Annotated in this window: 49 protein-coding genes and 4 pseudogenes; 31 read left to right on the forward strand and 22 right to left on the reverse strand. The window is 39.3% G+C overall.

The window, feature by feature from the left end; translation table 11 throughout:
- The 5 genes and pseudogenes from EZY12_26725 (at nucleotide 1) to EZY12_26745 (ending at nucleotide 4,475) form a co-directional block, all read left to right on the forward strand.
- The gene (locus tag EZY12_26725) at nucleotides 1-1,149 is read left to right on the forward strand and encodes a ParM/StbA family protein (GenBank protein QSX70947.1); all 1,149 of its coding nucleotides are present in this window, start codon (nucleotides 1-3) and stop codon (nucleotides 1,147-1,149) included.
- A complete protein-coding gene (locus EZY12_26730) occupies nucleotides 1,146-1,736 on the forward strand; it encodes a hypothetical protein (GenBank protein QSX70948.1) in 591 nt (196 codons plus the stop codon). Before EZY12_26725 ends, EZY12_26730 begins: the two co-directional genes overlap by 4 nt.
- A gap of 385 nt (nucleotides 1,737-2,121) precedes the next feature.
- Nucleotides 2,122-2,838 (forward strand): annotated as a pseudogene (locus EZY12_26735) (mobilization protein).
- Nucleotides 2,839-3,100: 262 nt separating this feature from the next.
- Entirely contained in the window at nucleotides 3,101-3,883 is a 783-nt protein-coding gene (locus EZY12_26740; GenBank protein ID QSX70949.1) for a hypothetical protein, read from the forward strand.
- A 37-nt stretch (nucleotides 3,884-3,920) separates the two neighbouring features.
- Nucleotides 3,921-4,475: a hypothetical protein gene (locus tag EZY12_26745; GenBank protein QSX70950.1), complete on the forward strand. Its 555-nt coding sequence runs from the start codon at nucleotides 3,921-3,923 to the stop codon at nucleotides 4,473-4,475.
- Nucleotides 4,476-4,813: 338 nt separating this feature from the next.
- Here the strand turns inward: EZY12_26745 and EZY12_26750 are convergent, their stop codons facing one another.
- From EZY12_26750 to EZY12_26760, 3 genes are all read right to left on the reverse strand, one after another.
- Nucleotides 4,814-5,938 carry a site-2 protease family protein gene (locus tag EZY12_26750; protein QSX70951.1) on the reverse strand — a complete coding sequence of 375 codons (1,125 nt, stop codon included), beginning with the start codon at nucleotides 5,936-5,938 and terminating at the stop codon, nucleotides 4,814-4,816.
- Nucleotides 5,939-6,168: 230 nt separating this feature from the next.
- Nucleotides 6,169-6,558: a hypothetical protein gene (locus EZY12_26755; GenBank protein QSX70952.1), complete on the reverse strand. Its 390-nt coding sequence runs from the start codon at nucleotides 6,556-6,558 to the stop codon at nucleotides 6,169-6,171.
- A gap of 196 nt (nucleotides 6,559-6,754) precedes the next feature.
- A complete protein-coding gene (locus EZY12_26760) occupies nucleotides 6,755-7,180 on the reverse strand; it encodes a hypothetical protein (GenBank protein ID QSX70953.1) in 426 nt (141 codons plus the stop codon).
- A gap of 161 nt (nucleotides 7,181-7,341) precedes the next feature.
- On the opposite strand from EZY12_26760, the pseudogene EZY12_26765 reads away from it, so the two are divergent.
- The 3 genes and pseudogenes from EZY12_26765 to EZY12_26775 all read left to right on the forward strand — a co-directional run bounded on the left by EZY12_26765 (nucleotide 7,342) and on the right by EZY12_26775 (nucleotide 9,043).
- A pseudogene (locus EZY12_26765) lies at nucleotides 7,342-7,728 on the forward strand (hypothetical protein).
- Between the two features lie 702 nt (nucleotides 7,729-8,430).
- Nucleotides 8,431-8,829: a transposase gene (locus tag EZY12_26770; protein QSX71016.1), complete on the forward strand. Its 399-nt coding sequence runs from the start codon at nucleotides 8,431-8,433 to the stop codon at nucleotides 8,827-8,829.
- A 58-nt stretch (nucleotides 8,830-8,887) separates the two neighbouring features.
- Nucleotides 8,888-9,043: a hypothetical protein gene (locus EZY12_26775; protein QSX70954.1), complete on the forward strand. Its 156-nt coding sequence runs from the start codon at nucleotides 8,888-8,890 to the stop codon at nucleotides 9,041-9,043.
- Between the two features lie 370 nt (nucleotides 9,044-9,413).
- On the opposite strand, the gene EZY12_26780 is transcribed toward EZY12_26775, so the two are convergent.
- Nucleotides 9,414-10,046: a primosomal protein gene (locus EZY12_26780; protein QSX70955.1), complete on the reverse strand. Its 633-nt coding sequence runs from the start codon at nucleotides 10,044-10,046 to the stop codon at nucleotides 9,414-9,416.
- Between the two features lie 518 nt (nucleotides 10,047-10,564).
- On the opposite strand from EZY12_26780, the gene EZY12_26785 reads away from it, so the two are divergent.
- From EZY12_26785 to EZY12_26815, 7 genes are all read left to right on the forward strand, one after another.
- Nucleotides 10,565-11,935 (forward strand): AAA family ATPase, encoded by a 1,371-nt coding sequence (locus EZY12_26785; protein QSX70956.1) that lies wholly within the window; start codon nucleotides 10,565-10,567, stop codon nucleotides 11,933-11,935.
- The gene (locus EZY12_26790) at nucleotides 11,928-12,410 is read left to right on the forward strand and encodes a hypothetical protein (protein QSX70957.1); all 483 of its coding nucleotides are present in this window, start codon (nucleotides 11,928-11,930) and stop codon (nucleotides 12,408-12,410) included. The genes EZY12_26785 and EZY12_26790 overlap by 8 nt, the downstream gene beginning before the upstream one ends.
- Before the next feature lie 35 nt (nucleotides 12,411-12,445).
- Nucleotides 12,446-12,658, forward strand: a complete 213-nt coding sequence (locus EZY12_26795; GenBank protein QSX70958.1) for a hypothetical protein — start codon at nucleotides 12,446-12,448, stop codon at nucleotides 12,656-12,658.
- Between the two features lie 56 nt (nucleotides 12,659-12,714).
- Nucleotides 12,715-13,002, forward strand: a complete 288-nt coding sequence (locus EZY12_26800; protein QSX71017.1) for a nucleotidyltransferase family protein — start codon at nucleotides 12,715-12,717, stop codon at nucleotides 13,000-13,002.
- Between the two features lie 26 nt (nucleotides 13,003-13,028).
- Nucleotides 13,029-13,367, forward strand: coding sequence for a hypothetical protein (locus tag EZY12_26805; protein ID QSX70959.1), 339 nt, complete (start codon nucleotides 13,029-13,031; stop codon nucleotides 13,365-13,367).
- Between the two features lie 95 nt (nucleotides 13,368-13,462).
- Nucleotides 13,463-15,049, forward strand: coding sequence for an AAA family ATPase (locus EZY12_26810; protein ID QSX70960.1), 1,587 nt, complete (start codon nucleotides 13,463-13,465; stop codon nucleotides 15,047-15,049).
- A 172-nt stretch (nucleotides 15,050-15,221) separates the two neighbouring features.
- A complete protein-coding gene (locus EZY12_26815; protein QSX70961.1) occupies nucleotides 15,222-16,073 on the forward strand; it encodes a zinc-dependent peptidase in 852 nt (283 codons plus the stop codon).
- A 14-nt stretch (nucleotides 16,074-16,087) separates the two neighbouring features.
- Here EZY12_26815 and EZY12_26820 read toward each other — a convergent pair whose 3' ends face one another.
- The 4 genes from EZY12_26820 to EZY12_26835 form a co-directional block, all read right to left on the reverse strand.
- A complete protein-coding gene (locus EZY12_26820) occupies nucleotides 16,088-16,876 on the reverse strand; it encodes an AhpC/TSA family protein (GenBank protein QSX70962.1) in 789 nt (262 codons plus the stop codon).
- 137 nt (nucleotides 16,877-17,013) lie between these two features.
- Complete coding sequence (locus EZY12_26825) at nucleotides 17,014-18,828, reverse strand: bifunctional 3'-5' exonuclease/DNA polymerase (protein QSX70963.1); 1,815 nt, start codon at nucleotides 18,826-18,828, stop codon at nucleotides 17,014-17,016.
- Nucleotides 18,829-19,034: 206 nt separating this feature from the next.
- Nucleotides 19,035-19,724, reverse strand: coding sequence for a hypothetical protein (locus EZY12_26830; GenBank protein ID QSX70964.1), 690 nt, complete (start codon nucleotides 19,722-19,724; stop codon nucleotides 19,035-19,037).
- Nucleotides 19,725-19,897: 173 nt separating this feature from the next.
- A complete protein-coding gene (locus EZY12_26835; protein ID QSX70965.1) occupies nucleotides 19,898-20,593 on the reverse strand; it encodes a hypothetical protein in 696 nt (231 codons plus the stop codon).
- A 128-nt stretch (nucleotides 20,594-20,721) separates the two neighbouring features.
- Between EZY12_26835 and EZY12_26840 the strand changes: the two genes are divergently transcribed.
- From EZY12_26840 to EZY12_26850, 3 genes are all read left to right on the forward strand, one after another.
- The gene (locus EZY12_26840; GenBank protein ID QSX70966.1) at nucleotides 20,722-21,087 is read left to right on the forward strand and encodes a hypothetical protein; all 366 of its coding nucleotides are present in this window, start codon (nucleotides 20,722-20,724) and stop codon (nucleotides 21,085-21,087) included.
- Nucleotides 21,088-21,276: 189 nt separating this feature from the next.
- Entirely contained in the window at nucleotides 21,277-23,181 is a 1,905-nt protein-coding gene (locus EZY12_26845) for a M23 family peptidase (protein ID QSX71018.1), read from the forward strand.
- Between the two features lie 171 nt (nucleotides 23,182-23,352).
- Nucleotides 23,353-24,081 (forward strand): hypothetical protein, encoded by a 729-nt coding sequence (locus EZY12_26850; GenBank protein QSX70967.1) that lies wholly within the window; start codon nucleotides 23,353-23,355, stop codon nucleotides 24,079-24,081.
- A 122-nt stretch (nucleotides 24,082-24,203) separates the two neighbouring features.
- On the opposite strand, the gene EZY12_26855 is transcribed toward EZY12_26850, so the two are convergent.
- On the reverse strand, nucleotides 24,204-25,301 hold the full coding sequence (locus EZY12_26855; GenBank protein QSX70968.1) for a hypothetical protein: 1,098 nt from the start codon (nucleotides 25,299-25,301) through the stop codon (nucleotides 24,204-24,206).
- Nucleotides 25,302-25,684: 383 nt separating this feature from the next.
- Between EZY12_26855 and EZY12_26860 the strand changes: the two genes are divergently transcribed.
- The 4 genes from EZY12_26860 to EZY12_26875 all read left to right on the forward strand — a co-directional run bounded on the left by EZY12_26860 (nucleotide 25,685) and on the right by EZY12_26875 (nucleotide 30,459).
- Entirely contained in the window at nucleotides 25,685-25,993 is a 309-nt protein-coding gene (locus EZY12_26860) for a hypothetical protein (protein QSX70969.1), read from the forward strand.
- Nucleotides 25,990-26,373, forward strand: a complete 384-nt coding sequence (locus EZY12_26865; GenBank protein ID QSX70970.1) for a type II toxin-antitoxin system VapC family toxin — start codon at nucleotides 25,990-25,992, stop codon at nucleotides 26,371-26,373. The genes EZY12_26860 and EZY12_26865 overlap by 4 nt, the downstream gene beginning before the upstream one ends.
- A gap of 310 nt (nucleotides 26,374-26,683) precedes the next feature.
- Nucleotides 26,684-28,564 (forward strand): type IV secretory system conjugative DNA transfer family protein, encoded by a 1,881-nt coding sequence (locus EZY12_26870; GenBank protein ID QSX70971.1) that lies wholly within the window; start codon nucleotides 26,684-26,686, stop codon nucleotides 28,562-28,564.
- 170 nt (nucleotides 28,565-28,734) lie between these two features.
- Nucleotides 28,735-30,459, forward strand: coding sequence for an ankyrin repeat domain-containing protein (locus EZY12_26875; GenBank protein QSX71019.1), 1,725 nt, complete (start codon nucleotides 28,735-28,737; stop codon nucleotides 30,457-30,459).
- 101 nt (nucleotides 30,460-30,560) lie between these two features.
- On the opposite strand, the pseudogene EZY12_26880 reads toward EZY12_26875, so the two are convergent.
- Nucleotides 30,561-30,653: pseudogene (locus tag EZY12_26880) on the reverse strand (XisI protein).
- A 61-nt stretch (nucleotides 30,654-30,714) separates the two neighbouring features.
- Between EZY12_26880 and EZY12_26885 the strand changes: the two are divergent.
- The 5 genes from EZY12_26885 (at nucleotide 30,715) to EZY12_26905 (ending at nucleotide 40,429) form a co-directional block, all read left to right on the forward strand.
- A complete protein-coding gene (locus tag EZY12_26885) occupies nucleotides 30,715-32,877 on the forward strand; it encodes a right-handed parallel beta-helix repeat-containing protein (protein ID QSX70972.1) in 2,163 nt (720 codons plus the stop codon).
- 4 nt (nucleotides 32,878-32,881) lie between these two features.
- The gene (locus tag EZY12_26890) at nucleotides 32,882-36,058 is read left to right on the forward strand and encodes a type 2 lantipeptide synthetase LanM family protein (protein ID QSX70973.1); all 3,177 of its coding nucleotides are present in this window, start codon (nucleotides 32,882-32,884) and stop codon (nucleotides 36,056-36,058) included.
- Nucleotides 36,055-38,199 carry a peptidase domain-containing ABC transporter gene (locus EZY12_26895; protein QSX70974.1) on the forward strand — a complete coding sequence of 715 codons (2,145 nt, stop codon included), beginning with the start codon at nucleotides 36,055-36,057 and terminating at the stop codon, nucleotides 38,197-38,199. The genes EZY12_26890 and EZY12_26895 overlap by 4 nt, the downstream gene beginning before the upstream one ends.
- Before the next feature lie 312 nt (nucleotides 38,200-38,511).
- Complete coding sequence (locus EZY12_26900; protein ID QSX70975.1) at nucleotides 38,512-38,736, forward strand: mersacidin/lichenicidin family type 2 lantibiotic; 225 nt, start codon at nucleotides 38,512-38,514, stop codon at nucleotides 38,734-38,736.
- 148 nt (nucleotides 38,737-38,884) lie between these two features.
- A complete protein-coding gene (locus EZY12_26905) occupies nucleotides 38,885-40,429 on the forward strand; it encodes an HlyD family efflux transporter periplasmic adaptor subunit (GenBank protein QSX70976.1) in 1,545 nt (514 codons plus the stop codon).
- A 444-nt stretch (nucleotides 40,430-40,873) separates the two neighbouring features.
- Here EZY12_26905 and EZY12_26910 read toward each other — a convergent pair whose 3' ends face one another.
- The gene (locus tag EZY12_26910) at nucleotides 40,874-41,890 is read right to left on the reverse strand and encodes a zinc ABC transporter substrate-binding protein (GenBank protein ID QSX70977.1); all 1,017 of its coding nucleotides are present in this window, start codon (nucleotides 41,888-41,890) and stop codon (nucleotides 40,874-40,876) included.
- Nucleotides 41,891-41,944: 54 nt separating this feature from the next.
- On the opposite strand from EZY12_26910, the gene EZY12_26915 reads away from it, so the two are divergent.
- Together EZY12_26915 and EZY12_26920 are read left to right on the forward strand one after the other, a co-directional pair.
- Nucleotides 41,945-42,673 (forward strand): metal ABC transporter ATP-binding protein, encoded by a 729-nt coding sequence (locus EZY12_26915; protein ID QSX70978.1) that lies wholly within the window; start codon nucleotides 41,945-41,947, stop codon nucleotides 42,671-42,673.
- Nucleotides 42,673-43,557, forward strand: coding sequence for a metal ABC transporter permease (locus EZY12_26920; GenBank protein ID QSX70979.1), 885 nt, complete (start codon nucleotides 42,673-42,675; stop codon nucleotides 43,555-43,557). The genes EZY12_26915 and EZY12_26920 overlap by 1 nt, the downstream gene beginning before the upstream one ends.
- Before the next feature lie 196 nt (nucleotides 43,558-43,753).
- Here EZY12_26920 and EZY12_26925 read toward each other — a convergent pair whose 3' ends face one another.
- Nucleotides 43,754-44,857, reverse strand: a complete 1,104-nt coding sequence (locus EZY12_26925; GenBank protein ID QSX70980.1) for a precorrin-8X methylmutase — start codon at nucleotides 44,855-44,857, stop codon at nucleotides 43,754-43,756.
- An 80-nt stretch (nucleotides 44,858-44,937) separates the two neighbouring features.
- On the opposite strand from EZY12_26925, the gene EZY12_26930 reads away from it, so the two are divergent.
- Complete coding sequence (locus tag EZY12_26930; protein ID QSX70981.1) at nucleotides 44,938-46,848, forward strand: heavy metal translocating P-type ATPase; 1,911 nt, start codon at nucleotides 44,938-44,940, stop codon at nucleotides 46,846-46,848.
- 269 nt (nucleotides 46,849-47,117) lie between these two features.
- Here EZY12_26930 and EZY12_26935 read toward each other — a convergent pair whose 3' ends face one another.
- The 8 genes from EZY12_26935 to EZY12_26970 all read right to left on the reverse strand — a co-directional run bounded on the left by EZY12_26935 (nucleotide 47,118) and on the right by EZY12_26970 (nucleotide 55,465).
- Nucleotides 47,118-48,194 carry a hypothetical protein gene (locus EZY12_26935; protein ID QSX70982.1) on the reverse strand — a complete coding sequence of 359 codons (1,077 nt, stop codon included), beginning with the start codon at nucleotides 48,192-48,194 and terminating at the stop codon, nucleotides 47,118-47,120.
- Entirely contained in the window at nucleotides 48,182-49,153 is a 972-nt protein-coding gene (locus EZY12_26940) for a GTP-binding protein (protein QSX70983.1), read from the reverse strand. Before EZY12_26940 ends, EZY12_26935 begins: the two co-directional genes overlap by 13 nt.
- Nucleotides 49,154-49,356: 203 nt before the next feature.
- Entirely contained in the window at nucleotides 49,357-50,118 is a 762-nt protein-coding gene (locus EZY12_26945) for a metallophosphatase (GenBank protein QSX70984.1), read from the reverse strand.
- Nucleotides 50,119-50,208: 90 nt separating this feature from the next.
- A complete protein-coding gene (locus EZY12_26950) occupies nucleotides 50,209-51,018 on the reverse strand; it encodes a metallophosphoesterase family protein (GenBank protein QSX70985.1) in 810 nt (269 codons plus the stop codon).
- Entirely contained in the window at nucleotides 51,015-51,788 is a 774-nt protein-coding gene (locus EZY12_26955; protein ID QSX70986.1) for a GTP-binding protein, read from the reverse strand. The genes EZY12_26950 and EZY12_26955 overlap by 4 nt, the downstream gene beginning before the upstream one ends.
- A gap of 17 nt (nucleotides 51,789-51,805) precedes the next feature.
- Entirely contained in the window at nucleotides 51,806-52,453 is a 648-nt protein-coding gene (gene folE, locus EZY12_26960) for a GTP cyclohydrolase I FolE (protein QSX70987.1), read from the reverse strand.
- Between the two features lie 87 nt (nucleotides 52,454-52,540).
- Complete coding sequence (locus EZY12_26965; GenBank protein ID QSX70988.1) at nucleotides 52,541-53,563, reverse strand: GTP-binding protein; 1,023 nt, start codon at nucleotides 53,561-53,563, stop codon at nucleotides 52,541-52,543.
- Nucleotides 53,564-53,635: 72 nt separating this feature from the next.
- Nucleotides 53,636-55,465, reverse strand: a complete 1,830-nt coding sequence (locus tag EZY12_26970; protein ID QSX70989.1) for a threonine--tRNA ligase — start codon at nucleotides 55,463-55,465, stop codon at nucleotides 53,636-53,638.
- A 634-nt stretch (nucleotides 55,466-56,099) separates the two neighbouring features.
- Between EZY12_26970 and EZY12_26975 the strand changes: the two are divergent.
- Nucleotides 56,100-56,360, forward strand: a pseudogene (locus tag EZY12_26975) (short-chain dehydrogenase/reductase).
- A 115-nt stretch (nucleotides 56,361-56,475) separates the two neighbouring features.
- Here EZY12_26975 and EZY12_26980 read toward each other — a convergent pair.
- Nucleotides 56,476-57,135 (reverse strand): hypothetical protein, encoded by a 660-nt coding sequence (locus EZY12_26980; protein ID QSX70990.1) that lies wholly within the window; start codon nucleotides 57,133-57,135, stop codon nucleotides 56,476-56,478.
- Nucleotides 57,136-57,294: 159 nt separating this feature from the next.
- Nucleotides 57,295-57,654 carry a hypothetical protein gene (locus tag EZY12_26985; GenBank protein QSX70991.1) on the reverse strand — a complete coding sequence of 120 codons (360 nt, stop codon included), beginning with the start codon at nucleotides 57,652-57,654 and terminating at the stop codon, nucleotides 57,295-57,297.
- Between the last annotated feature and the right edge of the window lie 17 nt (nucleotides 57,655-57,671).

Genomic DNA, 57,671 nt, shown 5'->3' on the forward strand with positions numbered 1-57,671 from the left:
ATGTCAAACCTGATTGTTAGTTTTGACCCTGGTGCTTCCTTGACCAAGATTGTTTATGAACTAGCAACTGAAGGCAAACCATGTTTAATGACAATGGAACCAGAAATGCTGAAGTTGCCCCAAAGTTCAATTGACGCTTATATGTCGAGTCGCAAGGGTCTTGAATCTTCTAAACCAGTAGATGAAGCTTGGGTGTCTTGTGCGGTAGATGGTGATACACAATGTACAGTAGTTGGATTCCTGGCACGTCAGTTTTCAGCATCCGCCAGATTAGATAAACTCAAGTACGAAACTTCAATTGACAAAGCTCTAGCAGTAATTGGTGCGATCGCTCAACACAATAAATTGCCCAACAGGTTCTCGTTATCCCTTACTTCACTATTACCCTATGGAGAATATCAAAATCGTCAAGCCTTTGAAGAACAGTTGCGAGTGGCACTCAAAGATTTTAAATTTCGGGGTCAAAGGTTGCGGGTAAAACTGGAACGATTCGAGTGTCTGCCTGAAGGTGCGGGATTAGCGATGATTCGTCAACGCCAGAACGGGAAAGAATGGTTTAACGCCCAAACCATTGCCGTGCTGATGTTTGGGCATCGCAATACCAGTCTACTCTTATTTGAACGAGGCAAGATGACAGCGGGTTATACCAATGGGCTGGGTTTCCACCAAATGGTAAAGCGGGTAATTGAACGCACCTCTGGACAGGATGCCACTACTTTGACTGCTGCTATCTATGCAGCCGGTTCAGATATTACAGCAGATAATCAAGCAATTCGTGCTTTGGTTAAAAGTAGAGACGCAAAAAACATTGATTATGAGTTGCAGATGATTGTTAATGCTATTGCGACTGCTAAATCTGAGTATTGGTCTAGGCTTTACGATTGGCTGGAATCCACTTTACCTGCTGTCAACGAAGTGATTTTGAGTGGTGGTGCAGCTTTGTACTTAGAGCAAGAGTTACAGGATTGTTTTGAAGAAATTACCACTTATTGGGGTAATGATTTACAGCAACAGGTACAAGCAGCATTGAAAAATGCAAAAAATGATGATCACCATACATTTCGAGAGCAGGAAACTTTGTCATTTAGGTTAATTGATGCTTTTGGTTTATTTATGCGATTTAGAGGGCAAAAGGAGAAAGTAGCATGACTAATAAGAAACAGCCTCAAAATAATGACAATAATAAACAGCCCAATAGTAATGGTAGTGGGAAATTGCCTGAAGCAAATGATACTGACAAACAATATAAAAATTTGAGTTTTCGGCTTCGTGCTTACTCAGATACTGCTGATGGAAAGTTAATTACATACTTGCAAAAAGGTAATGGACTTAGTACCAGCAAAGAAATGCTATTGCAGGCATTAAGAATGTGCTGGTTACCGTTAGCATACAAAGTACAAGCAGATGCAGGTGTTAGTGAACAAGAACTGCGTCAAATAGGGTTGACTTGTTGTCATTCTCTGGAGCAACATTTAACTTATTTACGAATCGAATTAGGATTACCACTCAAATCAAGTGATGCTTTGCCTATACCTCTAAGTACGATGACTAATCCTCAAACCTTGGCTGCTATGTTTGGTTTAGATGCTAGTAATTTCACTAGTAATGATGATAGTAGTAGTAGCGAAGACGAAGGTAATAGTGATCAGGCAAATAATCAAATTGATTCTGACTCTTTCATTCCCGGTAAAGGCTCTTTTCATGATGACGATGACGATATGTTCGCAGATATTTAATTATCCATTAGACATCTCCGAAAAAGAATCTGAAACCTTTAACCTGTCTAGCTGAAAACCTAATTTTCGGAGAGTTCTATTAATGCAAGATTAATCCTTTTCTAAGAAACAGAAATGTTTCTTTACATCCATTAGGAGGGATCACTCGTAAACAGCTTCTGTCAAACTAGCCCTGTTCTGTCACTCTCTGAAAACAATAATCGAATCCATCTTTTGTAACTCTTATTTCATCAAGGTTTGACGCTTTTTTATGTATTAAAAAATCAAATTATTGCATAAAATGTCAAAACCAAACCCTCACAGACCTTTCAAATATTGCATTTTCCCTACTCTGACAGAACAGGGTTAGTTAATAACATAGTTAAATCACAAAGGAGTAAATAACATGGCTGCAATTCACTTCATTGATGGTGAAAAAGGTGGTGTTGGCAAGTCTTTGTTTGCCAGAGTTATGGTGCAATATTGCATTGACAATAAATTAGTTTATGAATTGGTGGAAGCAGACCAAAGTAATCCAGATGTAGGTGCATTTTACCCAGACAATCATAAAACAGCCATTTTTAGTGAATCAGAGCGCAAAGCTTATGAAGCTGATGAAATCTTTAATTTGGCACTTGAAACTGCTGTGATTGTCAACTTACCTGCTCAAGTCTATCCAGCAGTAACCGATTGGATTGAGCGTAATCAAATTTTAGAAATTAGTGGTAAAAACAAGGTCAAGATACATAAATGGTTTGTTTGTAGTGGAGGATATGATAGTGTGCAGTTATTTATGCAATCTATCGAACGGTTTGAAAAGAGGGTCAAACATATATTTATCCGTAACTTTGGTTTATGTGATGATTGGAAACACATAGACGAAAATCAGGAGTTAAACGATTTAATCAAGACTTACAAAGTCCCAGTAATTGATTTTCCCAAGTTTAGTTACCGAGAACGGAATATCCTTGATGCGAAACGAATAAACTTTTCTGAAGCTAAAGATTATAAAGATTTAGGAATATTAGGTAAACAGAGATTACATAGTTTTCTCAAACAAGCTTTTGAGGAAATTGAAAAAGCTAAAATTTGGAACCCACCAGTAGCTTCAATTACTCCCCCATTAGAAAAAGTTGATAGTGCTAATACTGATAGTGCTAATACTAATCGGAGAATTGCTCCCAAAAAATAACCTATTTGACACTCTTCAATCTAATAGCGGAGTCTGGCTTTAAGTAGGTTAACCGAAAAATTTAAAGGTATGTGAAGAGAAGTAAAGAAAGCTCAAACTCTTTCTCCCTGCACCCTGCCTTGCCCCAACGACTATTTTTAACGTTAACCTCCTTAGTCATAGACTCGCTCGTTTCCTAATTACTCGTTATCCTATGAAGAATTATCACCCTGAAGAACTCGATTTAGATGATGATTTTTTGGATTCAGTCGCTGCTAGAGGTAGAGGTTTAAGTCGGATTCCTTACCCTACTTTACTAGATTTAGCTATTCGTGGTAAGGATGATGCTTTTAAAGCAAGGGTTTGGGAAATAGTTGTTCAAACCGGACTTGACCCTGATGATCCAGCATTTCTAATGATGATTGCGACTGGCAGACTACAAGTGTTGTTAGAAGACAGTCCTCAAGAAATGGAGACAATGTTTGACCAGTGGCAAACCCAACTTTATGAGCATCTGCAAAGCTATGAAAAAGCAGCAGTCAAAGGACAGCAGAAAGCGATCGCTCACGCAGTCACGACATTAATTAAGCATACAGAATTTGAGCGTGCCGTTCATTCAGTTCCATCATTAATTGTTGCTGGAATACTCTTATTGATTACCGCAACAGTGGGTGGAATTCTGGGTATAGGGGCAATGCTTTGGTATCAATCTAGCAATTTAGACCCAACTGGTTCACGCCAATTGACTCAACAAGAAGCTAATGCTTTGGCATGGACAACCACTAATGAAGGTAAGTTTGCTCGTAATTTCATGGAATGGAATCGAGATTTATTGAGTCGAGATAGTGCCGGTCAATTAACTTGTACGAAGGAAGTAAAACGCTTAGGGGTAACTCTAGAAATGGGAGCAAGCAGCAAAAAAGCCGTATCAGGTTTTTGTACTCTTTGGGTGCAACCTCTTAATCAACGTAAGTTTGTTTCTCAATCAAAAAATTAGTTGTTAGTTGTTTAATTGTGAAATAGGAGTGAAATAAATGATGATCCGCAAACTTCGCTTAACTTGGTTATTAGTAATAGGAGGAATTTTAGTAGCTTGCACTAATGCAAGCGCTGATTTAAACACTAATCAACAAAACAATATCACCAAAGCTCAGACTTCATCTATACCTAATTACCCACCAATGTATGATGTTGAAGTAAAGATTTGTGATAATATTATTGCTCCAGTTAAAGACGGTAAACGCTGTATCAAGCACAAATTACGTTTGTGGGGTCTAGTAGAAGAAGCAAAATTGGTTCGCACAGGTATTCCTCTACCATCAATGTCTGCTGTAGCTCATAAATTAGCAATTAGTTCTAAAGGCTGTTATCCTGAATACTCTCAACCTTCTCAACCCCAGTTTTATTGGGCGGATCTCCTTATTTATGTAAATAAAAGAGGAGCGAAACCAACAATTGAAGTTAACAAAATTCAACTGTCCAATCAGCAAATTTACGAGTTAATGACCAGTCAATTTTCTACTCCGAGAATTGCCACATTTGGTGGTGTTGGTTGTAAACCTCTACCTGTACCTGTGAAAAAAAAGTGATTTTTCAGCCTAAATTTATGTCTGGGTCTATAACGTAAATTAACCAGCCATTTAAATCTATGGTTTCTCCCGATGTGTCTGGTTTTGGATAAGTTTTTTAGACCGGATATATAGCTGTTTTCTTGATTCCATAATTACAGCCTTGTAGGAGCATATTTTTTGAATAAGCTAATCAGCATTTAACTTAAATAAAACTGGGCTGAAAACCCATACTAATAGAGAATTGGTTGGAAAACATAGATAACGATTAGCTTACTTATCTATATACAAACATCAAAAACTCAAAACTGCTTTCTTTTCAAGGCAATTTTGAGTTTTTATTTGGAGAATTGAAGAGATTATGCAAATTTTGTTTGTACTTTGTTCTGAAGTAAGTTGATAATTGCAGCTTTTTCTAAAATACCAACCAGAAAACCATTATCACGGATTACAGTCAGTGCTGATAACTTTTGTGTTTCGAGTAACTGTACTACTTCTAGCAACGGTTGATCCGATTGTACGGTGCTAGACTGCTCAATTGGTTTCATGACTTTGAGAACTTGAGTTTCTGCCCACAATGTATTGGGAATAGTTCGCAAGTCATCAACTGATATCGCTCCTAACAATTGTCCTTGCTCATCTGTCACCAAAAACCGGCGGTATTCCTGAGCATTTAAGAGCCGTTGATCAGCAAACTCTCTTAAACTCAAATTCGCTTTGACAATCGGGCTATCGTTAGTTACAGCATCCGCTGCTGTTAAACCTGTGAGTTTTTCTTGCACTCTAGCAAATTGGGCAGCATTACCAGCATTTTGTAGCAAAAAGAAGCCAATTAACAAGTTCCAGAAGTTAGCAAAGCTACCCAAAAATAGTAGAGGAATTAAACCAGAAGCGATCGCTAACCAACCAAAGATTTGTCCAATTCGGCTGGCAACAACCACTCCTTTATAGGATTTACCAGTAATTTTCCAAACTATTGCTTTAAGTATATTTCCTCCATCCAAAGGCAAGCCAGGAATGAGGTTAAATAGAGCTAATGTCAAATTAACAGAAGCTAGTAGACCAAGGATAGCAGCTAACGGTCCAGATGCAGCAGTCGCAAAACCAACTGTTGTCGCTGTAGCAAATAGCATCAAACTAACTATTGGTCCGGCAATAGCTACCCAAAAAGCTGCTCCTGGAGTTGACGATTCTTTTTCTAAGCTTGCCAGTCCACCAAATATAAACAGTGTAATTGATTTAACATCAATTCCTTGGCGAATAGCGACAAAGCTGTGTCCTAATTCATGGGCGACAACTGAGCTAAATAACAACAGTGCCGTCATTAATCCTAGTACCAAAGGCAATCCTCCACCTAATTGGGGAAATTGTGCCGCTAGTCCGCTGCTGTAGCTCCAAGTTACCAAACCTAGAACTAAAAACCAGGAAGGATGTATATAGAAAGGTATTCCAAAGAGGTTGCCAACCCGAATTGTGCTATTCATGGCGTTTACCTGTTATGTGAGCATTGAGAAGTTTGTTTTTGCTTCTCTTACATGACCTTATTGTAAAGGAATATTAAGTAAACTTAATTTTTGTAACGGTAGTGGTGTCCGTCCGTTAAGGTGTGGTTATGCGAATTTAGCCTCAAAAATACAGTTTTTATGGGTAAGGGTGGGTGGGCAAAAAAGTAACCCCACTTAAACGTGGGGTTGCTGTTTTCAGCAGTAGATACTTAAGATGCTTCAGCAAATCTAGCTGCACGTTGTTGTTTGTGAGCCTTGCGTCGCTCGCGCACTGCATCCAAATCCTTTAATCCATAGAAACGTTTAGCGTAAGCTAACAGTTCATTGATGGGAGTATCAGCATAGTCCAGACGAAACTCTGTGTTGTGTTCGTTCCAATCAAATTCTTCTTCATTAAACCGGGCTTTAGCAGCGAGTTCTCGTCCAGTCTCCTCTCGTAAAACTTCGAGTACCATTAATCGTACTTTATCTTGATATCCCATAACTTTTTCCAAAGCTTTGGTTTCTTGCTGATTACGTTTCCGTTTGATTGGATTTTCCGTACCTTGATATTCCATCGCTTTTTCTAAAACTTTAGTTTGTTGCTGATTACGTTTCATAGCATTGTCCTTTGATTAACGAATTACTTACTTGGATCTCGCATAGATAGCATCGACAGATGCCTTCTGAATTAAAATTCAATTTTTGATTGCTAAAGCTAAAATTCAGTTGCAATTATTGTCTTCAATTCTGTTGATTGTATTAGCTACGCTCTCCAATGAAATGCCCCGAATTATTGGAATCGGGGCATAATAATTAATCTTCAACTTCTAAATCTTCGTCATCTTCATCCTGTTCAAAATCCTCATCTATCCAGTCATCTGAGTTATTACTTAAACCATTAAGTCCCTCCATGCGTTTAGAGCGAGCAGCTTTATGAGCAGCACGTCTATCTCGAATTTCATCCAGATTATTCAAGCCGTAAAGTTTGCGGGCATAATTCACCAATTCTTTCAATGGTGTGTTCAGGTAATCGTTACGAAACTGTGTGTTATGTTTTTCCCAATCAAACTCTTGTTCATTAAATCGGGCGGTAGCTGCTAATTCTCTCCCCGATTCTTCCCGTAATACCTCAATTACCATCAAGTGGACTTTTTCCTGATAAGTAATTACTCGCTCTAAAGCTGGAATGTGTTTTTTAGTTTTAGAGGCTGTTTTAGTGGCTTTGCGAGTCTTCAGCATGAGAATTACTCCTTGATATTTTCTGTTTTTCTCATAGAAACCGCATCGAAAGATGCAATTCGCTGAAATTTACATTCGTTGATTCGTATCGGCTCAATAAATAGGGGTAACAGAGGAAAATAAGTGCAACGAGGTACACACAGTGTCATAGAATAGAAGACATGACGCAAAAAATTATTGAGAGTGACAAATCAATATCAGATTTACTGCAAACCATCGAGCCAAAAGGGATTGCAGACGAATCAATGCGTCATACAGTAGAGATATTACTGAATCTAATAGAGCAATTAGAATTAAAAGTCAAAGGCTTAGAGTCAGAAAATCAACGGTTAAAAGATGAAAACAACCGCTTGAAGGGAGAACAAGGTCAACCAGACATAAAAGCCAAGAACAAGAAAGGGTTTGAAAACAAACACTCATCAGAGAAAGAAAGGAAAACGCCAAAACAGCACTCCAAGGGCAGTAAAAATCAAGCCATTAAAATAAACCGAAAACAAATATTAGAATACCCCCAAGACAAACTACCAGCAGACGCACAGTTTAAAGGGTATGAAGAAGTAATCATCCAAGACATCATCCTGACAACCGATAACGTACTATTCCGGAAAGAGAAATACTACTCACCCTTAGAAAAGAAAACCTATTTGGCAGAACTGCCAAGCGGTTACGAAGGAGAATTCGGTCCAGGAATCAAAACCTTAGTTATCAGCTTGTACTACGGGGGCAACATGACCCAAGGCAAGTTGTTAGAATTCTTAGAGGATATAGGAATTTCCATGTCAGCGGGGTATTTATCTAATCTACTGATTAAAAACCATGCTGATTTTGAAACAGAAAAAACAGAAGTATATTCAGCAGGACTAGAGAGCAGTCCTTGGCAACACTTCGACCAAACTGCTGCCCGTGTTGGTGGGGTCAACCATACTACCAATGTCATCTGTAACCCTTTATATACAGTCTACTTGACAACTCCCAAGAAAGACCGATTGACCGTACTCAAAGGTTTGCAGAATACCAAAGAACTGGAGTTTATTCTCAATCAATTTACTTATGAGTTACTGATAAATTTCCCACTACCGAATAAATATAAAGACGCTCTCCAACTATTACCGCAAGAAACTGTGTTGAACTCCGAACAGTTTCATGCCCTACTGGATACCTATCTACCCAAACTTGGTTCCCAACAACGAACTCGAATCATGGAAGCAGCGGCTATTGCTTTCTATCATCAACAAACTGATTGGCCAGTGGTGCAAACTCTGGTGTGTGATGATGCTCCCCAATTTAAGTTACTGACTGATAATATTGCTTTGTGTTGGGTGCATGAGGGACGACATTATAAAAAGTTAAGTCCGTTTATTGCTTGTCACCAAACGATTTTAAAAGATTTTCTGGATAAGTTTTGGAAATATTACCGGAAATTATTAGCTTATCGAGATTCTCCTTGTCAGGAGCAAGCTGACGAACTTAGGTCGGAATTTTGGACGCTTTTTTCTACAGAAAGTGGTTATCAACAGTTGGATGAGCGAAAACGATTAACGCTGCTGAAAATTTCCGAGTTGCTTTTAGTATTAGAGCATCCTGAATTGCCTTTGCATAATAATCCGGCGGAGTTAGCTGCTAGGACGATGGTGCAGCACGTACCGTGAACGTAATATTAGTTATGCCACTCAAACTGTTGAGGGTACTCAGGCTTGGGATACTTTTATGTCTCTTGTTGCTACTACTCGTCAGTTGGGTATCAGCTTTTTTGAATATATCCGCGACCGGATTTCTCAGCTTGGAAATATTCCATCTTTGGCAACTATTATTCGGGAAAAATCTGTTCTCAATTCCTTTGGTTTGTCATGGGTGCTTGAATAACTCTTTCCCCGATATATTGAGGGGATACGTTGATTCTTTCCAAACTTTGTTTTACTAAATTTAGTTTTTATAGGCATTGCTGTTAGCATAATTTGGCGGATGATTCCTACTTCGTCATATAAGCTATGGCTCATGGGATAAAATTTTATACTTTTAATTACATGAAATTCAATGTTTTCAGTTTCTAATTTATTCCGCATTTAGACAATGACAATTTATAACTTTAAAACTTTGTTTGAAATATTACAAGAAGTAATAACTCTGATTTTTCTGCATTATTTTGTTCAAAGTCAATAAAAAAATAACCTGTATTGTTAGTAGCAATACATGGTTATTTATAGTTATAATTCTGTCACTTATTGAGAATCAATTACTCGTCATCGTCCTCATCATCTTCATCTAAATCGTCATCTTCATCCAAGTCCTCATCGAGTTCATCGTCATCATCCTCATCTTCGTCCAAGTCCTCGTCAAGTTCGTTATCTAAATCATCCAGTTCTTCCACTTCTTGTTCTTGGAATGAGTTGCGACGTTCTAGTGATGCCCGGTTGAATTCGACTAAATCAGCTATTGCTTGCTCCGGGTCTTTGCTGATTGTGTCGTACAGCATACTCATGAAAATAGCAACTACTTCTGGTGCATATTTGAGGGCATCTGGTTGTCCAAACAATTTAGGAAATAATTTGCTGTTCCATTTCTGCCAATCGAACTTTTTATTACCACCTTTCTTTTTGACTTGAGCAGCAATATCAAGTCCGAGTTTTTCACGGGCTGCATGACCGATTTTGGTAGAAATTCTGGAGTCTCGTAACTGTAATTTAATCCCGTACTCTTTGAAGATTAAATTTCGCAATTCCTTCAATAAGGCTAATGCTTCCTGTTGTGGTGAAGCCTTTACTGCCTTAGATTTAGTTGCGGTAGCTGTGTTATTTGTTTTTGCTGATACTTTACCATTAGCTGTATGGCGAGTATTGCCGTTAGTACGAGTTTTGGCGATTGCCATTTAACAAACTCCTTTAAGAAAGTGAAATTTTCACCTCCTTGCCGCAATCGCGGCTTTCATCTCCATTTATTTCCAATTTCATGATTAAGATTCTAAATCTATCTTTGCTGTGACAACTATTTACACTTGTAAATATCCAAATAAACAAGTGGATTATTCTGGTGATATAGCAATCAGATTTGAGTTATTATAGCTGGCGAGGCGTAGCCATATTGAATGATAAAACAGGCAACAAAAGGCATTCACATTTTATTTAGAATTACTATAGCAATTCCCATTTAAGTGACGTATGAGCAAAAAGAATTAACCGCAGATGGAAAAGGATGAGCGCAGATAAACACAGATAAATTTGTACCCCGTTAGACTAGGAAATGCTATATATGCTTATTCATACTCAATAAAGCAGTAAAAAAGTACAAAGTTAAACAGGAGCAACAAGAGCGAATACTGACGAATATATTTGCGTAATCTCCTCTTTGCTTCACTATAAAATCGAGCATTTAGAGGAAAATTGTAAGATGAGTGCCATGCTAACCGAATTTACCCTCGCCAACTTTAAAAGTTACAGTACAAGCGGAACTTTGAACAGTTCGGCAGTCCCACTGTCCCACCTGTCGAAGAGCCGATTGCCTCTAGGATCTTTGACTGTCCTCATAGGAGCTAATGCCGCAGGTAAAAGTAACGCCCTGGAAGGTTTGCGCTTTCTGTCATGGCTGGCACAAGGGCAAAAACTCTCCAGCATTCAATATGCGGTGAATAGTGCAGAACGTGTTGTACGTGGTCGAGTCAATGATTTATGCCATCGAGGAGAATCAAATTTTACCATCGGTTGCCGTTTAGACTCAACAGAATGGAACGAACTCAATATAACCCTGAATGTCCGTGATGGAGAACTGCACATCAGTAATGAGCGAATTGCTGACTTAACAAATTCAGTCCCACTATATGAGTTAAATCAGCCTTCAGAAGGGATAAATACTGATGTTAGTGTGGCATATAACAACTTTACAAGAGGGCAGAACAAGCCACGAATAACGTGCAGTGATCAAATGGCTATCTTTGTGCAATTAGACAGCCCTGCCCGTTTTGATGCCAAATATGAAAATTCCCAAAAGATAATTCCTGAAACAGTCCGCGAATATCAACGAGTCTTACAGAATATCCTGTTTCTAGATCCCGTTCCCGCCAAAATGCGCGAGTACAGCTTCAAATCTGATAAGCGATTACAAGAAGATGGTACTAATCTGTCCAGCGTTCTCTATCGCTTGTGGGAGAACCAACCCGAAAATCAACAGGCAATTCTCAACTTTATCCAGAGTTTACCAGAACAGGCTATAGAAGGGCTAGATTTCCTTGTTGGTCCACGAGATGAAGTCATGGTGCGATTAGCCGAAACTTTTGGTAATACCCGTCGCTATTGTGAAGCCGCATTATTATCAGATGGCACATTGCGGGTGTTAGCGATCGCAGCAGCTATGCTATCGGCAACTGAAGGAAGTTTGGTAGTTATCGAAGAAATTGACAACGGTGTTCATCCCAACCGTGCCAAGCATCTACTAACCAGCATCCGAGATATTGCCGAGCGGCGTAAATTACGAGTGCTGCTTTCCACACACAACCCAGCCCTAATGGATGCTTTACCCGATGCTGCCCTGGGTGATGTAGTCTTTTGTTTCCGAGATCCAGAGGAAGGGAATCAAGGAAATAGTCGCCTGATCAGGCTTGGGGATATGTATGATTTCCCCAGTCTCATATCGCAAGGACCATTAGGACAACTGGTAACTGCTGGAGTAGTGGATAGGTTCGTTAAGTCACCGCACACACCTGAAGACAGAAAACAGCAAGCTCTGGCATGGCTGTCTCGTTTGCAGGAGTACAGTAATGAGTAGTATTTGTCTGATTGATACCAGCATATTCTTGGAAATACTTAACGTTCCCAACTATAATCAACATAGAGCATCAGTTCTCGAAGATTTTCAGACCTATGCTCAATCTGGCTGTACTTTTTTGTTGCCTATGGCGACCATTCTCGAAACAGGCAACCATATTGCCCAAAACGGCGACGGCACAATGCGAAGGAAAACAGCCTTACGTTTTGTTAAAGCAGTTAAAGAAGCATTCACAGGTGAAGCTCCCTGGCGAACTACTACATTCCCAAACACAACAGAGATAATGTTATGGATTGACCAGTTCCCGGAGTTGGCTGGTAAAAACAAAGCTCCCGATAAACAAGAAGGAACAAGCTTCGGGGATCTCAGCATCATTAAAGAATTTAATAAATCGTGTAAACGTTTCCCCATGAGTGAAGTATTTATCTGGTCACTAGACAGAGATTTACAGAGCTATCATCAAACGCCAACATGAGTCAGTAGTAGATTAGCACTAGTAAAGGAGGCAGTATGACAAAAATTACTATTCGCAATATATCTGATGAGTTGCTTGAGCGCATTAAACGCTTGGCGGCACAAAAGGGGATTTCGATGGAGCAAGAAGTCCGTGATTTGTTGCAAAAACGTTATGGGCAACGGGATGAAGTGCTTGCTCGTATTCGTCAACGGGCGGAGGTATTACCGATGGAAGCAGAAAGTCGGGTGCAGTCTTGGAAGGGATGAAAAAATTGCAAGCAAGGCGGAAATAATTGTGTTTGTTAAGATTAAATTAACTGTGGCTGACGATAAAATATGATAAAAAGTATTCACTACAAAAGCAATCTCTCTGTGAAATTTATCAAATTACAGAAATTTGGATCTTTGGTTCTTATGCTAGGGGAGAGGAGACGGAAGCAAGTGATATAGATATTTTGGTTGATTATAAAACAGCGCCTACTTTTATTATGTTGGTGGAACTTAGGGATTATTTAAGTCAGTTGTTTGGCTTGAAGGTGGATGTTGTTACTAAGAATGGGCTTAAACCCCGGATTCGTGAGCGTGTTTTAGCCGAGGCAATTTATATATAATTTATATTACCGAAGAGCCAAAAATTATGCAAATTACTTTAGACATACCTGATGAAATGGCGCGAAATTTAGAATCTCGCAAGGAAGATTTACCCCAAATTTTGGCTTTAGGATTGCGAGAAATTAGTGCTAATCCGGCGACAGGTTTTTCTGGACTAACTGAAGTTTTAGAGTTTTTGGCAAAGTTACCGTCTCCTCAAGAAATTTTAACTCTCCGTCTTTCTCCTATGGTTCAGGCTGAAATTGAATCTCTCTTAGACAAAAATCGCAGTCAAGGTTTAGATGAAAGCAATCGCTGTCTTTGGCAACATTATGAGTTTATCGAAAATTTAGTGCGTCTTGCTCAAGCTCTGCTTAGGTTATAACAAAGCCGATTGGTTAGCAATAATTATCCATAAGGCTAAGGCATTAGTAATCAATTTGCTCTATAAGAGGTAAGTAAGTCATTCACATCAAATTCATGAAATTGACAGACTGGCCTGCCCTAGCTAACCAAAATACGGCAATTGTGGCTGTGGAATATCATACGCCTGACAGAATGCAGATTTTAGAGCAGTTTTATTATTGGGGTGAGGAGCAATCTTTGTCAGTCTTTCTCTGGAATCCCGGTTACTGTGAACTACAACAATTAATTCAGCATCAAGGTCAGTACATCTTACAGTCAAGTGATAGGGGTAAAAACCAGAATATTATTCAGTATCTTTTGTCAGACTATCAACCAGGTATTTATTTGTTAGAGGGAGTGTTACAGGAAAATAATGGTAGCCAAATTAGTCAAAAACTTAGCTATCAATTACTGAATGCTTATCATCAAGGTTTGTGGAGTCAGCAAGATAATTATTGGGTATTACTAGAAACTTACGTTCAACTACCTCTAGAATTACAGCCTTTTATTCCTGTACTGTCTAATCCATTGCCAAACCAACAGCAGGTAGAACTGATTGTACAGCAGTTTTTTGATTGTTGTTCGCACTCGACTTTAGGCAATGGCTATCCTTACTCAAAAACAAATTCAACAAACCAAGCATTGCAATTGCTAATTCGTGCCTGTCAAGGTTTACCCAGAGGCGAGATAAATTTGCTACTGAAACAATGTTTAGGTTTTGCAGATAAACTTGAGGATATCGCCCAATTAGTTCTTGATCATAAAGTTAACAAATTAAAGGGACGGGGTTTAGAGTACATTGCCCAACCGGATATCCCTTCATCTGCGGGGTTAGATTTATTGGCAACAAGGTTAGAAACTATTACCTGTTTGTTGCAACCAGAAGCACAAACATATAATTTGAAGTTTCCCACAGGAATGTTGTTATGGGGACCACCAGGAACAGGTAAAAGTTTATCTGCCAAGTTAGCCGCTAAGAAAATGGGCTTGCCACTGTTAGCCGCTAATTGGGGTGTACTATTGGGTAGTCCTCATCCTGACCGAGCTTTAAAGGAATTTATTGCTTTGGTAACATCCCTTGCTCCCTGCGTTCTCTACTGGGATGATTTTGATAAAGGTTTTGCCGGTTGGGACTCGAATGCAGACGGAGGTGTAGCCCGGCGGTTGTCTGCGGGTTTGTTAACGTGGATGCAGGAACACCAAGAGCCTGTTTATACGATTGCCACTATCAACCGTCTAGAAATGCTACCTGCGGAATTAGTGCGTCGTTTTGATGATATCTTTTTTGTGGATTTACCCCATGAGGGGGCAAGATACGAAGTTTTCAATTTGCATTTAGCTAAGTATTTTTCAGCTTTTTCAGGCAATGATTCACCTTGGAGTGATGAGCAGTGGCGGAGGCTGTTAGCTGAGTATAGAATTTGTACTCCAGCCGAAATTGGTAATGCTGTGCGTCGTTGTGCTGAGAATGCTTTTGCTCAAGGTAGAGCAGGACAAATTGAGTTTGAGGATTTGTTGAGACAGCGATCGCAATTTACCCCAGCAATGGAACGAGAATCAGAACAAATGCAAGCTATTCGCAATCAGGCTATTTATGCTCAACCTGTATCGAGTCAGGATGTTTCACCGTTTGCTTATCAACATCGGGAGTTATTTGGATAAGCTGGTTTTATCCTCAACAATTTAGCTAATATAGAACTGGTATTTGAGTTGTGAAATTATCTGTGTAGATAGTGAACAAGTAAAGTGTATGGAGGTTTTCAAGAATTAAATATGATTCCTATATATGATTTTAAATTTTCATCAAATATGGCAGTAATGCAACCAATAATCAATGATTGAAACAATTATTGTCTTTGTCATTATTGGGCTAATTATCATTGGGATTTTAGCCAATCCCTTCCTCATTAAAAGAAGAAGAAACCGTCTTAAACGTCGCCCTTTTCCTCCCCTTTGGAATGCCGTTATTGAGAATAATCTTCCTATATATCTCTATCTGTCATCAGATGAAAGAAGGCGACTTCAAGGACATATTCAAGTGTTTTTAACCGAAAAGCAATTTATTGGCTGTAGAGGATTACAGGTAACAGAAGAAATGAAACTGATTATTGCGACTGTTGCCTGTTTACTTCTACTTAATGAACGAGGAGAATACTTCCCAAAATTGCGTTCAATTTTGGTTTATCCCAGTGCCTATATTGTTAAAGAAACGGCTGCTATTAGCAATTATGTTGTTGAAGAAAGGCGTGTCGCTAGACTAGGGGAATCATGGACAAAAGACCAGTTAATATTGTCTTGGGAACAGGTAAAACAGGATACTTTTAATTGGCAAGATGGACATAATGTTGTCCTGCATGAATTTGCCCATCAGTTAGATCAAGAGGATGGTCAAGCTGAAGGTGTGCCGATTTTACAACGCAATTCTGACTATTCAATTTGGGCTAAAGTGATGAGTGAAGCATATCAACAACTTTGTCATGATGTTCTCGAAGGTAGAAATAATGTCATGGATAGTTATGGTGCAACGAATCCCGCAGAATTTTTTGCTGTAGCGACTGAAACTTTCTTTGAAAAACCACACAAATTGTTATTTCATCATCCGGCAGTTTATCAGCAACTAAAATGTTACTATGATTTAGATCCGGTGCAGTGGAATTATCATTCTTCTGTCAATTTTGGCAAATAAGAAAGCGATATAGTTTACGCACAGTTGTCTGTTTCAATTAAGGATAAAAATGATAGGGGTTGGCTCATATTAGCAGCAAAGCCGAGAATTCCTGGATCTCGATGTTCGTAAAGTAACTGACCTTTGCTATCAAACAAAAAAGTGCCACCACGCTGAGTTAAGTAGGCAGAATTCGGTACATAAGTCTGCCAATTTCTGAGGACTTCCACCATATTCCGTAGCCGCAGAGTAGCTAACTCAAAGGGGCGTTGAAAGCCACTGCCGCCGGCTAATTGGAAAAATGAGCCTTGGAAGGCAGGTAGAGGAGTACCTTGAATGATTTCATTATCCCCAATCAGTTGAGGGGCTTTGCGGTCGCCCTTGTATCCCCGAAAAACTTCCGCCAACGTTCCCGGACTACCAATCCCTGCACACATCAAAATTAGATTTAGCCAAGCTTTCTGGGACTCAGCAAACCCAGGGAGAGAAAGATTCAGACCAGAATAGAGATTGAGTTGGTGATGTAGTTCTCCATCAGGTTCAACAAATAAATTTTCCGGCGGAAATCCTGTATATTCACAGAATTTTGTGCCAGAAGCGAGATTACCAATTCCCACCGCACGAATAGCGAGTTTTTTATCTGTCAAGTTTTTAGCTTCACGCTGCAACCACCACGCATATTCAAGACTATCAAAATCTCCAAGTTGTGGCCAAACTAAAATAAGGATATGTGAGGCAGTCTCGCAATTTTCTAGCAAGGGTCGGCTCATGCCATCACTAACACGTTGATATTTGTTCTGATTAAGGATAGCGTAGGGGTTCATTGCAAGATTAACTGCTATTTAGCTATTAAATTTTAGCCCAATTTAACAGAATTTACATTGATTGTATCAAATTGCCGTAATATCCCGTCCCTTTATAGAGCGGGAGCATCAAGACAATTCTTGTCTAAGTCCCGTAGTTACCAGCTATCACCTACCGTAATATCTACTACCACAGGCACAGGGTTGAGAAACTTAAGAGCCGCAGCAACCATACATCTGTGTAACATCCGGCTCACTCGCTCAACCTCATTCTCTGGACATTCCAGGACAATTTCATCATGGACAACGCAGATCAACTTTGCATGAGTCCTAGTTAACGGCTTAATCAGCTTCACCATCGCCAACTTATTAATATCTGCATTTAACCCCTGCACAGGATGATTGAGCATTTCTGCTAATCTGGGTTTATCTGCCCATCTCCGTCTTCTCCCTGCTAAAGTCCGACTTTCTTTAACACCCCGCAAATATGCCTGCTTAATCGTTTCGTGCCACTTAGTGACACCAGAATAAGCATCAAAAAACCTGGTTCTAAAAGCCTTTGCCTGATCCAGTGTCATTGTCACACCATACTTAGTTTCAGCATAAATGCGAAGTTTAGCAGCCCCCATACCGTAAATCAGTCCAAAATTAATCGCTTTAGCCAGTCTGCGGTCTTCTTCACTAACCTCCGTGATCCGCTTACCAGTTACCAAAGCTGCCGTGAGTTTGTGCAAATCAGCACCTTGACGGTAGGCTTGGCGCATCTTAGCATCACCACTCAGACGCGCGACAATTCTTAACTCGATTTGCGAATAATCTGCTGCTAAAATTTGGTAGCCAGGTGCAGCAATAAAGCAATTTCTAGCTGCCGCATGACGGGGAATGGTTTGTAATGGTGGGTGACGACAGGAAAATCTTCCAGACCTTGCGCCTAGTTGATAGTAATTGGGGTGAATTCTCCCAGTTTTGGGGTGAATGTGTTTAGGTAAACTATCAGTAAAAGTAGCAGTAATTTTGGCAAGGTGGCGATAGTCTAAAAGAGCCTTAATAATAGGATATTGATTAACCAAAGGCACTAAATCTTTTTGGTTAGTTGATTGTATGGCAATACCCAGAGCCTGGAGAGCAGCTAATACTTGTGGGGGTGAATTAGGATTAACAGTATCCGTTAATTCTGGTAACAGTGATAGTTGAGATTTACCAGCAAGACGCAGTTGTTTTAACTGTTGAAGTGCAGTTATTTTATCAGCTTCTAACTTTGCACCCAGCGTTTGCCATTTGGACAAGTCAAATAACATTCCATTGAGTTCCATTTGGGCGACAACAGGTAGACAATGAAATTCCAGTTGGGCAATTTTTAGCAATTTCGCCTGTGTTAATTTCTTGACTAAAATCGGGTAAAGGTCAAGTAAAATAGCAGCATCTGTAGCAGCATATTGCAATTGTTCTGGAGTTAGTTGTTGATGCCAATTGCTAGTTTGTAAGCTTTTATCTAGTTGTATACGCAACAGTTTACGAGCTACATTTTCTAAAGATGCACTGGTTTTAATTCCCGCATTCACAACTTGGTAAGCAAGTTGAGTATCGAAGAAATATCCAGAAGGTTGAAGTCCAGCTTGGGTGAGAAATTGCCATTCAAATTTGGCATTATGAGCGATTTTCACAGCAGAATTGCAGAAGAGTTTTTTGAGTAGTAAACGATAAATTCCAGTGCGAGTGCTTCTGGTGCAGTGTAGCCGATTATTTTCGGTATTGTGTTCTGCGCTATCGCGCACAGATATAGCTGGTAAATCAATTAGTACAACTGGGTAATTGGGTGCAGCTATTTGAATTAATCTAATTGTGTCAGTTAAAGGGTCGAGTCCTGTTGTTTCACAATCTAAGGCTAAAATTTCTGCATGAAACAAAGGTTTGATAATGCTTTTAAGAGTGGGAGTATCTTTGACTAAAATGTATTCTGGGGAGTAATTCATAGTGATGATAATTTGGCTTTTTAGCCATAAGTATTAGTCGGTATTGTTTGATAAGAATAATTAAATTAATGCGTAATTAAGTTTTGCAATGGGGATTTAGAACACGATACAAAACTTGTTGCCTTTAGAAGCAGGGGAATTCAACCTCCAAACTTTGTTAAAGAGAGGTTTATATGTAATATCCCTCTCCTTATAACTTGATTCAATTAACTAATTTGACGCTGACGTTTACTTGTTTGGACAACCTGATGATGCTGGATATGGTGTTGAGAATTATTAATGGCAATAGCAGCTAATTCTTGAATAATTGGTTTGACAATTTCTGGGGCAATTTCTAAGCGATTTTTAATCTGTGCTTGTAACCAAGCTAAAGGAACGCTTTTACCATTGACTGTTTGTTTGATAATTAAGTCAGACTTGGGTTTTGAAACTTTTTTAATGGCACTGGCAATTTTTCTAGCTGTGCGTAAATCAATTTTGTCTATGTTAATAGTAACTGAATTATTAAGTTCAAGTTCTGGTTGTAATGAAGTGCTATCATTTGATTGATTACCATTGTCATTTTCAACATTGAGAGAACTATTTGAAGCATGATAATAGATAGCTGATTTATTGTCATTTTCAGAATTGGGATAACTATTAACAACAGAATTATAGTTAGCAGATGGATGACAATTTTCTTGTTCAACATTAAGATTGCTATTTGTGGTATCAATAGGTTCAATATTTGATTGTTCAGATGTTTTGTGAGTGATACAATATTCGACGTTAAGAGCGACTTGATGCCATAAATGCACTAATCCCACTATGAAATCAACAAGCATGACAATGGTAGAGAATGCTGTAATTACCAGGATGAGATAATTTAAACTTTCTTGAACTGATTGAATATTCATGGTAACTAAATTGAGATTTGATTATCAAAAACAACGAAGCAATAGCTTCCATTTCACTTGCTTTCAATCATTCAATCAACACGATTCAATGAAACTTAGAACATAACAATGGTTAGAGTAAATGTATCCTCAGTCTTGAACTTCTAGTTTAAAACTGAGGATTTTTGGTAACTTTAAAACAAGTCCATTTGTACAGATGAATTGGAGGAAGATTCAGGAGGAGGAGTATTTTCAATTGAGTCTATCTTAGACTTGTCATTAACACGACGTTTCCCCCATCCTTCTTGTGCTGCGTGTTTAACTATGCTGCGGCGAATTGACTGACTAATATCGTGAAAATCATTCTTTACCTGCTGAAAATGAATGATGGATTTATTGCTAGTATCGTTCGTATTACCATCAATAAATTCATAAAAACTCTGGCAATCTTTTGGTAATTTATTGTATTTAGTTAAAACTTCATTGCCTACCCAAAGATAAAGGTCAGCGTAATCTCGATGCAAAGGTGCTTCGTAACTTGCAGGCATCATGTAAGTGAGAACTTCTGTAGCTGTGGCATATTCACCAACTTGATTTTGTTCATACTCATTGCAAATTAGTTCTAACCTGTCTTGAATACAAGCAAACTTCAGCCATTGAGGAATTGTATCACCCCAAGAATTGCCGTAAATCACTAATGGACCTGCTAGATAGCGAATATGGTGTACAGAAAATTCGGCTATTTCTAATAAAGTTGCTAACAATTCTTTAGGGGTATTTAAACTAGCGAGAATTTGCAGCATTTTCAATGTGTTGTCTGACAGTTTAGCATTTTTACGATTATTGATTTCTGCTATGACTTCGGGTGGAATCAAGTTGATTTGTGCCATTTGTCTTCTCGATATGAGCGCATCACCCAAAATAGCCAATAGGCTAATACATAATTAGCCAATCGGTTAGTGCCGTTAATCAATCAATTTTTTATGCTGGTATTGGTATTGTTTTTCAGGTCATACCAATGAATCAAGAACCCGCATTAAATCAAAATGCTGAGGATGAAAATAATCGTCAGGTTAAATCTGCCAAGGGTTATCAGTCGCATGGTTATAGTCTTGAGGAATCAAATTTTGATGATGATAATAATCGTCAGGTTAAGTCTGCCAACGGTTATCAATCGCCGGGTGATGAGGATAATATTAATCCTTGGGAAACAGACAGATTTGAAGATGGTTATCAAGAAAATGTTTTTGAAATTAACTTGGGTGATACACCCTATACCGAATCAGCAGCTAATCCCAATCCAAAATTACCAGGATATGGCTCTGGTTTAGGTTACAAGTCTAAGAAAAGTCAACAGTCAACATCCCCAGAATTAGAGTTGTAAATCGTCAGGATTCAGGAATGCGATTTATAAATCATATTTTCTCTAATACGTACACCCAAAAGTCAAACAAATCCAGTCTTGATTTAAGAAAATACTTGATTGATTGGGGTGTAGTTATCGTGTTGCCGTGGTGGTTACCATCCTCACAGGAAAACTTGAATTATGAACAATTCAAAAAGATGGATATTTGTGCTAATTGTCATCAGTTTTATTATCTACAGTGTCACTGTTCAGGCTGCAAACAGCATATTTAATAATGGCAATCTGCCTACTCGAATTGTAGAAGTTACTAATGCTCAATCTCGATTACCTGCAACTAAACTTTTGTTGCCAGACTGGAAGCAAATTTCTCTGAGTCAACTACCAGGTATCAGTCAATCTGGGGCAATTGATGGCAGTCTCTATAGCCAAACATTAGGTTATGATTTGAGTCGGACTTGGACTGTGGGCATGACTCCTGATGTATATTTGAAGTTAGGAGATATCAGTGAGGCATTGCAAGCAGAAAAGTTTGCTTTGCAAGCTATTAGAGAGATAACATCTACTGATTTAAACAATATTGCATTAAGTGAATTTTCTTTGATTAAAGAACAAACATTGAGTCATTTAGCTAAAGTTGTTCCTCAATTAGCTCAAACAGCAGTCAAAGATATTCAATCTATTGCTGCTTTACTGAAAACTAAAGGAATTCAACCAGCAAATTTAACTTTATCTCAGGTATTGACACAATACGAAGTTGGGAACATCAAGCTGGGAGAAATTGATTTGTCCAAGTTTTCGCTGACTTCAATTCCTAATTTAGAAGCAGTACCAATTCAAGATTTGACAAATTGGATGAATAGTTTTGTCAAAAATATTCCAGGACTGGGACAAGTACCTTTAGGATTAATGCCTAATCCTATCAGTGAAATTGGTAGTTTAGTCATGCGAATTGATGCGGTTTATGGAATAGCAGAAAATCGCCGTAACAATCCAATTTCTGGCTCAGATGTGCAAGGCTTTTCTGTACCCTGTACTCAAAAAGATTGTGCTTATTTAGAACTAGATAATTTGGAAAATGTAGGTGCAAGCGATCGCAGTTCACTTGAAGGTAAGCAATGGATTTCCGGTAAATACCAGGAGGTTGAGGGAGGTTCGGGGATACTCAAAGCGGTTAACAATGGACGAGAACCAACAGGACGTTTACCCTTTGGTAAAGCTTTTAAAGTTGTGGTCATGGAAACAGATGAAACCACTGATACAGTAGATACGGCTTTATACTTTCGTTTCTGCGCTTGGAAGATGGGTTGTACACCTTATTTTATCGGTCCAATTCCTTTTTTCAGCTATCAGGTGAATGCTTTGATGTTTGTAGGCAATGTGGACGGTGGAAATGAGCAAAGTGTTAATACCACTTCTACACCTACGGGTGCAAATAAAGAGGTGAGAAGTAATCTCAATCAAAATAGCACAACAAGTCAAATTAATCCTTGCAGATTTACCAGTAGTAATCGTTCAATTATCAGTCAATCTTTTTACGGTGTTAATTTGCCATTACTAGGAAACGCCATTGCCGAAATTGAAAGTGCTGGTAGTGGAGATTATCAAGCTGTTGGTGTGCATACCTGCGCTGATGGGGGTTTAAATTGTGGTCGAGGACTGGGAAGGTATCAATTCATGAGTTACAATCCCTATGCAGTGCGGTTAATTGCTGCCAAGTCTGGAGGAGAAGAGTTTCTTGAGCGAGTTAAACAAGGTTATCAACCTACTGAAGCTGAATTATTTGAGTTTTTTCCTCTTGCGGATCAGGATAGGGCATTTATGGCTGATATTGCCAATAAAATTCAAGTAACTCAAACGGAAATAGACCCAATTACAGGACAATTATTCACTGGTGAACGGCTGATTGAACGAGTAGCTCAAAAGCATTTTGGTGGTGATAATAGCAAAGTTGATGCTAGTAGTTCTGATGTTTTTGGTCGTCTCAGTCTGAAAGATTATGGACAAACTGCTTTAGCTTTTTATGGCAATAATAACAGCGATAACGGAACTTTGACCTGCACTTCTAATTTCACTTCTAGATATATTAGTAATGCTCAAAATACTGCTAATTAGAGGTAGTAAATATCGGTTAGTATATCGCATTTAATTGAAAGTGAATAGGGAACGATTAACAAATAAATGTCCTAGCTATTGTAGCTATTTTTACAACAAATCAATCTACTATATTCGTCTTTTTTCACGCTTTTAAAAGTTGCAAGTTCTACATTTACAACCGTGGTTTTTATGACTAATTTATCTACAACCTCTATATCTTATGAGCCAGAAACAAAGGAAACACTTGATATTGATTTGCATTCAAAAATACAATTTGAGCAAGCAGCAGTAGGAGCGGGAGTTTCTTCTTTATCAGCCTCTCTTACTCAATCTCACTCACTAGAAACAACAGCATATCAATTACCAGAACCTTCTATGAGAATACGTTATGGAGTGTATTGGTTTCGTGTTGGCTTGAGTATCTTTGTGCTACTTTCTATGCTTTTCAGTTTAGGAGGATGTAGTTTAAATGCTACAACTGTGAATTGGAATAAAGCTGTTGATGTTGTTTCTACTCCTGTTTTAGAACAAGTGATTAGAGACAATACAAATTTGAATCCTAAAGCATCTGCTGAAAATATACTGATTTGGAATGTGTCAGAAAAAGATGGTAAGCTGACACTTTTCAACTTTAATACTCCAGATGTTTGTGGTGCTTTAGGTTGTTTATATGCTGGTTATTGGCTCAGAAATGACAAACCAATTACTCAGGTATTCTTGAGTTATTTAAATCCCACATTACCACCAGGAAAGCAATTATTCGTAGTAGGAGAAAACCGCAATCAGTCTTTACCTTGTATTAAAGTATTGCAAACTGAAAAACAGCAATTACGGCAATTGAATTTCTGTTTTAATGGTAATCGTTATCAAGTTGCAGATAGTCAACTTTTGGCTACTATCAATAAATCAGTTAAGTAACAGTTCTTGTTATTCAATAACCGTAAAGAAAAATAATGTCTAGCTTTTTCAGTGAGAAACCTGCCATAGTTTTTGACTACGGCAGATTTTATGTTCAACCCAGGTAATTTAATAGCACTCAACTATTCGTCATCATCTTGTTCATCATCATCTTCAAATTCAAAATCATCATCGTCTAAATCAGGGTCTAAATCGTCATTTTCATCATCGTCATCTTCAATTACTTGAATTTTCCGAGGTGGTTTAGTTGTTGGTTTGGATTTACGGACAGCTTGAGTTTTACTCTTGTTCTTATTTTTGTTTGGTGGTAAAACTTCCACCTCTACAGATACCGATTCTCCTGGTAAAGCAGGTAGAGATTGTGGTTCATTGAAACCAGCGATAGCATCATGTTGTTGCCAAATTAAAGCTTTAGCTGCGGGTTTACCTAAATACAGTTGGGGAAAGTTTTCAACTGTGGGTTTAGTATAGGCTACAGTTTTGCAACAGTTGTGTTTATTCTTACCTTCACCTTCTTTAATTGCTCTAAACTCAACTTCCAGCACCCCTAAACTTCGCCATTTATCACTTTTACCACTAAATGGTACTTGGAAATAATCAGCAAAGGTTTTCTCTAATGAACGGTAAAACTCTTCACGGACTGATTTAAAACTCCAGAGAGCTACATTCTTGAATCGGACAACAACAGGAGTAGTATGTAATGCTTGATTCTTGTCATCCAGAAACATAATTGCGTGTTCAGAACAGACATCCATTGTTCTTTTATCAAGACTTTGTTTATAATCATCATAAAGTCCAAATAACGAACCACCGACATCTTCAACATCTGATTTATAGCGGATATATTCTGGTGCAAAACCTAAAACCAGTAACCGACCTTCAGTAATTAATAGTCCGGTAACATCTTCAGTTAAAGTGACAGTAGTTAAATCGTCTTCTTCAGGCATTTCCAGCCAACCAGCTTTTTCTAACTGGTCTTCTGGAATTAATAGTCCAGCAGGTTTATCATTAACGACGATACCATAGGGAAGAAGCGGTTTACGGACTTGGTTATAGTTATCATTCAAGAGTTCTGGGTCTATTTCAAATTCTTCTCCTTCAAAGTCATCATCATCAATTTCAGTTGCTCTGGCTTTGGTAGTTTTAGGTTTAGTAGCAGCAGTTTTGGGAGGAGATTGATGGGGGTGTTTAGAGTTGTTTGTAACTTTTGATTTAACCATTGGACTGCATAAATATGATTGTCCAAAGTCTGAGGCGTTAGCCTCTAAATTTAGTTAGTAACTTTGCTTGAATGTAGTGTTGTGATTTCAAGTTTGAGATTGCCGCAACGGCAAGGTGACGGTTGAAAAGGTGGCAATGTTATGGTTGAAATCATAATATTTTAAAAATTGGAAAAGGTATAATTGTCATTTTGTATCCTTTACGGGAGTATTAGCCATGTGGAGCAAAGTGGAACACTACGCTGTGCTACTCTAAGCAAGCTACAGCATGACTTTTCAAATACCCTTTTAGAATTGCGTTCTCAGCCAGCGGCTACAAAAGGAGATTATTAAACCAGATTGCTATATAATATTTATAGTGAGTAGGACGGACAGAAATAACAATGTCAGAAAAAACTTTCGATATTGCTTACTTATCAGATAATTTACTTGATTTATTATCAGATATCCAAAATCATGTGGAAATTACGCTAACTCGTCAGGGAGTTCCTTGGGCAAAAGTTTTGCCTCTATCTCAAGCAGAACCTACAGTTGAAAAAGCAGGTTTAAATCATAGTTCCATAGTGATGAGTAATGAAGGTACTTTAGAACCAAGGGTTGCAGGTTTTTGGCAAGGACAGGTTAAGATTTCTGATGATTTTGATGACACTTCAGAAGAAGTGATTGCTGCTTTTTATGGAGAAGAACAATGAGTTTTCTGCTAGATACTCATATCCTGTTATGGTTTTTAGAAAATGATTCTAAGCTGTCAAATCAGGTACGAGAAGTAATTACTAATCGTGAGAATTTAATTTTTGTTAGTGCTATTAGTGCTTGGGAAATTTCTATTAAACAGTCTTTAGGAAAGTTAATAGCTCCTAGTAATTTAGAGGAAGCTTTACGCTTTAGTAATTTAGAGATTTTAGGGATGACGTTGGCACATGGAATAAAGGTTGCTGACTTACCAATGTATCATAAAGATCCTTTTGATAGAATGTTAATTGCTCAGGCTTTGGTAGAAGGGCTAACTATAATTACGGTAGATCAAAAGTTTAAATTTTATGATGTCCCGTTGTTAATAACTGAATCATAAATTAGTTGTGCAAAATAGATTATCTATATTCAACCTCTCCCATAATTGTTTCTGTGGTATGGTAGGCGGTTTTGGTTTTTATGTATTTTTGTTGTTCTTTGCGATAGCTACTCTCTCTTGTTTACGTTCTTTACGGGATGCGGAGCGTGTTGTAGATATCCATCTTGTAAAGTATAAATATCTGTTTATCGTGCAGAAAATTAGGTGAGATGTGGAGCTTTTATTGGAGTTAGTAAAAAATATCCAAAAGGTCAATTCCCTAACTTTACCTTGATCACTAAAATTGCTGGTAAACCCATATACAACTGCCATGAACCTTTACCAGCAAAACTTACCAAACCACCATTTCACTACTCAAACAGCACTAATTAGCTTACCAACTTACCAACCAACACTAGCCAATATTGACTTCGGTAAATTCTTTCAACAGTACAACAACCCCCAAGGTTGGACAATGATGGCTGGACTGTTGGTAGTTTTAATACTACTGCAAATCAGTGGTACGGGTAAAGGCAAAATCACCACTGGTAAAGTCTGCGGTGTCAGCGAAAAACTAGCAGCCACTAACCTGGCATTTAAGCAAATCAAAGAACACAAACACAATAAAGTTACCCTCTGGTCTGGTACACCCCGTTACTGGACAAAAGGGAAGTGGCGGGGGTTAATGGCTAACCTGCAAACCATGCTAGGTGCAGCACCTACAGTTTGGTTTCCTCATGCCGAACGGGGAACACTGGTAATAGGTGCGCCGGGTTCTGGGAAAACTTACTCAACCATTGACCGGATGCTAGAAAGTGCCATGCAGCAAGGGTTTCCAATTTTACTCTACGACAAAAAAGGCGACCAAATGCGACTGCACGCCCCTCTAGCAGCACGTTATGGCTATAAAGTGCGAGTATTTGCCCCTGGTGAAGCTTTTAGTGGTGTCATCAATCCCTTGGATTTTATGCGGGATGCACGGGATGGGGTAATGGCTGGGGAAATTGGTCAAGTCATTAACCGCAATGCTGCTAGTGGGGGTAAGAGTGACGAGTTCTTTGCTAAAGCTGGGGATTTGTTAGCAAAAGCATTATTACAGTTAGTCAAGGGTTCACCCTACCCAGATATGGCCATGCTGTATGCGGTGTTGCGGTTGCCAAAATTGGTACAACGTCTTGATCATGCGGTCCAGTCCAAACGGTTGGATGAATGGGTAGCCACCTCGTTTATCCAATTTTTGAGTGCTAAGGACGCAGAAAAGACTATTTCCGGGATTTTGACGACAGCGGCAGGGACTTTCTCATCTTTTATTCAAGCTGATTTGTTACGGGCCTTCATCGGTCAATCGGATATTCCCACTCAGCTATCAGGTAGAGAAATGGTGGTGTTCAAGCTAGATGATGAACGTCGTAGTGTGGTTGGTCCTTTACTAGCAGCAGCAATGCACTTAATGATTGTCGGTAATTTGAGCCGTCCCCGTAAAGACCCGTTGATTATTTCTTTGGATGAATTACCATCAATTAAGTTAGACCGACTGCCTCAGTGGATTAATGAATATCGTTCTAATGGTGCTTGTTTTATTTTAGGTATCCAAAGTTTAGAGCAGCTTTACGATATTTATGGCGATAAAATGGGAAGTGCCATTGCTTCGGCTTGCAGTACCCATGTTTTATTTAATCCTGGTAACTATAAAACGGCGGAAGATTACTCAAAACGTTACGGTGAGAAGGAAGTGCTGATTAAAAATCGGACCACTGGGCGAACTCTTGGTGGACAAATGAGCCGTTCAATTAGCTGGAGTGAGAATTTACAAAAGATGCCTGTTATCAGTGCCGATGAAATTCTCAAGTTTCCCCAAGGTAAATGTGTAATTACCAGTCCTGGTTACAGTTCCGGGGGACAAGCTTCTATTCCCTATCCTTTAATTATTCCTGTGTCGAAAACAGATGAAAAACGAGCTAAGGAAAGTGAGGGTCTGTGGGACACACAAGTTAGACTGGCTTTAGAAAGTCAGGTGACAATTCCTGATATTAAAATGCTCACACAGGCATTGTATGACCGCATTGAGGAAGCAGGACGGATGTTGCCATTACCAGAGGAAGATGTGGCCACAGTCCAGGAACAAGAGGAACAGGGGTCTGGTAATCATCAAGAACCTGATGTTTTGGAGAATTTTCCAGCACGAGTTTATCAAACTCCAGGATTGCAATGATAAGAATTTGGCAACTTTTAAAGGGCTAAAATATAGGCTAGAATGTTATTTCTATAATCCTCTATTTAGGCAAAACCACAAATCCTGTTACTGGAGGTAATATCTACGCATGATTCATACTTAAATTTAGCAACAACCATAATTTTAGATTAGCAGTTTACAAAAGAAGAATTATGCAAATTCATATTTATGCACAGCAAGGAAACATTGCGGGAGTCGGATATGAAATAGCCAAGGGTGTGGATATTGACTGTATAGACGAAAACGAATACTCCCAGCAAACACCATTAATGTATGCAGTTAGTAGCACCAATGCAGGTATTGATATGATTCATTTCCTCTTGGAACATGGTGCAAATGTGAATGCTATTGCAGAACAATCTGACTATACTGTACTTGGGTTGGTTGTACAATCGGGTAATTTAGAAAAAATCCAATTAATTTTAGATGCTGGCGCGAATATTCACTATCAAACACCTCAAGAATATGATGTTTTAATTGATGCTATGCACGGTCGAGATATTTTGCTAGACCAAAACTTGCTCTCTATTTTAGATTTACTAATTTCTAAAGGTGCTGCTGTCAATGGCATGAGTAGCTATGGTGAAACGGCAATTAAAGTAGCTGCTCGTATTGGTAGATTTGATGCTGTTCAATTACTATTAAATGCAGGTGCTAATTCAGACCAATTGCAATGGACAGAATTAATGCAAGCTGTTGTTTTTGGTAGATTAGAAGAAGTAAAATTATTACTGGAACAAGGAGCAGATCAAGATGTGTATGATTGTTGGTATAGAACTCCTTGGTTGTTGAGTATTCAAGCAGGTGAACTAGCCAAAGCCAAATTACTTCTAGCTACGGGAGCAAATTCCAGCTATGAGGGAAACTGTGGTAAAACGCCGTTGATGTATGCTATAGAAAACAATCAGCCGGAAATATTACAGTGGTTAATTGCAGAGGGATTTGATATTGAAGCCACTGATGATTTTAGTAATACTGCTTTATTAATTGCAGCCGAGTGTGGTGCAACCGATTGTGTAAAAATTCTCTTGGAAGCTGGCGTAAACCCTAGCAGAATTAATGATTGCAATGATAACGCTATTAAGATAGCTAATAATCTGGAAATTGTCAAAATGTTGGTTGCGGCTAGTGAAGATTTGAACGATATTAACGATGATATGCGGCGTGTTTTCACTGGCATTACCAACAGCAAATTTTCGCTATCCCAATTATCGACACAACAATATTTTGCTGGTAAACATTCACGTTTTGGTACAGCTAATCCAGAATTAATGGATATTTCTTTTTGGCAAGCTATGATTTGTGAAGGTTGTGCTGCTTATACAGCAAAAAATATTTTTAATGATACAGAAAATTGGCAAGATCCAGCATGGTGTTATCAGCGATTTGGCAGAACTATTACACAATTACCAGATGGCAGAATTGTAGAAATAGCTGGTGAACATGAAGATTACTATGACCCTGATTTTTGTATATATAATGATGTTGTAGTTTATCAAGGTGATGGTAATTTTCATATTTTTGGTTATCCCCAAGATGTATTTCCGCCAACTGATTTTCATTCTGCTACATTAGTGGGAGAATATATATATATCATTGGTAATTTAGGATATCTTGGTACAAGAATCTATAATGAAACTCCAGTTTATAGATTACATATCCACACATTTGCCATAGAAAAAGTAGAAACAACTGGGGATAAACCAGGATGGATAAGTCGTCACAAAGCTTACTACCAAGAACCAGATAAAATTTATATTACTGGCGGTAAATTGTATGTAATTGGTAATGATAAATCAGAAGATTATATAGATAACTCCGTTGATTACATCTTAGATTTAATTAGCTTAAATTGGAGTCGTGCTATTGTGTAAATATACAACAAAAACCAGAAAAATAATAACGTAATTTCTGGACATTGCTTGGCAGCCATTAGAACAGCAAAAATGGCTGAATGCTTATTGACAGGTTAATTTTAAGCAACACCATATTTGGTATAAGGACGTTTATACGGGGGATGCAGCCCTAAAACAATATCTGAAGCTGGAACTCCTCTTTCCACTAACTTTGCTAACAGTGCATACTCTGCTATTCTGTAATAGTAATAATCATTCTCATATTTTAAGATTGTGAAAAAGAGGCTGAAAATCTGTGTTTACAGCACTTTGCTACTATTTGGGGGGTTACTAAAACCAGCAGTAGCCAATGACACTGCAACAATAAGTCCTCGGTTCGGGGTAAGTTACACTACGGAAGGTGCGGGTTATAATTCCTTTGGTAGCTTTGAGGGCTTTGTTCCGTTATTCCAGACTTCAGGTAGTAATCTGACTTTTCTCGAAGGAAAGTTGCTTTGGGATACGGAATCTACCTTGGGTGGTAATGTGGTGTTGGGATATCGCACTTATAACCGTCAAAGTAAGAGAGTATTAGGCGGTTATGTTTCCTATGATATCCGCGATACTGGTAAGAGTTCTTTTAATCAGTTGGGAACAGGGTTAGAAAGTCTCGGTAAAATTTGGGATTTTCGCGCTAACGCTTATGTTCCCATTGGTGATACCCAGAATCAAGTTAGTAGCAATTTCCTTGGTACAAGCCAATTTGGGCAAAACTCACTGTTACTGGATAGGGTGCGTCTGTTTGAGTCGGCTATGACTGGGTTTGATATGGAAGCTGGTGGTAAATTAGTAGCATTAGGTAGCGGTGACTTACGTGGTTATGGGGGATTGTACTACTATGCTGGTGAAGGTAGCGATGGTGTTATCGGTATTAAAGGCAGGTTAGTGGCGCGACCAAGTGATAATTTTGGCTTGAGTTTATCAGTACAAAATGATAGTTTATTTGATACTAGAGTCGTTTTATCGGTAGCGGCTAATTTTCCCGCCAGTCGTCCCCGTAATGTGAACAGCAACGATAGTTTGGCACGTATTGGTGAATCAGTTGAGCGTCAAGCAGCTATTACTGTAAATCAGCGTCAGCAAATTGATACAGTCGCTGCTATTAACCCCGATACTAGTAATCCCTATCGTTTTTTGCAGGTGAATTTAGGTGAAGGAACGGGGAACGGAACAGTTGAAAGTCCTTTTGGTACAGTTGCAAATGCGTTAGCTGTGGCTCAAACCAATGATATTATTTATGTGCAATCTGGGAAAAATCCCGGAATTCCTGGGTTTACAATTCCTAACGGTGTATCAGTCTTATCAAATAGCCCAGTACAAATATTGAATACTGCACAGGTATCAGCAGTACAGTTACCGTTATCTGGAACTGGGATTTTACCGCAGGTGACAGAAACTATTACTTTAGGAAATAATAATACTATATCTGGTTTTGCGATCGCTCTCAATAACGCTACCAGTAATTCTGCCATCACGGGAACAAACATTTCTAACCCTACGATTAGAGATAATACAATTACCAGCTTGGGTGGTTCGGGTATTCAGCTAAATAATGTGAGTGGAAAAGCGATTATTGCCAACAACAACTTAATCAATTCTTTGAATAGTGGTCTGACTATTGATAATCGGACAGGTTTAGTTGAACTGCTAATTAACAATAACCAAATTAGCAATAATTCACGTTTTGGTATTAATATTGGTTTGACGGGTGATACAGTAATTTCTACTGCTAATATAACCAATAACGTCATTGAAAATAATGGTAGTCAAGGTCTTCGTATTGCTACTGCATTAACAGCAACAACTCCAATACAATTCATTCCTCATACTGGCAAAATTCAACAACTAAATATTTCTGGAAATACTGTTAATAGTAATAATAGAGATGGTATAGCTATTGTTGGAAATAGTGATATTGATAATCTGACTATTGCCAATAATAAAATTACCAATAATGCCAGGAGAGGATTGACTATTCCCACCGGTGAAAATGCCAAAATCAATATTTTCATGGAAGGGAATACATTGACTGGTAATGCTATTGATGGAATCGCCTTTCTTCCCGGAATTAATTCTCAAGTATTTGTTAATGCTAAGTTCAATACAATAACTGGCAATATTGAGACCGATTTTAATGCCGAAGTAGAAGGAAATGCTAACCTAATTCTACAACTTAGCGATAATAAAATTGGCATCTTTAATACAGCAATAGATGAAGAAGGAAAAGCTTGTTTAAGGTTAAATAATAATCAGATTGAAGCCTTAAATTTGAGTAACGATAATGCACCGGATTCCACACTACAAGTTGAAAATACATTACCGGGAAATAATACTATTGGGACGATTTCTCAAAATAATATCACTACCGTATCTTCTGGGGCTTGCAGCTTACCATAAAGTCATGAATCAACAAAACATAGCCTGGTATCAAGCCCTAAGATTGACAGAAAGAATTACATCTATAGATGATTCAAAACCACTTAATCCAGCTTTAGCTGAACGAAAATTAAAACTTTGGAAATCACAAACTCCCTTTAACGACGAATTATCCTTTCAGCAACGTTTAGAAATTGATGGTATCACAGAAGAAGAATTTAGCTACCTCTTGGGTGAAAGCGTGGAAAATATTGCTAAACGCATTCCCGTTCCTCCGAATTGGTTAATAGAAATTGAAGCAGCTTTTTCTCGTTCTAATCCACCAGAAATTAAAATAACTCCACCAGCAGAATTACACAAAGATGAAAAATCTGGAGCTTTTTTGTATGGGATAGAACCAATAATTAGCGAAGGTGTCGAACGTCTAAGTCAGGGAATCAAAAAAATTGCCAATACCCAATCTAATTTACTTTTTGATATCTCCACAATTGAAACCATATTTTTGGTTAATTTGCCTAGTAATTTATTAGTAATGTTAACTCGAACAATGGTGCTGGAGTTTAATATTGCCTGTTTACAAAATCGGGTATCAGGAAATAATACTGAAGAAAAGTTTATCAGTTTTCTAGAAAGTCTCCAAACTAGAGATATTCAACTTAATTTATTGCAAGAATACCCAGTCTTAGCTAGGCAATTAGTAATATATATTCAGCAATGGGTAGAAGTTAGTTTAGAGTTTATCCAGCGACTCTGTGCTGATTGGCAAGAAATTTGTTCAACATTTAGCCCAGGAAAAGAACCCGGTGCATTAGTAGAAATAAATAGCAATGCAGGTGATTCTCATCGTGGTGGACGTTCTGTCATAATTGCTAAATTTAGTTCTGGTTTGCAAATAGTTTATAAACCCAGATCCTTAGCGATAGATAAACATTTTCAACAGCTACTAACATGGATTAATCAACGAGGAAAACTCCCAGAATTTCAGACGCTACAAGTTATCGAACGTGGTAGTTATGGTTGGATAGAATTTGTGCAGGTTCAAAGTTGCCATTCAGTGGTAGAAGTTGAGCATTTTTATCAACGGTTGGGAGGATATTTAGCCCTACTTTATACCCTAGACGCGACAGATTTTCATCATGAAAATTTGATTGCTACTGGTGAACAACCAATTTTGATTGATCTTGAATCACTTTTTCATCCACGCATTATCAGTGATTTCCAAGCATCCCTGCTGACAGAAATGATGATGAGTGAATCAGTTCTTAGGGTAGGATTATTACCTAGAAAAATATGGGCAAATAGTAAATCTAGAGGAGTAGATTTAAGTGGTATTGGTGGCGCGAAAGGGCAAATTATGCCTCATTATATTCCTCAGCTACAGGGAGTAGGCTCAGATAAAGTGCAAATTATTCGTAAACAAATAGAGTCACAAGAAACTCAAAATCGTCCACAGCTAAATCAAGCTGAAGTGAATGTTTTAGAATATCAAGATGCAATTATTCAGGGTTTTACTAATGTCTATGAATTACTCTTGAACTCTAGAGAAGAGTTGTTAGCGAAATCAGGAATTCTGACCTGTTTTGAATCTGATGAAATTCGGGTTATTTTACGTCCGACTCAGACTTATTCATTGTTGCTACAAGAGAGTTTTCATCCTCATGTTTTAGGTAATGCTTTAGAACGCGATCGCTTATTTGATAAACTTTGGATAGATGTGCAAAATCGCCCTTTTTTAGTGAAAGTCATTACTTCTGAACAGGGTGATTTGTGGCAAGGAGATATCCCTATATTCACCACCTATCCTAATTCTTGTGATGTTTGGAATAGTCAGAATCAAAGATTGAGAAATTTTCTGCCTGAACCAAGTATTTCTCAAGTTCGGCGGCGATTTCAGCAGTTAAACTCAGAGGATTTAAAACGGCAAATCTGGTTTATCCGCGCTTCCTTGGGTGCATTAGCGGTAGACGCTGGAGGAGAAGGATGGGTAAGCTACCGTTTATCAACATCCTCAATCTTTCCCTCTTCCGAAGAATTACTTAAATTTGCTTGTGCTGTCGGCGATCAATTGGAATTACTAGCATTACATCACAATGAAGCAGCGAGTTGGATTGGTTTATCATTTGTTGATGGAACTCACTGGGCTATTACTCCTTTAGGTTTGGATCTCTATGATGGAGTTTCGGGAATTGCCCTATTTCTCGCTTATTTGGGAGAAATTAGCCAAGAAAACCGCTATACAGTATTAGCTGAAGCGGCACTAACAACGATGATCACACAAATTCAAACTAGCAAATTATCTACTTCTTGTATTGGTGGTTTTACTGGGTGGGGTGGAGTTATTTATACTCTCACTCATTTGGGCGTTTTATGGCAAAAGCCAGAATTGTTAAATATGGCTGGGACATTAGTAGAAAAGTTACCAGCACTGATTTGCCAAGATCAAAATTTTGACATCATCGCAGGTGCGGCAGGTTGTATTGCGAGTCTGCTAAATTTGTATAAATATTTGCCTAATGAGGAAATTCTGAAGGTAGCAATTAAATGTGGCGATCGCTTAATAGAAACAGCAGAACCTCAAGAGAAAGGCATTCGTTGGATTTCCCCCTTCGCAGGAACAAAACCTCTGACAGGATTTGCTCATGGGGCTGCGGGCATAGCCTGGGCTTTATTGGAATTAGCCGCCGTTTCTGAAATGGAGCGCTTTCACGAAATAGCCATCGCTGCTATTACTTACGAACAACACGCAAATAATGTACTTCTGAACACAAATAATTATCTCTGCACATGGTGTCAAAGCACACCAGGAATTGGGTTGGCACGGTTAGATTCCTTAACAAAGGGTAGACTTATCCACATCAATCAAGCAGAAATACTGACTGAAATTCATACTGCACTAAAGACCACCCTCACGGAAGGATTTGGACTCAACCACAGTATATGTCATGGCGACTTAGGTAATATAGAATTATTGCTACAAGCCAGTCAAACCATAGCCCCTGAATACGCCTCTGAGGTAAAACATCTAACAGCCAGCATTCTCCACAGTATCACTCAACATGGTTGGCTTTGTGGAACACCACTAGGCGTAGAAACTCCTAGTTTAATGACAGGTATTGCAGGCATTGGCTATGGCTTACTGCGACTAGCTGCACCTGAACGCGTACCTTCAGTATTATTACTTGCACCTCCTATAAAATCATGAAATACCAAGTTGTTTTGCAACATAATCAAGAAGATTGTGGTTCAGCTTGTTTAGCTTCTATTGCCAAATATTACGGGCGGATTTTTTCCCTAAATCGCACCCGCGAAGCCACCGGAAACGGACAACTAGGAACTACATTACTCAATCTTAAACAAGGATCTCAACAATTAGGCTTCAATGCGCGGGGAGTCAAAGTTTCAATTGAATTAGTTGATCAGAAAATCATCCCCTTACCAGGAATAATTCATTGGTTGGGTAATCATTGGGTTGTTCTTTACGGAAAAAAAGGTTCTAAATATGTAATTGCTGATCCTGCTTCAGGTATTCGTTACTTATCAAAAGTAGAACTACTTGCCAGTTGGACAAATGGCGGAATGTTGTTATTAGAACCACGTCCTAATTTTCATTTGACACCTGATGATCGAAATAAAATTGGTGGACTTTGGAAATTTTTTGGCCGATTTTGGAATTACCGGAATATTCTTTTAGAAGCATTATTACTAAATTTTGCAGTTGCTGTACTTTCTTTGAGTGCGCCATTTTTAATTCAAATTCTCACTGATGATGTGTTAGTAAGAAATGATCGACAACTTCTTTCAAGTGTAGCAATTGCTATTTTGTTAATGAACCTAATTAGTAGTAGTCTTAAATTTGTGCAGTCGAACTTAATCGCCCATTTTGCTCAACGGCTAGAATTAGACTTAACCTTAGAATTTGGAAGACAGATTTTAAATTTACCTCTCGCGTACTATGAAGTTCACCGCAGTGGTGAAATTACCAGCCGGTTACGAGATATTCAAGAAATTAATCGCTTAATTTATATTATTGGTTTTAGTCTTCCTGGACAAATATTTATCGGAGCAGTTTCTTTATTATTTATATTTATATACAGTCCAAATATATTGATAATTCCCATAATTATAGCTCTGATTATGAGCTTATCAACATTTATTTTTCAGCCTCAAATTCAACAAAGTATCCGCAATTTATTAGCATTAAGTAGCGAAAATCAAGGTTTACTCATAGAAAGTTTTAAAGGAGCGCTAATCATGAAAAGCATGAATGCAGTTCCTCACTTTTGGGAAGAATTTCAAAGCCAATTTGGACGAATAGCTAACCTCAGCTTTCGGACTACTCAAATTGCAATTATTAATAACACTTTTTCTGGATTAGCTTTTAATGCTGGTGGAATTATAATTTTATGGTTTGGTAGTACATTAGTGATGGATAAAGCATTAAGTATTGGACAATTGTTAGCAATAAATAGCCTTAGTGCTAATTTTCTTGATTTAATCAATACCATACTGAATTTTGTTCCCCAAATTACTCGGACTCAAGCTGCTACTGAGCGATTAATGGAAGTTATTGAATCTACTCCCGAAACTTCAGTCGAAAGCCGCCTAGAAACTGTTACAATTTCCGCGAATGCTGATATTATTTTTAGTAATTTAAACTTTCATCATCCTGGTAGAATTGAATTACTCAAAGATATTAATTTGATCATTCCTGGTGGTAAAATTATTGCCATAATTGGGAAGTCAGGCTGTGGTAAAAGTACATTAGCTAAACTAATTGCCAGTTTATATCAGCCGAAATCAGGTAATATTCGGATTGGTCAATATAATCTACAAGACATTTCTCTGAATTGCCTAAGAGAACAAGTAATATTAGTTCCCCAAGATGCTCATTTTTGGAGTCGCTCAATTATTGAAAATCTGCGTTTAGGTTATTCTCAAACTACATTTGAGCAGGTTATCACAGCTTGTCAGATAGCTAATGCTGATGAATTTATAAGTAAATTACCAAATAAATATCAAACTATTATTGGCGAATTTGGTGCAAATCTTTCGGGAGGACAAAGACAAAGATTAGGAATTGCTAGAGGCATAATTACAGATCCACCTATTCTGATTTTAGATGAATCTACAGCCGGACTAGATCCACTTAGTGAGGTGCAAGTGCTTAATCAATTATTATCTCACCGTCAAGGAAAAACCACTATTCTCATCAGTCACCGTCCTCAAGTAATTAAACACGCTGATTGGATTATCTCACTTGAGGAGGGACGGGTAAAACTTCAAGGAACACCAAAAGATTTACTTTCTCAATCTGGAGAACATCTCAATTTTTTAGTTTTTTAAAAAGATGTTTTCTCGTTCCCATACAGAGTATTTCTCATTTCTCATTCCCATACTCTGTATGGGAATGAATTATAAAAGGCTCTGCCTTCAATAATAGTAGAGGCAGAGCTTCTGTAATAGCATTCCCAGCCAGAGACTGGGAACGAGGTATGGTAAAAGTTTAAGCTGAATTTGACACCAATGGTTTTTTGCTTTACCACTACATATTTCTCAAAAATTATCTAAATTTTTTATAAAGAATAAGAATCATTCTCAAAATAATGTATAGTAAAAAAGAACACAAATTCGTGTTCTTAGTAAATCGAGGTGTATATGTCTACCAATGATATCATTCGCGCTTGGAAAGATGAAGACTACCGTGCTAGTTTGACCGAAGAACAACGGTTACAACTGCCAGAAAATCCTGCTGGGTTGATTGAACTAACTGATGATGATATGTCGTCTATGGTTGGTGGTTTGTTAGCAGGTGAAGTACATACCAAAACTTGCAACCATTGCTGTGGTTCTGCTAGTGCTGCGACAATTTCACTGGCATAATTATTAGCTAATTGTGCAGAAATGAAACATAAATATCATCAGAGTAATATTCTCTGATGTAATTTGTATTTTCGGTGCATTTTGGATAGCTAAATGTCAAATTTGCATGAGAAGAGGAAATATAAAACTTCTTCTCGTGCAAATTTTCATGTTCATTAAATTTATTTTTTTATTTAATAATTGGAGAAAAATTTTGCATAATTTTCAGCCTCTTATTCTACCTCCAATCAAAAGTGATGAATTTTTACCACCTATTAATAATTGGGTAAGAATAGGTGGATTATTACTTTTTTTCCTAGTTTTTATATCCTTTTTTATAGCGGCAATTACTAAATATAAAGTCACCGTAAAAACTCCAGGGATTGTCCGTCCTACTGGAGAATTACGCATTATTCAACCTGCGATTGAAGGCACTGTGGCAAAAATTTTAGTTCAAGAAAATCAAGCAGTAAACCGAGGAGATAAAATCGCTACTATTGATGATCAAGAATTGCAAAATCAAAAAAGTAAAATTCTAGTAACTAGCCAACAAAATCAATTACAACTTGTACAAATAGATGGACAAATTCAAGCTTTAGAAAGACAAATTGCTGAAGAAACTATTCGCATTCGTGGTTCTATTGCCTCTGCTAAAGCCGATATGAAACTTACAGTTCGTAACTATCGAGATAGAACAGTTACGGCTAATAGCGAAGTAGAAGAAGCTGAATCAAACCTGAAAATTGCCCAAAATGATTTGCAAAAGGCTCAATCTGAATTACAGTCAGTCCAAGCCAATTTCAAAGCCAATCAAGCGGCATTTCAAGCAGCTATTCTCAAGCGCGATCGCTATCAATCCATAGCTCAATCTGGCTCAATTTCCCAAAATCAACTAGAAGAAGCACAATTAATTGTTGATCAACAGGAACAAATTCTTAAATCTCAATCAGCAAATGTGGATATTCAAAAACAAGTTATTGAGCAGAAACAGCAAGCTTTACAGACAGCAATTGCTAAACGGAAAAAGGCATTGGCAATATTGAATCCTAGCAATGCAGTCCTCACAATAGCAACAGAAAAAATTACCCAAGAACGGGCTGCTGGTGAAGTTAGTTTAGCTAAATTAAAGCAAGAACAAAAAAGCTTAATTCAGAATCAAGTTGCACTTAAAAACCAAATTAGTAATACAGAAAAAGAACTTAAAGATATAGAAAATCAACTGCAAAAAACAGTAATTACTAGCCCAGCAGCAGGGACTATTTTGAAGTTAGAACTGCGAAATTCTGGACAAGTAGTCAGTGCTGGACAAGCTATAGCTTATATTTCTCCTAGTACAGCACCTTTAGTAATTAAATCCCGTATTAATGCTGCTGATATTAGTAAAGTGAAAGTTTGTCAAGCCAAAAAAGTTGCAGAATGTGAAATAGGAAAGGTGAAAATGCGGGTTTCTACTTATCCTTACCCTGATTATGGTACATTATCTGGGGCTGTAAGAGCGATATCTACTGATTCAACAGCATCACAAAATCATGGAAATACTACAACAACAGCATATTACGAAATTACTATTGAACCAGAAAAACTTTATTTAGAAAGAGGAAAAAAACAATATCCTATCCAATCCGGTATGGAAGTAACAGCAGATATTATTGCTGAAGAAGAGACTGTATTAATATTTATGCTTAGAAAAGCGAGATTGTTAACAGATTTATAAATGGTGTATCAAGAAATAATTTAAATGGCTATCAATCGTAGGTATTTAAATATATAAATGCTATTAATTGAAGGGTACGTCAGACTGGCTAAATCTTGCAAATAAACAAATTCTTGACATCTGATGCACCCTACTAATGTGCCAGTTGCGTAAGTCTTGATTCTGTAAATCCTGAGAAGGCTATACCACCCTATCAGACAATAGTGCATTTTAAATTCACCCTAATACTTATAAAGATAACATCCTTATTTCCATACAGCACTTCCCGCTTTATGGTCGGTCGATTTTTCGTAAGTTTGTTGATAGTTTTTTATATCGGCTTTGGTAGTAATCTAATTAATCAAGAGCCAACTTTTGGACAGTCTTCAGCGAATAAAAATATCATTGTGGCGATGACAACCAGCATTGAGGATAGTGGGCTCCTAGATGATTTATAGGTTCCGATCATTTAGGACCAAACGCTGTATACTTACCTCCTAAACCTTCCACAATTGTGCGTGTATTAGCAATCAACATTCCTTGGTAAGTCTCACCCTCTGTCCCCTTTTCGCCCAAACCATCAGCAAACAATTCTCTGTCTGAAACCTTAACTTTTGCCTCTTTTGCTACCGCCTGTATGAGTTTCGGGTTAATCGTTGTCTCTGCAAAAATTGTTAGTACACCCTGTTTTTTAATATCCTTTGATAATGCACCTACCCGCGCAGGTGTCGGCGCTTCTTCTGTGCTAATACCTCCTAGCGCCCCTTCAATGGGAATTCCATAAGCTTTGGAATAGTAACCGAAAGCATCATGGGTGGTAACTAATTTGCGTTGCTTGGGTGGAATTGTGGCTATTTCTGATTTAATCCAGGTATCTATCTGACTAATTTGATTTGTGAGTTTTTGCGTGTTGCTAGTATAAGTTGCAGCATTATTTGGGGCTATTTTCCCTAACTCTTGAGAAATCGTCTGGGCGATCGCTATGCCATTCTGGGCATTTTGCCATACATGAGGGTCGGTAACAGTTTTACCATCCTCGTTAAACTGCTGAGGTTGGGGGACTGCAACTTCATTTACAGCCACCTTGGGAGCGGAATTTGAAGTAGCTTTAATTAACTTGATTAAACCTGGTTCAAAATCGTAGCCACCGTAGAGGATTAACTTTGCTTGCTCAATTGCTTTGCTATCATCAGGCTTAGGTTGATATACATGGGGATCTGAGCCTGGATCGATTAAACACTTGAGGTCAATAGTATCACCTGCGATTTCTTTAGTTAAGCCACAAGCAATGGTATTGGTAGCGACCACTAACGGTTTACTACTGGCTTCTGGCGCTGGTGAAGTCCCCGTTTGAATAGCAGACGCATTATCACCGGGCGTGGGAGTCGATTGACTGGTTTGGGATGTTGGACTACATCCAAGTACTCCACAGGTTAAGGCAAGAGCCGCTAAGGATTTCAATTGCAGTTTGTAAGATATCATAAATCTGATGACTTAAATTATATTGATTATCATTATCATATAAATGGTAGATTTATGTTAGAAGTTAAAAATTTAGCTGTAAATTACCGGGGAGTCACGGCGGTTGAGGATGTGAGTTTCCGTTCCTTACCGGGACAAATTGTGGGTGTGATTGGCCCCAATGGTGCTGGTAAAAGCACGATGGTGAAGGCGATTTTGGGCTTAGTACCAACCACGAGTGGAGTTGTAAAATTTCGCGATCGCGCTTTGAAACAGCAATTAAATTCTGTTGCGTATGTACCACAGCGATCGCAAATTGACTGGGATTATCCCATAACAGTCTGGAATGTAGTGCTGATGGCGCGGACTGTTCATACAGGCTGGTTTCGCGCACCTTCACGATCATCTCAAGAAATAGTCAAAGATGCTTTGGTGAGAGTGGGGATATTAGAGTTGCGATCGCGTCAAATTGGAGAGTTATCAGGCGGACAGCAACAGCGAGTATTTTTAGCAAGAGCTTTAGCACAACAAGCCGAATTATTATTCTTTGATGAGCCGTTTGTTGGAGTTGATAAAAAGACAGAAGCCATAATATTTGAGGTATTTGAAGAACTAAAATCTCAAGGCAAGATTTTGCTGGTAGTTACTCATGATTTAGGCACTACTTTGACCAAATGTGACCAGTTATTATTGTTGAATAAACAAATGATTGCTAATGGTTCCATGAAAGAAGTAATGACAGCAGATAATATCCAACGTGCTTATGGAGATAGTATATTTATATTTAATAGGGAAGTAGTTTAATGTTGAATTGGCTAATTGAACCCTTAAGTTTTGAGTTCATGCGGGGAGCTATTACCACAGCAATTCTGTTGGGTATTCTTTGCGCTGTTGTCGGTACTTATCTCATAGTTCAACGCATGGGATTACTAGGAGATGTCATTGCTCATGCAGTTTTACCAGGACTAGCTATAGCCTTTTTCTTAGGGATTGATATCTTCTTAGGTGCATTTATATCTGGGACTCTCAGCACTTTTGTCATTACTTGGATTCAATCTCAATCCCGTATCAAAGTTGATGCAGCGATGGCGTTAGTTTTTTCGGGTTTTTTAGCATTGGGTATCATGTTAATTACCCTATTAAAAAGTAAATTAGACCTGCATCAGTTTTTATTTGGTGACATCTTAGGTGTAACTACAGATGATGTGAAACGGACTGTAATTATCACAGTTATTGTCTTGATTTTAGTTAAGCTATTTTACAAAGAATTGCTATTTTATACTTTTGACCCACTTGGTGCTCAAGCAAGCGGTTTACCAATTAATTTAATTCACTTTGGTTTAACTGGCGCTATTACCTTGACGATTATTGCTAGTCTGCAAACAGTGGGTGTTGTTTTAGTTATTTCATTGCTAATTGGCCCAGGAATTACAGCTTATTTATTAGTCAAAGAGTTACACCAAATGATGCAATTAGGTGCAGTTATTGGTGTGATTAGCAGTGTAACTGGAATGTATATAAGCTATTATTTAAATGTGCCATCAGGTGCGGCTATAGTGTTAGTTGTTTCCCTACTATTTTTATTAGCATTATTTTTTAGCCCTACTCAAGGAATTTTGACCAGACCAGAAATGGCTCATCAAAGAGCTAGGCTTTTTAGCCAGTTCAAATCTCAAAAGACAAAATGAGCCAGTGCGTTCCTGAGCCATCCTTTTGCGGGGGTTTCCCCCGTTGAGGGGGCGAAGGTGTCGCCTTGCGTCGGAATGTTCTAGCAAATCCAGAGGATGATATGAACTGGCTCATCCAATCTCAATTACTGTGGTGTGGGCAGGGCGATCGTTGAAGGGTTAGGCGGTGATTATACCGCATTTCAGCCGAAGTAGGTCACTTACCCAGATAACAGTGGCAATCTGGCTTCTCAATTAATGATTCCACCAGCGCATTCAGAGCGGTAGCGGCGAGTAACCCACCCCCTAACGTTCCTTCAACGGTGATAAAGGGAATGCCAGACTGCATTAGTTTACGCTTCGCCGCTGGGGCGTGACTGAAGCCAATCGGCATTCCAATCACTAGCGCAGGCTGAACGAGACCCTGGTGAATTGCCTCACAGACTGCCAGTAGTACTGACGGGGCATAGCCAATGGCGATCACACATCCGGTTGGAAGTTGCTGCAAGTGATCTTTCCAGTCAGGACTTTGCCAGAATGCAAGTTCTGCTTCGGCAGCACTGGTGATATGAGGATTGTCAATCAAAGTTTGCACCTGACAACCCAGGTGAGCCAGTCGGGTTTGGTCGATTGCTGCACTCACCGTAGGCACATCCACCACCACATGACACCCTGATTTGAAAGCAGTGCGGCTAGAAGCGAGAGCTTGGTTTCCCAATCGCACAAATGGAACTAAACTGACATCGCCACTCGCCAGCACCAGCTTGGAGAGCAAATCTACCTCAATCTCCGATCTGTCTGACAGGTCAGGCAGTAACCGCTGAAGCGATTCCTGAAAGGCTTCCGGATGGGCATGAACTTGAGCATCCAACCCACACCAAAGTTTTTCCAAGCCGCCCAATCGTGTCTGCGTTTCCACGTCCAGCAGCTTGAGTTGGGCAAGAACTTCGGCTTGGGTCGTTTGGCAGTGGCGATCACGCCCCAATAGTTCTTCTAGTGCCGCTGCCGTCTGCCGCAATTGACTAATTTGCTGAATGATGGTTCTGTACTGCTGCTGAAGTTGCGCCATCAACGTTGCTTGTTCCGCTTCCGGTTCTGCTGCCAACAGTTTGTGAATATGAGAAAGCTGAAAGCCTTGCTGTTTCAGTGCCACAATGCGTTGCAGCCGTTGCACATCCTGATCAGTATAGAGGCGATAGTTTCCGGGCGATCGCACAGGCTGAGGCATTAATCCCAACTGGTGATAGTGCCGCACCATGCGGGGAGTAATATCACTGCCAACTGAATCGGTCAGTTCTTTGATGGTGAAACCTTCAATCATCCTACAAGCTAGAAGCCAACACCTTGACATTAACACCAATGTCAAGGTTTAGCGTAGGAGAGTTCCTTCACTCACAGTTTATGCTTTACTCATTGCGGCTGCCCCTACTGGCAAAAATACACTCAAAAGCTTTTGTGGCTCTTCTCTGTGGCTGCTTGCTCCTACTCGGATGGATAGCACTACAGTTTGGATGGACTGGACTGGCATTGCTGATTCTGCCTGCTGCTTACGTCATTGGAGGGTATGAGAGTGCCCGTGAAGGGTTAACCACGCTCGTCAAAGAAAAAGAACTTGATGTAGATATCCTGATGATTGTGGCAGCTCTGGGAGCCGCAGGACTGGGTTTGTGGCAACAGGAATACTACCTGATTGTTGATGGCGCAGCGTTAATTTTGATCTTTGCGATCAGTGGCGCATTGGAAGATTACGCGATGCAACGTACCGAGCGCAGCATTCGGAGCTTGATGAGCCTGACTTCTGATACGGCACAAGTGTTGCGATCGGGCACAGAAGTGTCAGTTCCGATTGACCAATTAGAATTAGGCGATCAAATTGTGGTCAAGCCAGGAGAACTCATTCCCACAGATGGACTAATTCTGGAGGGATTTAGTACGTTGAATCAAGCAGCGATTACAGGAGAATCGATTCCGGTTGAAAAGACGATTGGGGATGAAGTATTCGCCGGAACGCTCAATGGCAATGGAGCCTTAAAACTCAAAATTCATCAACCGCCAGAGAGTAGCCTGCTACGGCGCGTGATTCGATTGGTGGAGCAGGCACAAACGCAGACACCACCTTCCCAGCAATTCATTGAACGATTTGAACATGGGTATGCTCGCGTCATCGTGGTAGTTGGAATATTGCTGGCAGTGCTGCCGCCATTCCTGCTGCACTGGAGTTGGGAAACGACGATTTATCGGGCATTGATTTTTCTAGTCGTCGCGTCGCCTTGTGCATTAATGGCAGCAATTATGCCAACCTTGCTATCTGGTATTGCCAATGGAGCGAGGCAGGGAATCTTGTTCAAGAACGGTGCCCAGTTAGAGATAATCGGCAAAGTGCGGGCGATCGCCTTTGATAAAACGGGTACGCTCACCACCGGACAGCTACAAGTTTGCCAGGTGATTCCGGCAGTGGGAATTTCCTCTTCAGAAGTCTTGCAAGTTGCTGCTGCCCTGGAATCCGGCTCAGAGCATCCAATTGGGGCAGCAATTGTTCAAGCCGCACAAGCCTTAGATTGGTCACGGGCGACCGATGTGCAGGCATACCCTGGTCAAGGCATTGCAGGCAGTTGGCGCAAGCAATCGGTGTTTGTTGGCACTGCTGCTTTTGTGAATCAGTCCATCGCTGATTTACCCGTTGAACTGGTGCAGTTTGCGGATTCGCTAGAGCAAGATAGAAAAACGGTTGTTTGGGTGGCTCAAGCTCAACAGGTTATAGGCATAATTGCGATCGCTGATCAAGTACGACCCGAAGCAGCACGAGCGATCGCTCAACTTAAAAAGCTGGGTATCGAGCAAATCATCATGCTGACTGGCGACAACCAACGCACGGCTCACAGCATTGCTCAAGCGATCGGAGTTGATCAGGTTTATGCCGAACTGTTGCCAGAAGATAAGTTGCACATCATTCGTCAACTGCAAACCCAATACAAGACGGTGGCAATGGTCGGGGATGGCATTAATGATGCGCCTGCGCTCGCGCAAGCCTCGGTTGGCATTGCGATGGGCGTTGCCGGCAGCGATGTGGCTCTAGAAACCGCTGACATCGTGTTGGTGGCAGATCGATTAGAGAAAATTGCAGTAGCCGTGAAATTAGGACGGCGATCGCACCGAGTTGTCAAACAAAATATCGTGTTTGCGCTCGGCTTTATTGTGCTGCTAATTGCGGTCAATTTTGCAGGCAATATCACTCTACCCCTTGGTGTTGTTGGGCATGAAGGATCGACAGTACTGGTAATTTTGAGTGGGTTACGACTGCTCAGAAATTAGCACAACCAATGAGTGAAATTCATGTTCTGCTTAAACAAGAGAAAATCATAATGGCAGTTGGCACAGTTTTGGGTGTACTTGGCAGTGTCAGCGGACTGTATATCAGCTATTATTGGACATTTCTTCGGGAGTGGCGATTGTATTAGTCGTCTCGGGTTTGTTTATGTTGGCATTGCTGTTCATTCCCTCACAGGACATCTGTGAGAGAATAGACTAAAGTGCCTTTTGTCAATCAGTTAAAATACCCAAAATAGTCTCTGCATTTAATGTTAACGGCGACCAAATCCTTGCCCCCGTGTACCCTTTGACCAGATAATTAATTCGCCGTTCTTTCCCCCAGCAGCCAGTTGCAATTCTTCAGGATGCCAAGATAGGCAAGAAAATCCACCATTGGCACCATCAAGAATTTGAGTCAGTCGCTTACCTTGATTCCACAAGCAAACTAAGCCATCAACTCCCGCTGAAGCTAGTAGATGAGATTTCGGTTGAAATTGAATTGATTCTACAACGTCTTCATGCCTTGCTAGAACTCTACCATCCCATTCCAAGTCCTTTTTTTCCCACACAACTATACCTTCAACACTAGATGCTGCTAACAAAGGAGCGCCTGATTTTGTGGGTGTATCTGACCATGCTAAGTGACGAATTTTGCCAGGGAAGCCTCGTATCACCCAAGGGTCGGGGTTATTCCACTCCAAAAGCATAACTGTGCGATCCATGTTACCAGAGGCGATATATTTGCCATCGGGTGACCAAGATACTACCAAACTTGTTGATTCAACTGGTAATAAACAGGGGTCATCGTCCCAATTCTCCACCATCCAAATCTTTACTTCTTGATAACCCGCAACCGCTAAACTTTCGCCATTGGGATGCCAGCTAATGTCTTGCACGGAGGAAGTATCAAAATTGAGGGTAGTTTCTATCTCGCCTGTATCTGCATTCCATACCTGCACATGGCGACCACTACTGAAAGCTAGTTGGTTTTTAGTGGGACTCCACGCCATCCGGTCTATCCAGGTGCGGTTATTTCCTAAAGTACTGACAAGTTCTGGCTCCTCTGACTGTAAACGCCAAATTTTGACCTGACCGTTTTGCCCACTTGCGGCTAGAAATTGTCCGTCTCTAGAAAATACTAAGCAGTCTACAGATTGTCCGTCATCAGGTTGTAGTAATTTGACTATTTGTTTCTCTAGACTAGAATACAAAGCCACCTCTCCGGCAGCAGAACTGGCTGCAAAAATTTTACCTTGCGGTGACCAAGCGATCGCAGTTACATAATCACAAAGAGTACCACGCCAGTACAGGTCGAATTGAACTTTACTACTGATGTTTAAACTAGACACGCTAAAAAATCCCTCCGTAGCTCGTTAGCATTAAGATTGCGACCAATGAACACCAGTTCATTCTTACGCTGCTCGTTGGGTTTCCAGGGACGGTCTGCTGTTCCAGTTAACAGCATATGCACACCTTGGAACACAAAGCGGCTATTTTCCCCAGCAATGTTGAGAATGCCTTTCATGCGGAAGATATCTACTCCTTGGGTTCGCAATAAAAATCCCAGCCACTCGTTCAACTGTTGCATATCCAATGCGCCTTCTGTTACCAAAGCGACAGAAGACACGGTTTCATCATGTTCGTGTGCTTCTTCACTCAAGAAATTGGGATCAATCTCCAATGCGCGGTTGAGGTCAAATGCTTTCACATCTAATAGTGCATCCATTTCTAATTCTGTGTTGTGGGTACGGTAGATTTTTCCCATCGCATTCATTAAGCGAATCCGCCTTTCCAACTCTTCTAGTTGTTCTGATGTCACCAAGTCAGTTTTATTCAGCAAAATGACATCGGCGAAGGCAATTTGCTCTTGTGCTTCGCTTGCATCCCAGTGCTGCCAGATGTGCTTGGCATCTACCACCGTCACTACTGCATCTAAAGACAGATGGCTTTTCATATCTTCATCAACGAAAAATGTCTGAATAACTGGTGCGGGATCAGCTAATCCAGTGGTTTCAATTACTAGATGGTCAAACTTATCCCGTCGCCGCATTAAGTTGCCGATGACACGAATCAAGTCGCCGCGCACCGTGCAGCAGATGCAACCGTTATTCATCTCAAAAATCTCTTCATCTGCATCGATAACTAGTTGGTTATCGATACCCACTTCTCCAAATTCATTGACGATTACAGCAACTTTCTTGCCGTGTTCGTGTGTGAGGATGCGATTGAGGAGTGTGGTTTTACCTGCTCCCAGATAGCCAGTCAAAACAGTTACGGGGACTGTGTTCAATGTTTTAGGATTTATCATCAGAAGGGAACTACTCTGTTAAAATGAGAATCATTATCTAAATATCATATCGTCTTTTACGGGTACTTCCTTCTGCCCATTAGATGGATGTTAAATTTTTTAATTTGTCACCAACGAGCGATCGCTTATCCTTTGAAAATGGTTGCATTGTGCCAATATCTGGCAAGCCTTGACAACATATGCACCATCGCCTTCTCAATTGATTAGACGCGAAATTTTGATTTTGTACTCTTGTGCTGGCTTTGAAATCCCTTACTATTCCCGTAATAAACAGTCTTGAATTCCACCTGATTCGTTCCGGGGTTATACAAAGTATAGGTAGCTTGATTTAGTGTCCGTCCCACATTCCCCACCCCAATTACTTGACGCGGGCTAACGGTGACAGTTTGAGGGGGCGCTTGCTTATCAAGAGTGGTGAGTCCACTAGTGATAGAACCAGTTTGTAGTTGATACTGAAAAGTTAAACCAGAACGACCGCAGAATAAGTTATTTGCTTGCATCCTTGAGAGTCTATCAAGCATTTGAATTGGGGGAGTTTCTGGAGTCAGTTCGTCATCCACACTTACCGTTGAGCCGTGGATTAATAAACAATCTAATTCAAAAAAACCAAAGTCGAGGTTTCTCAACCATTGTACAGTTTTACGTGATACGCTATCCCACAGTAGTTTTACTGTATCACTACCATATTTTGCCATCAGTTCAGGAGCATCCCCAGTCGTTCCCAGACCATGCAGAATAAAACACTGTTCTTCCCACCATCCCTTACAAATCAGGGGTTCTAATTCTCCCTGGCGTGGGTTAAGCACTCGTTCTACCAACTTTTCTGCTTCTGGTCTTGGACCTACTAAATCGCCTAAAATATACAAAGCTTTTACACTATCACCCTGTCGCTTAATATCTGCTATTACGGCTTCATAAGCTGCTAAGTTAGCTTCAATTCCACTTAAAATCGCCCATGTATTCATATTTTTTTAAACGCAGAGGAACGGGTTCGCGAAACGTCTCGAAGAGAAGGAAAGCGCAAAGGTACGCAAAGGAAGAGGAGGAGAGAGAGATTACCTTGTGCAAACATGAGTCGGGTCATCTGCTCGTTCTGCATACTCCAACCCATGCGCTAAACGCCAAGCAAAAATTGGAGGTAAACCTTTTTCAATAATCGCCGTACAGGTTTTCTGGTAGTCGTAAGCCACTTCCCGTAGTTTGACTTCTTGAGTGTCTGTGTCGTAAATTACATAAGTAGCATTCGGTCGTCCATGTCGGGGTTCTCCCACTGAACCTACATTCACAATCCGTTTGAGAGGAGATGTAAAGCTGATTTCTTGTGCTTTTTCTCCTCTGCCAACACTAACTTGTAACTGACCAGCATCCAGAGTCCGGGCGTAAGGCACATGAGTGTGTCCACAAAATAGTACATCTGAATCTGTAGAAATTACTCGCTCTAGTGCCACAAAAGCGTCGAGTTGAGGTAGTAAATATTCATGGTTGCTATGAGGACTACCGTGAACAAAAGCTAAATTTCCTTCTTTGAGACTGTAGGGTAACTTGGTTAAGAATTCACGGTTTTCTGAGCTAATTTCCTTATTAGTCCACTCGTGAGCTTGTATTCCTCTTTTTTCTGCCAATAATGAGGGATAACTGCAATCGCAAGCGTTCAAACCTTCTACAATATCTTCATCCCAACAGCCAACGCAGGTAGGAATATCTAAAGAACGAATTTGAGCAACAACTGCATTGGGATGCGGCCCATATCCTACCAAATCGCCAACACAAAAGATTTTTTCAGCTTTTTGTTGGTCAATATCTAGTAATACAGCATCCAAGGCTTCGTAATTACCATGAATACATGAAATAACGGCTATCTTCATACTGGTTCTCCCTGTAATAAAATCTCTTTTACTTGTTGTTGGTATTGCAAAATCGCCGCGTCAGATAAACAGCAATCTGATAAGGTTTGCCTTAAAGTTGCTTCATCCAAGTTTTGTCCCACCACTTCTAGTCCACTGAAACGCTGGGGTCTACCTTCCAAGTAGCGTGGTAAGTCTAATTCCAGAAAATCCGTTTGGGGAACGCCAGCGACAAAATCACAGTAAAGTGACCTACCATCGTTCACGTCAAAAATGCCTTTGGCGCGAGTGACAATACCGTAAGCACCGTGGGTGATTTCGTACCAAAATTCTTCTAAACTGTTTTCGTCAATGACTTGACCATTGCTTGCCGTCCGCCATAAAGTTTCAGCATTACTGGCTTGGGTTGGTGCGCCGCGTACAATCTCCTTTGCCCAAGCATGGTATTCAGAGTCTTTGAGGTCAGGTGGTAGGACTGCAATGGTACGGTAAGTTAGATTATCTAATAATTGTGCTACAGATCCCAACTCCAGATAAAATCCCCACTCAATGTAAACCGCATCTGCTTTGGGTATTTGGTTGAGAAATTCGACTTGTTGAGCATCGCTAAACACCTGTAAATCAGGAAATTCAGAAGCTATGCGGGTTTGGTCAACGGGGACAGTCCCAGTACCAGGGCTGTAATAAATTATTTTGTCAACATCGGCGATATCTCGCATTTGTTGACAAACCCAGGTAGTTTTTCCAGCCCCAGATGAACCAGCAACGACAACAATATTTGGTATAGACATAAAGGTTTGTTAGGTGACTAAAACTTAGTATTATGGCGCACTAAATTCATAAACTCCTCACGAGTCCGCGCATCTTCTGAAAACACACCGCGCATTGCACTAGTTACAGTCCAAGAACCTGGTTTTTGCACTCCTCTCATGACCATACACATATGAGTTGCTTCAATTACCACTGCAACCCCTTGAGGTTTAAGTAAACCTTGCAGTGCGTCAGCAATTTGTAAAGTTAGCCGTTCTTGTACTTGTAAACGTCGGGCATACATTTCACAAATACGGGCAATTTTAGATAATCCTATCACCTTGCCATTAGGAATGTAAGCAACATGAGCGCGGCCAATGATTGGTAATATGTGGTGTTCACAGGAACTGAAAAGATCAATATCCCTGACTAACACCATTTCATTTGCATCTTCTGTAAATACTGCTCCATTTAGCAGTTCATCTATAGATTGATCATATCCACTTGTAAGAAATTTTAACGCTTTAACAACTCTTTTCGGAGTATCTTTTAGTCCCTCACGGTCTGGATTTTCTCCTAATCCAATTAGCAAAGTCCGTACAGCTTGCATCATTTCTGCTTCTGTTACAGTTTGCTGTTGCTGATTAGATAAAGATGAAATTATATCAGCAGCAGAAGTTAGTTCTGGACGAATAGATAGAGTCATTTTCTAAGTTTAATGGGATGAGTTATGGTGGAAGTTAATAGTCGAATATCTATTAACTAAATTTGCTCATTAGTTACTACTATTAAACTATAACAAACATTTGTTAAGTTTTGTGTAAATCTCATTAGTATCCAGTTTTCTGCCAACAAAAACGACCTGATTTTTCGGTGCAGCACACCATTCGTCAGCGTTTAATGTGTAACGATGTCCACTCAGTTGAAAGATATGACGTAAATCACTATCACTAAACCATAAAATACCCTTAGCTCGAAATACATTGTCTGGCAGTTCTTCGGTTAAGAAATTCTCAAACTTATGCACATCGAATGGTTTATCACTTTGGAAAGAAATGGAAACAAACCCATCATTTTCTAAATGTTCAGAGTGATGATGATGATGCTCATGTCCATGATAATGTTCATGTTTATGCTGATCTTCATCATCAATGGCAATATACTTATCTTTTTGTGTTAAACCTACATCTAAAATTAGAGGTAAAGCAACTTTACCATATTGAGTATGTAAAATTTTCGCTCCATCTTTCACATCATGGATGCAATTTTCTACTTCTTGTAGTTTTTCTGGGGTAACAAGGTCTGTTTTATTGAGGAGAATAATATCCCCATAAGTAATCTGTTTTAAAGCTGCTTCACTCTGGAAGTGTTCTTCGTCAAATGCTTCAGCATCTACAACTGTGAGAATCGAATCTATGTTAGTTAAATCTCTTAATTCTGGGGCAAAAAAAGTTAAGATAATTGGCAAAGGATCAGCAACACCAGTAGTTTCAATTACTAGATAATCAATGCGTTCTTCTCGTTCTAAAACTCGATAAACAGCATCCACTAAACCATCATTAATTGTACAACATATACAGCCATTACTAAGTTCTACCATATCTTGGTCTACAGAAATTAGTAATTGACTATCAATGTTGATATCACCAAACTCATTGACGAGAACAGCGACTTTTAAATCTTGTTTATTTTGCAGGATTTGATTTAAAAGCGTAGTTTTACCACTTCCTAAAAATCCCGTAATAATAGTAATTGGCATTCCTTGTTTGGGAATTTCAGGAATTGTGTTGGTTGTTTTTAAGGTGATGGTATTCATATCGAAATCTAATGGTTTTATTGGTTGAATGTTTAAATCAGTGTTATTAAAAGATTACTGACTTCTTTGATCCTAATCTTTTGCTGTTTGTAAGTGATCTACAAGTTCAGTTAAAGTCAGAATTCCTAAATCTCCAGCTTGTCTACTTCTAATACTCAAAGTTTTGCTTTCTACTTCTTTCTTACCAACAACAGCAACAACGGGAATTTTTTCCAATTGTGCTATCCGAATTTGTTTGCCTAAACGTTCACCACTGCTATCTACTTCTACCCTAAATCCGGTTTTTTTCAAGTCTGTTGCTACTGATTTTGCATATTCTCGAAAGTCATCACTTACAGGTAAAAACCGCAATTGTACAGGTGCTAACCACAAGGGAAAATCCCCTGCATAGTTCTCAATTAAAATCCCAAAAAAGCGTTCCAAAGAACCAAAAATAGCCCGATGAATCATAATTGGTCTTTGCCGACTACCATCAGCAGCAATATATTCCATATCAAACCTTTCTGGCAAATTAAAATCTACCTGAATAGTTGAACATTGCCACAAACGACCAATAGCATCTTTTATTTTAATGTCTATCTTTGGTCCATAGAAAGCCCCACCACCTGCATCAACAACATAATTCCAGCCTTTAGTATTTAAAGCTTGTTCTAGTGCTGTTGTGGCTAATTCCCAAACATCATCAGTTCCAACTGATTTATCAGGACGGGTAGAAAGATTGACCTCATATTCTTTAAAGCCGAAATCTGATAAAATCTGCTCAGTGAGATTTAAAACTCCTAATATCTCATCAGCAATTTGGTCAGGTAAACAGAAGATATGAGCATCATCTTGAGTAAATCCTCTGACTCGCATTAAACCATGTAATGCTCCAGATCGTTCATAACGATAAACAGTTCCTAATTCTGCCCATCTTAATGGTAATTCTCGATAAGAATGAAGTTGATGTTTATAAGTTAGAACATGAAAAGGGCAATTCATGGGCTTAATTTGATAAGCCTGATTTTCCACATCCATCGAATCAAACATACTCTCTTTATAGAAGTCAAAATGACCCGATGTTTTCCATAAATCGAGGTTTGCTATGTGTGGTGTATAGAGTAATTGATAACCAGATTCTATATGAGCTTTGCGCCAATAATCTTCAATAATGTAGCGAATAATCGCGCCTTTAGGATGCCAAAATACTAAACCACCACCAGCATCTTCTTGAATACTGAACAAGTTGAGTTCTTGACCTAACTTTCTATGGTCGCGGCGTAGGGCTTCTTCTCTTTGTTTAAGGTAAGCTTGTAGTTGTTCTTTTGTTTCCCATGCTGTACCGTAAATTCGTTGCAGTTGAGCTTTGGTTTCATCTCCTTGCCAATAAGCACCAGCAATATTTAACAATTGGAAGGCATCAGGATGGATTTCACCAGTAAAGTTAATGTGTGGCCCTGCACATAAGTCCCACCAATAGTTATTTGCTGGTTGAATGTCTGTGATGAACAATGAAGATTCTGGTTTACCAGTATCGGGACTACCAATAAAGTAGCGGGTGATTGTCTTCCCTGTGGGAATGCGTTCTAATATTTCTAACTTGTAAGATTCGTTTAATTGGGCAATTTCAGTGCGAATTTCTTCTCTTTGCACCTCTTCGCGGATGATAGGTAAATTCGCTTTGATTATTCGCCGCATCTGTTGCTCAATTTTGTCCAAATCATCGGGAGTGATGCTGACTGGACAATCGAAGTCGTAGTAAAAACCGTTTTCGGTGACTGGGCCAGTTGCTACTTTAGTCCCTGGAAATAGCTCCTGCACTGCCATTGCCATTATATGGGCGCAGGTATGACGAATCCGCACCAGTTTTTCACTGTCGTGCTGGCTTAAGTTTTCCTGAGACTGGGTTAGGGAACTGACCATATTTAAAAAGAATGAGAATCGTTATCATAGTAGCGCAAAAAAAGTTTGATGGTGCAACCTGGATGAAGAAAAGATAGAAGTGTTTAACTTTGGGTCCGTTATTGGATGGTTGCAATGGAAAATAGTTGGGCGATGGAATTCACACCGACACTAATTGTCGGTGGAAGGAAAAGATTGCCGCAACTGGAACCATAATATTGCCGGAAATGAGGCTGTAACACTCATTATTTCGTGAAGCGATTGCGCGGAGCGCAGTGCCGAAGGCAATCGCATCCTTTTTTGATGCATTGGAACCATAATATTGCCGGAAACCCAAAATGGAATTATAAGCTTGCCAAAAACAGGTAATCTTACGATTTGATTTTTTGGTTAGTGTATGATTGCCAAATGCTTATGCCAAAAGAGCTTCCGGTTTTTAGTGGATTTCTATCCGACATTTTTAGTCCAAGTTCGTTATCAACCATTTTATTGCCAAATGTATAGTCTGTAAGAATTAGAGACACTGGAAGGATAATATTGCCAATTTGAATTAGAAGCATAAGCACGTAAAAACGGCAATATTATGGTTCCACCGACACTAATACAACTTTCACGTCGCACGCCCCTGGTGACAGCTTCGCTATATCTACGCCAAATAGCACAGGATAATCTCCCGCAATCGGCACAAAATCTCTATGGTCAGTCCATGAATATTGTCCGTAAGAAAATGCAGATTCTCGCATCTGGGGGAATTTCTGCGGATATTGTCGCTCAGGCTGTTGTCCATGCGCTGACTGCAAAGCAGCCAAAGACACGCTATCTCGTTGGCAAAGATGCCAAAATCGGAGCGATACTGAAGCATATTTTGCCGGATCATCTGCATGATCGGTTAATTTTATATTCAATGGGTTTGTAGATTACTTGGGACAGAATGGCATGACCATGTTCAGGTCGCAGGTTTATATTGCTACCAAACTACGGTGATGCCCTAATTATCATCAGTTTTAGCCAATGACAGAGGTATTAGCCTTTTAAATACTGACTTCAGAAATATCAGCTAAATTTATAATTGATGATGTTATTTCCTGATTAATTTGATTTGATTGGGCATCATTCTCTTGAGGTTGATTCAGGAGTTTAATTAACCATCTTTCAGTCTGCCGATGATACTTCTTGTGCCAACGGATATTTAATCTTTGGGGTGGTTTCACAGGGTCTAATGCTAAAATTACAAGCTGCATTTGGTTAGGAATAACTGAATATTGAATAGTCGTAGTCCACAACTTTACTCGGTCTTGCCAGCTTAACTGAGGATGACGCACAGCCCATTCATAAAGTCTGGGAATACCTTGTTTAAATGCTATATTTGTGGTGACTTGAATAAAGTAATTATCGTTATTTACTGTCAAAGGTGCAATGACTGGGTTATCAACTAATAATTTCTTGCGAGATTGAAAGATTTCTGGTGCAAGTTCCTGTACTTGAGCAACCCATTGAGCAATTTGAGGATGGGCATTTAATAAAGGTTCTACAGGTAGTTGTAAAAATAATTGTTTCATCAGCAAATGGAAGTTATCTGCAATAATAGAATCAACAGCAGAGTGATTTGGATAATGTTTTTGTTGGGGAAATAAAAGTTGTTGCTGAGTTTTATTAATTTGTTGAATGTCAGCCAGATTAATTATTGGCATAGTTGGGAGAAAATTGCATCTCTCCCAGGCAGCGGTTAGCTGCTACTGTCTTTTCTAGTATTTTTTGTAATTACATTATTTCACTTTTTAAGCAATTGTTTATTCATTATATATTCCACTTTCTAGTTTAGTATGATTGTTAGTTTCTTGAGTTAATTACTATGCAATAGATTCAGATAGTAAGCCTGACATATCTAATAATCGCTCAGACCAAAGACCAGATTGTTCTGCAACTTCAGTTCGCAGTTTTTCATCTGCCCAAATATCATTCCAAGTTAATTCCCACATCGCTAATTGAACTTGAATATTCACCAATTCCTCAGCTTGAACAGGTTCTATTTCTGCTGCTGTCCACTCAATAAACCACTTGGTTTCTGAAATTACACTTTTCACCGCTTCTTTATAAGCAATCTGAGAAAATGACTTAATTCGTGCTAAATTAGCCGCTATATGTCCTAAGCGATTTGGTATATTGTTGATTTGAAAGCGGGTTTGTTTTTGATTTAAATTCTCGTTCATAAAAACCATCAAATAAA

The sequence above is a fragment of the Dolichospermum sp. DET69 genome (assembly GCA_017355425.1).
In the GTDB taxonomy this organism is placed as follows: domain Bacteria; phylum Cyanobacteriota; class Cyanobacteriia; order Cyanobacteriales; family Nostocaceae; genus Dolichospermum.

Bases quoted from the DNA above. Each gene is read 5' to 3' on its own strand.
- EZY12_26915 (QSX70978.1), top strand. From the start codon at position 41,945: ATGTTAGAAGTTAAAAATTTAGCTGTAAATTACCGGGGAGTCACGGCG.
- EZY12_26850 (QSX70967.1), top strand. From the start codon at position 23,353: ATGACTAATTTATCTACAACCTCTATATCTTATGAGCCAGAAACAAAG.
- EZY12_26760 (QSX70953.1), bottom strand. From the start codon at position 7,180: ATGCTGAAGACTCGCAAAGCCACTAAAACAGCCTCTAAAACTAAAAAA.
- EZY12_26925 (QSX70980.1), bottom strand. From the start codon at position 44,857: ATGATTGAAGGTTTCACCATCAAAGAACTGACCGATTCAGTTGGCAGT.
- EZY12_26895 (QSX70974.1), top strand. From the start codon at position 36,055: ATGAAATACCAAGTTGTTTTGCAACATAATCAAGAAGATTGTGGTTCA.
- EZY12_26815 (QSX70961.1), top strand. From the start codon at position 15,222: ATGATTGAAACAATTATTGTCTTTGTCATTATTGGGCTAATTATCATT.
- EZY12_26820 (QSX70962.1), bottom strand. From the start codon at position 16,876: ATGAACCCCTACGCTATCCTTAATCAGAACAAATATCAACGTGTTAGT.
- EZY12_26920 (QSX70979.1), top strand. From the start codon at position 42,673: ATGTTGAATTGGCTAATTGAACCCTTAAGTTTTGAGTTCATGCGGGGA.
- EZY12_26785 (QSX70956.1), top strand. From the start codon at position 10,565: ATGAGTGCCATGCTAACCGAATTTACCCTCGCCAACTTTAAAAGTTAC.
- EZY12_26865 (QSX70970.1), top strand. From the start codon at position 25,990: ATGAGTTTTCTGCTAGATACTCATATCCTGTTATGGTTTTTAGAAAAT.
- EZY12_26930 (QSX70981.1), top strand. From the start codon at position 44,938: ATGCTTTACTCATTGCGGCTGCCCCTACTGGCAAAAATACACTCAAAA.
- EZY12_26805 (QSX70959.1), top strand. From the start codon at position 13,029: ATGCAAATTACTTTAGACATACCTGATGAAATGGCGCGAAATTTAGAA.
- EZY12_26900 (QSX70975.1), top strand. From the start codon at position 38,512: ATGTCTACCAATGATATCATTCGCGCTTGGAAAGATGAAGACTACCGT.
- EZY12_26905 (QSX70976.1), top strand. From the start codon at position 38,885: ATGTTCATTAAATTTATTTTTTTATTTAATAATTGGAGAAAAATTTTG.
- EZY12_26950 (QSX70985.1), bottom strand. From the start codon at position 51,018: ATGAAGATAGCCGTTATTTCATGTATTCATGGTAATTACGAAGCCTTG.
- EZY12_26980 (QSX70990.1), bottom strand. From the start codon at position 57,135: ATGCCAATAATTAATCTGGCTGACATTCAACAAATTAATAAAACTCAG.
- EZY12_26965 (QSX70988.1), bottom strand. From the start codon at position 53,563: ATGAATACCATCACCTTAAAAACAACCAACACAATTCCTGAAATTCCC.
- EZY12_26755 (QSX70952.1), bottom strand. From the start codon at position 6,558: ATGAAACGTAATCAGCAACAAACTAAAGTTTTAGAAAAAGCGATGGAA.
- EZY12_26795 (QSX70958.1), top strand. From the start codon at position 12,446: ATGACAAAAATTACTATTCGCAATATATCTGATGAGTTGCTTGAGCGC.
- EZY12_26860 (QSX70969.1), top strand. From the start codon at position 25,685: ATGTCAGAAAAAACTTTCGATATTGCTTACTTATCAGATAATTTACTT.
- EZY12_26910 (QSX70977.1), bottom strand. From the start codon at position 41,890: ATGATATCTTACAAACTGCAATTGAAATCCTTAGCGGCTCTTGCCTTA.
- EZY12_26730 (QSX70948.1), top strand. From the start codon at position 1,146: ATGACTAATAAGAAACAGCCTCAAAATAATGACAATAATAAACAGCCC.
- EZY12_26870 (QSX70971.1), top strand. From the start codon at position 26,684: ATGAACCTTTACCAGCAAAACTTACCAAACCACCATTTCACTACTCAA.
- EZY12_26825 (QSX70963.1), bottom strand. From the start codon at position 18,828: ATGAATTACTCCCCAGAATACATTTTAGTCAAAGATACTCCCACTCTT.
- folE (QSX70987.1), bottom strand. From the start codon at position 52,453: ATGACTCTATCTATTCGTCCAGAACTAACTTCTGCTGCTGATATAATT.
- EZY12_26745 (QSX70950.1), top strand. From the start codon at position 3,921: ATGATGATCCGCAAACTTCGCTTAACTTGGTTATTAGTAATAGGAGGA.
- EZY12_26945 (QSX70984.1), bottom strand. From the start codon at position 50,118: ATGAATACATGGGCGATTTTAAGTGGAATTGAAGCTAACTTAGCAGCT.
- EZY12_26940 (QSX70983.1), bottom strand. From the start codon at position 49,153: ATGATAAATCCTAAAACATTGAACACAGTCCCCGTAACTGTTTTGACT.
- EZY12_26890 (QSX70973.1), top strand. From the start codon at position 32,882: ATGAATCAACAAAACATAGCCTGGTATCAAGCCCTAAGATTGACAGAA.
- EZY12_26955 (QSX70986.1), bottom strand. From the start codon at position 51,788: ATGTCTATACCAAATATTGTTGTCGTTGCTGGTTCATCTGGGGCTGGA.
- EZY12_26750 (QSX70951.1), bottom strand. From the start codon at position 5,938: ATGAATAGCACAATTCGGGTTGGCAACCTCTTTGGAATACCTTTCTAT.
- EZY12_26835 (QSX70965.1), bottom strand. From the start codon at position 20,593: ATGGCACAAATCAACTTGATTCCACCCGAAGTCATAGCAGAAATCAAT.
- EZY12_26780 (QSX70955.1), bottom strand. From the start codon at position 10,046: ATGGCAATCGCCAAAACTCGTACTAACGGCAATACTCGCCATACAGCT.
- EZY12_26830 (QSX70964.1), bottom strand. From the start codon at position 19,724: ATGAATATTCAATCAGTTCAAGAAAGTTTAAATTATCTCATCCTGGTA.
- EZY12_26840 (QSX70966.1), top strand. From the start codon at position 20,722: ATGAATCAAGAACCCGCATTAAATCAAAATGCTGAGGATGAAAATAAT.
- EZY12_26790 (QSX70957.1), top strand. From the start codon at position 11,928: ATGAGTAGTATTTGTCTGATTGATACCAGCATATTCTTGGAAATACTT.
- EZY12_26810 (QSX70960.1), top strand. From the start codon at position 13,463: ATGAAATTGACAGACTGGCCTGCCCTAGCTAACCAAAATACGGCAATT.
- EZY12_26970 (QSX70989.1), bottom strand. From the start codon at position 55,465: ATGGTCAGTTCCCTAACCCAGTCTCAGGAAAACTTAAGCCAGCACGAC.
- EZY12_26985 (QSX70991.1), bottom strand. From the start codon at position 57,654: ATGAACGAGAATTTAAATCAAAAACAAACCCGCTTTCAAATCAACAAT.
- EZY12_26775 (QSX70954.1), top strand. From the start codon at position 8,888: ATGTCTCTTGTTGCTACTACTCGTCAGTTGGGTATCAGCTTTTTTGAA.
- EZY12_26740 (QSX70949.1), top strand. From the start codon at position 3,101: ATGAAGAATTATCACCCTGAAGAACTCGATTTAGATGATGATTTTTTG.
- EZY12_26855 (QSX70968.1), bottom strand. From the start codon at position 25,301: ATGGTTAAATCAAAAGTTACAAACAACTCTAAACACCCCCATCAATCT.
- EZY12_26725 (QSX70947.1), top strand. From the start codon at position 1: ATGTCAAACCTGATTGTTAGTTTTGACCCTGGTGCTTCCTTGACCAAG.